We start from the raw sequence: 56,028 nt of genomic DNA on the forward strand, positions 1-56,028 counted from the left end.
CCGCCGGGACCGCTGACTCGACGACTGTAGGCGGTGCAGCCACAGGCGCCGCCGCTGCGGGCGGAACGGGCGCAGGCGCCGGGTCCGCAGCCGGCGCCGGCTGCGTGTCCACCACCGGTGTCGCAGGGGGTGTCGCGGCAGCCGGTACTTCGGGAGCCGGCGCCGCGACAACGGCGTCGGCCGCCGCGGGCGCTGCAACGGGCGCCGCCCCTGCAGGCGCCTCAACGGTAGCCTCGGCAGCGGGGCGCGTCTCCACGACGGGCCCCGCTGCCTCCTGAGCCTGTGCCGACGCTGCGGCAAGTCCAAGTGACAGCAGCCAGAGCGGCGGCAGGCGGCGCACGGGTGCATTGCAGCGGGCAGCGGCGTGGCGGGCATTCGGGGGAACGATTCGCATGTGGTGTCCTTACGGGTGGGTTTCCATGTCGGCGCCACAGGGCGCCACGCGTCGTACGTAAAGCGCCAGCGGGCACCCTGCCCGCCGGCATCGGTGTTACAGGGATCGAGAACGCTGCTCCTGCTCGCGGGCGAGCGCGGCCGCCGGGTCCTGCTGGGCGACATTGGCAGCCAATTGCTGGCTGCTCTGCGCCAGCGGCTGCTGCGCCGCCTGTTCGCGATCGACCGATGCGCGCAGCATGGCCGGATCGCCCAGCGCGCCCTGTACAGCAAACAGCGTGCGACCGTCATTACCCGCCAGGAGATGATCGATGCGCGACATCCCCGCCTTCTGCGCGCTCAGCGCCAGTGCGCCGGCGGCATTGTCCAGTTCCTGCACGCTGCGCAGACCGCTTTGCGGCCCCATCTTCTGCAGGTGCTGGCGCGCTCCCGAGAACAGCGTGTATCCCGGCTCGCCCGGTTGCGACATGTCGCGTCCCGTTGTGGGCTGGGCAGGCGCCCCCACTTCGCCACGCTCCAGGCGCGCCATCACATCGGGGGTCAGCTTCTGCTGCCACACGTCAAAACGCTGCTGGCGGGCTTCGATGCCGTTGAGCGCGCCATTCAGGGCACGCGTCGCTTCGCGCACGTCCTCGCGCGCCGCTTCCGGCACCCGCGTCTGCCACTGCCACACGGCAATACGGCCTGCGTGCTCGGGTTGCGCGGCCAGCTCCGGCTGATTCACCAGGTCCAGGTCCAGCGCCTTGCCGGCACGCTCGTAATTCTCCTTGCCGACGAGCGGCAGATAGCCACGGCCGTGATACTTCAGTGAATCACCGGGCGCGTCATTGCCCATGCGCCCGCCATACATCAGTTCGGCCAGGTTCTCCGGCCGCCCACGCAGCGCCTCCTGGCGGGCGCTCTCAAGCGCGCCATTGCCATTGCGCCACGCTGCTTCCACCGGGATCTGCGAGATGCCCCGGGTGAAGTTGAAACTCTCGTTGAGACGGCTCAAGCCACGGGATTCATGCCCGGCCTGTGCCATGAAGTTGGCCAGTTCCCGGGACGAAGTCATGCCGGCCTCCGTGGCCTGCCGCAACAGCAACGACTCCCTATCCTGCGACACGGTGAAACTCCTGCTCGATCATCGTTGGATACTCCCGCCTCCTCACAGGCATGGCACTCAAGGCAAGCTGACGTCGGCGACGACGGACGGATCGAAATCCTCGAACCGCACCCGGCCAAGCTCGGCCGCGGAGAAATCGCGCGTGTGGGTTGCTTCGGTTTCGGTGTCCACCACCTTGCGCTGCACGCCATGCACCCAGCACGCCTGCTCGGCAGGTGCATACCGGAAGGTGTAGATGCTGCTCCAGCGTTCGCGGCTCCCGCCGTTGGTGATCACGCTGAACGCGCCGTCTTCAATCGTCACGTAGGCGAAGGGATCACCGGCAATGCCACCGCGCGTTGAGCACGGCACCAGCTTGTCGTTGCGTGCCGCCAGCTGCCAGCGGCCCGTGGCATCGCCCAGCAGCAACAACAGGACCCGGTTCGGTCCGTGCTCGCCGGGCAGCAAGCCCTCCGGAGGAGGTTGGTCGATCACCAGGAGCTGGTCCTGGAAACCATTACCGGTCAGATCGCCGCGTACGGCTTCCAGCAGGTTCGCGCCGGACGGAACGAACGCCAGGGCATTGTCCATGTGCGTGCCACTCCCCTTCTCCATCCCCTGCAACTCCTTCAATCCCGTCTTGCCAGTTCCCGAGCGGAGGCCGGAAACGGGGCGATGCCTCGCACGTGCCCTGCGGCCGCCATGGCGGATGATAGCCCCGAGCCCACGGCAACCGCGATGGTGGCAAGCGTCACCCGCACCGCGGGGGGACACAGTCCTCATGGACGGAAAAGCTCCTGTGTTCGATGGCACCGGCGCGTCGGGATTTTGACGCGCACGCAGCTTACTTCGAGGAGGCAGCGCTCGTCGAAGGGTGCTTGGGATGAAAAGCGCACTTGATCACAGAAACAGCGCGGTTAACGTGAATGGTGGCTTATCCGACAATCAGACACGCGGTGGATGGCACCGCAGGTATGGCTCGCATTCCCACATACGGTCTGGCCCGGCCGGGGCGATGTTGCACGGAAAGCCTACGCCGCTTAAGTCGACGGGTGCGGGACCCAGCACAAGCCATGCTTCCTCGCGTCGTGGCCAGCAATCGCGCTCAGCGCAACTGCTGGGCGCATGCGGCCCCCTGTGTGGCGTAGTCGCGGACGTAGCCGTCCGTCGTCAGCACCGTGATATCGCATCGATTGTTTACGTCACTGACGACATGCCCATAAGCATTCAATCCCTGCACACGCTCGCCACGATGCAGGTACAACGTGCGCGAACCATCGGCCCCGTTCTCCACACGATCCGGTGGGCCCCACGTCCGCACGAATTCCTGCTCTGTCTTGCCGATCCACAGGTCCATGAGATTGTTACGACCCACCCGGTTGGCTGCGCGCCGCGACTCATCCAGAGCTTTGCTGGTTTCACTCTGGCCGCGCGCCACAGTCGCTTCCAGGCTACGCACAGTACGATCCATTTCAGCGTCGCCCGGCAGATAGGTGAATGCTGGACGTTTGCCGTCCTTCCACAGGCTGGCCCAGATGAAATCCACAGGCGATTGCCCGACGTCACCGATGGAAAAGAAGCCACGCTTCATCATTTCCGCTGGCGCCTTGGCCTTGGGATCAGGCCCAACTAGACAGGCAAACCGCACCAGTTGCACCTGCCAGGGAGCAATCGCCTCGGCCTGCGGTTCGAACTTATCCGGCGGGACGTTCTCCATTGGCCGATCGCGCCACTGGATCAGGCTCGTCCTGATGGCCACGCTGTTCTGTGAACAGTTCACCCAGTACTTTCTGACCAGTCGATTCGGTTTGGTCGCGTTCTCGTAGACGGTATTGACCTGGATTTCGTACACCGGCTCCGGACCCGCAACTGGGTCACCGGGCTTCGCCGGCTCCCTGCGGCGCAACTGCTTCAGGTACGCGTTCTGCTCTGCCGGCGTGGCACGCTGCAGAAAACCGACCAGATCCGAGCGGTCGGCGAGCGATTGTGCATCGACCACCCACGCCTCGCGGTTCGGCGTTTCGCCACCGGTGAAGATGACCCAGCTATCAGCGGCATGGGCCGACGAGGCGAACAGCAGTCCGCCAATCAGCGAGGCAACACGGCCGGGATTCGGCATGATTCGTTCCTTCGAATGGCGCGAAAACCTACTGCATCGCGAATGGGGCCTTATAGCACGGTCTGGCGCGTCGCATCGAGGGACGCCCACCTAAGCGCAAAGCCTGCGCATCAAGCGAGAGCAAATGAGGGGCTGATGCGTCAACATTTTTGACGCGAACGCACCCTACTTCGAGGAGGGATTGCTCGCCTAATGGAACTTGGATTGAGAGGCGCTCTTGATTGAAAAAAAGCGCAATCACCATGAGTGGCTATCTACGTGACTCAAGCGCCAAGCAGCAGTCTCACCTAGAGACAGATACCACTAATCTGCCAGAATGCGATAGACGCTGGACGTCGGATGTATCAACGCAGCTCCATCGAGCAATCAGAATTCTTGGAAGATCGGCTCACTGCAATCGGTGTACTTGATCGTGCACTGCCCACCGCCGTGAATCGCCCAGGATTTCGTAGACAACTCAGAGCCATAATCAATGGTAACGAGAGAGGTGTCTATGGCGAGCAAGCAGTACACGGATGAGTTCAAGGCCGAGGCGGTCAAACAGGTGACCGAAAGGGGCTTCGCGGTTGCGGAGGTTGCCAAACGGCTGGGCGTCTCTTCCCATAGCCTGTACCAATGGCTCCGGAAGGCAAAAGGCGAGGCGCTGGCGGGCACGCCCGAGGGGGCGATGTTGCCATCGGCCAAGGATTCAGCCGAGGTCCGGCGTCTGAAGGCCGAGGTCAAACGCCTGACCGAGGAGCGCGACATACTAAAAAAAGCCGCGGCGTACTTCGCCAAGGGATGACGGCGAAGTACGCGTTCATGCGTGAGCATCTGGAGCAATTCAGGCTGAGTGCAATGTGTCGAGTCCTTGGGGTCAACCGCAGTGGATACTACGCATGGGCAGGCAATCCAGACAGGCCTCGTCGTCGTGAAGATGATCGTCTTCGCGGTCTGATCAAGCACGCCTGGCTGGCGAGTGGGACGGTCTATGGCTATCGCAAGATCACGCGTGAACTTCGTGAGAGTGGCGAGCGCTGCAGCCGCCACCGCGTTCGACGCCTGATGAGGGCAGAGGGCATACGAGCGGAGATTGGCTACGGCAGGAAGCCGCGGCATCGAGGCGGGCCACCCGGAGTTGTGGAAAACGTCGTCAATCGCGACTTCTCACCCTCTGGGCCCAACAAGGTGTGGGTCACCGACATCACCTACATCCGCACGCATGAAGGCTGGCTGTTCCTGGCTGTGATCGTCGACCTCTATTCACGGCAGGTGGTTGGCTGGGCAACGCAGTCCCGGATGACCACGGATCTTGTGTTGCAGGCACTCGTATCAGCGATATGGAAGCGCAAGCCTGCTGCGGGCTTGATCATTCACTCCGACCAAGGCAGCCAGTTCACTAGTAGCGACTGGCTATCGCTACTGAAGCAACACGGCATAGTTCCGAGCATGAGCCGGCGAGGCAACTGCCACGACAATGCAGTGGCTGAGAGCTTCTTCAGTGCACTGAAGAAGGAGCGAATCAAGCGGCGGATCTACCCGACCCGGGACGAAGCGCACTCTGACGTATTCAATTACATCGAGATGTTCTACAACCCAGTTCGTCGGCATGGTTCCGCTGGCGACCTGGCCCCTGTAGAGTTTGAACGGCGCTACGCGCAAAGCGGCTCATGAATGTCTACGGAAGTCTGGCCGGTCCAAAGGGACCCAGGCCGATGAACAGCGCCAGCGCGACCTCGTAGAGCAGCAACATCGCACCAGCGGTGACGGCCGGACCGCCCGTGCCCATGCCGATGAACCACAGCGCCCGCGTCTTGTCCGCCTGCAACCCTGGATCATTCAGGATCTTGATGCCATCAATGCTCGACAGCGCCACCTGCATCCGCTTCCTGGTCCCGGCTATGGGATACGAAATTCAGGGGCAAGGGCACACACTCAACATTACCACCTAGATCGGCCGTTCCAGCTCACCCACAAATGAGATGGCCTGCTCTTCAGCAGGCCATTCCCAACATGCAAAGGCCGATTCAAGGATCCCGTCCATGATTCGACTGGCATAGCTTAGAAAGATTCAAATATTGGCTCAGCACAATCCGTGTACAACACCTTGCATTGCCCACCACCGTTCTTCGCGCAGTAGGAGAGAACCCGACTGGTCGCCTCCTCTCTTGAGCCGGCGACGGAAATTGAAACTATTCCCTTACTGCCCGGCTCGGGATTGGCATACGCAACGCATTGATTCTTATAGGTCGTACTAACTTTGCAGTCAGTCGCGCCATGGGTCGCGCAACGCGACAAGGCCTCAGATTCCGCCTCTCGTTTAGATCGCTTTCCCACTGAAGCTCCCATGTCGCCGGTTACCACAGCGTCTGCAATGGCCCCCCAAGTTTTGATCCAACGACCAGTCGCAACAGGACCACTTTGCCCTTCGCCTGCCCCTGAGCCCGGTATTGGCGCACAGCCACCAACCCCCTTCTGCTGGTCACCCACTGGATACTGCCCAGGCGGGCAGCGGCCTTCTGCTTGGGCGTTCCCCGCTAACAACAAGATCAGGAAAATCCCAGTCGCGATAATGAAGGCCGAGATATTCTTCACGTCACCACTCCAATACACATGGAAATTACTGCTTACCAGGATGAGCCGCTCGCAAGCCGGTATCAACCACTCTTGTTGCATCTGATTGTGGCAAAGTCATGCGCGCAGCCGAGTGCTTATCGTGGACACCATCGTCCGCCCCTGCGCGCCCCTTCTCCGGAGCGGCCGGCGTGTAGTAGCTACCCGGCGGCTGCCCATTCGGGCCCGGCGCAGCAGCAACCGGGCTGCCGCCTATCTGCGAATATGCCATGAAGCTACCCAGCGTGCCCTGGAAGAACATCGCTGCCATTGGGGGAGCGGTCAGGATCAGGGTCGTGAGAATCAGGCCCATGCCGCCCTGCTGCATCGCCTGGCTGGTCATGCCGTCGCTGGAGGCGCCTTCGAGCAGGAACTTGTTGACCAGGGCGGTGGACCAGAATGCGGTCGAGACACGGATCACCATGTCCAGCGCGATCGATACCATCGCTGCCAGTACCGCCATCGAGAACATCGTGCCGATGCCGTAGAACAGCCATCGCTGGAACAGCTGCTTGGTCTGGTCGAACAGCAGACACAGAATGAACAAGGGACCCAGGCCGATGAACAGCGCCAGCGCGACCTCGTAGAGCAGCAACATCGCACCAGCGGTGACGGCCGGACCGCCCGTGCCCATGCCGATGAACCACAGCGCCCGCGTCTTGTCCGCCTGCAACCCCGGATCATTCAGGATCTTGATGCCATCAATGCTCGACAGCGCCACCTGCATCCACGCCAGGCTCTTGTCGATCTGGTCTTCCGGCTGCTGGTCCTTGCCGGTCACCACGTGGGTGATCAGGCCTTTGACGTCCTCGTTGAGGAATTTCTGCAGGTTGCTGCCGAACATCGCCATGCTGGTGGCAACGCTCACAATCAACGCCGCGCGCGCCATGTTGGTCACCAGCACCATCATGGAGTCGCGGCTGCGGCCGGTGACGATCCGGAAGCCCTGGATCAGCACCCACAGGGTCATCAGTATCAGGGCGATGCTATCGACCCACGCCATCATGTTGCCGAGCAATTCGATGCCGAACTCGTCAATCCTCTTGCGCGGATACGACAGGATCGACCGGAAGAACACGAAGTCCCCGATCGATCAGACCCACATGGCGTTTTGAGATAAGCATCCAGCCAACGCACATGCATTGAGCCTGATCACGAACGTGGCGCCGTTGGACAGACTTCAATTGAGTCAACTCAACTTTCAAAATTTTCGAAAAACTGGCTCGGAGCAATCAGCGTAAAAAACGGTGCACTTTTTGCCACTCGGATCCACGCACTTTCTCTGCGCTTCTGCAATCGCAATCCTCTTTTTTGGAGCACGGCCAACCGCAGATTGGGCTCCAGGTAAATCAGCAGATGGAACTAACCATGCCACGCATTGGTTTGAGTAGGATACCGTAACCTTGCAATCCCGTGCTCCACCACCAGCGCACCGCCGCATGGCTTCAGAAGCAGCAAGCTCTGCAGATCGCATATCTGAGACCATTCCCACCTCGGAAGTAGCAAGAGAGGTCGCTATCGCTCCCCAAGTGCTGATCCATTCGCCCGTGGGCCGAGGCGGCAAGGGTATCTGGTCACCTGATCCAGCAGCGCCGCCAGGAATTGGAGCGCAGCCGCTCGCGCCCTGCCCCCCAATTGGGTAGAAGCCCGGAGGGCAACTTCCGCCCTCTGCACGACCAAGATTTGGAAGAAAGGCGCCAAGAACACCAAACGATGCCAACAAAATGAACGGATACATGCGCATGATATGACGACTCTCCAATTTCTGCGGAAACGCTTCCGCTTTCAGTCAACGAGTGGGCGCATTTCCAAGCGCTCCGGGAGTGTGGCTCGGCGCATCATGACTTGGCGCCACCTTCGGCATCGTCAACTGACTGCTCTCTGCGCGCCTCTCGGTACTCGTGGGATCAGTAGGCTTGTAACTACCCGGCGGCTGTCCATTAGGTCCCGGCGCAGCAGCAACCGGGCTGCCACCTATCTGCGCATATGCCATGAAGCTACCCAGCGCGCCCTGGAAGAACATCGATGCCATGGGGGGCGCAGTCAGAATCAAGGTCGTCAGGATCAATCCCATGCCGCCCTGCTGCATCGCCTGGCTGGTCATGCCGTCGCTGGAGGCGCCGTCGAGCAGGAATTTGTTGACTGACGCAGTCGACCAGAGCGCTGCCGAGACGCCATGTACAGCGCGATTGAGATCATCGCTGCCAGTCAGGAAGAAGTTCGCCATTATGGGCGCTGCAGCCAGCGCCACCATCGGGATGTCAACTATCGATGCGTCAAAACGCTTCGAATTTTGGCTCTGTGCAGGCTGAGTAAACAACATCACAGCCACGTCCGCCGCGGGAATCGCACAATTTAGTAGCTACGCCTTTGGCAAGCTCTTCCGTAGCTGCACTGCCAAAGCTAGTCCCAGGGGTTCCAGAGCTAGGAACAGCCGCCGCAGCGCACTGATTCTTGTAGGTAAACGAAACTCGGCAATCACGCGCCCCTGAGCTAGCACATTCAGAAACTGCATTCTTCGCGGCGTCTGATTTCTTAACCTCACCAGTGACTGTTCCCGAGGCGCCGGTAGAAGAAGTTGCAATCGCTCCCCATGTCTTTATCCAACGGCCGGTGGCACGCGGCCCTTCCGCAGCTCCGCCGCCACCAGCAGGGATTGGAGCGCAGCCTGGAGCGCGGCTGTCCCCTATTGGATACTGGCCAGGCGGACATCTGCCCTCCGCGCTCACTTCTCCTGAGAGTGCAAAGGCTACACAGACCAGGACAGGCACCATCAGTGAAATTTTGTATGAAATAGGCATCAGTACCTCTTAATTTGAGACTAAAACTAATACTAAAAATCACTTATTCCTCGCCGCACCAAGGTGATCCGGCGCGAGCCCTGGATTAGGAGATGAGCCTTGCGACGACGAACTCCTTACCATCTGATTCGTTTCAACGGTACTGCTCTGAGCCTCAGTCTTGGCAGGTGCTGCCGGCGTATACGAACCCGGCGGCTGGCCCTGTGGACCCGGCTGGCCCGCTGCCGATCCACCGATCTGGGAGTATGGCGCGAAACCACCCAATGTCCCCTGGAAGAACATGGCCGCCATTGGGGGCGCAGTCAGAATCAAGGTCGTCAGGATCAATCCCATGCCGCCCTGCTGCATCGCCTGGCTGGTCATGCCGTCGCTGGAGGCGCCTTCGAGTAGGAACTTGTTGACCAGGGCGGTGGACCAGAACGCGGTCGAGACACGGATCACCATGTCCAGCGCGATCGATACCATCGCTGCCAGTACCGCCATCGAGAACATCGTGCCGATGCCGTAGAACAGCCATCGCTGGAACAGCTGCTTGGTCTGGTCGAACAGCAGACACAGAATGAACAAGGGACCCAGGCCGATGAACAGCGCCAGCGCGACCTCGTAGAGCAGCAACATCGCACCAGCGGTGACCGCCGGGCCGCCCGTGCCCAGGCCGATGAACCACAGCGCCCGGGTCTTGTCCGCCTGCAACCCTGGATCATTCAGGATCTTGATGCCATCAATGCTCGACAGCGCCACCTGCATCCACGCCAGGCTCTTGTCGATCTGGTCTTCCGGCTGCTGGTCCTTGCCGGTCACCACGTGGGTGATCAGGCCTTTGACGTCCTCGTTGAGGAATTTCTGCAGGTTGCTGCCGAACATCGCCATGCTGGTGGCAACACTCACAATCAACGCCGCGCGCGCCATATTGGTCACCAGCACCATCATGGAGTCGCGACTGCGGCCGGTGACGATCCGGAAGCCCTGGATCAGTACCCACAGCGTCATCAGCACCAGGGCAATGCCACCGACCCAGGACATCATGCGCCCCATCAGGTCGATGCCGTAGTCACTGATCCTGTCGCGCAGGTAATCCATGATCAGCTTGAAGAAGACGAAATCGCCGATCGACTGGACACGCACAGCGTAGCCCAGCAGATCCTGCAATCCGCCTGAGAAATCAAAGTTGGCCAGCCACCTGATCGTCATTTCCACAATCCCTTGGTAATTCCGTTACTGCATGAAATGCCGCATTGCTTTGCAGCGCATGTCTACGTATTAGCGGCCTGCGATCACTTGACGCTGAGCGCGGCCTTCAGTGCGGTGGTCTTGACCATGTCGCTGATCAGCTGCTTGGTCGGGTCCCCCTTCAATGCGGCCTGCGCCACCACCTTCTGGTTGGCCTCCATGACCTCGATATAGGCATCATAGGATTTCATCCGTGCTTCCCAGCTCTGGGCAAGTGCGGCAATGTCATTGGCGGTGCGGAGCGATTCGCTGTCGGCACCCTGCACGGTGCCCTGATCGTTGTTGGTCAGGCGGATCTTGAGGATGCGGGTCAAGGAGTTGTTGATGCGCGGAACGGTCTGGGTCAGGAAATCGATCGCGTCGTTGTACTTGCGGTTCTGCATCATCCGGATGTTGACGCAGATCTGCATCTGCTGCTCCTTCACATCCGCCTGCGGATTGAACACGAACACCTTGAAGGCGGACTCCAGGCTGAAGTCCAGCGCCTTGCCGCAGGTTTCGGCAACCAGATAGTTCGGTGCCACCGGCACCAGCGGCGCGCTGTCGGGCATGCCGAAGCTGTTCACCGCCGCCTGCACCTGGATCAGCGCCTGGCGATACTGCTCCAGCGTGCGGATCCAGCGGGTGTTCTGCTCGACGTACTCGGCCGCGTCCTGCGCTTTGGCCGCGTAGACGGTCGCCTCGGTCTTGTAGGTGTTGATCTGATTGAGCAGGTGCTGGATGAGGCTGGTACCGGTCTCCTGCACGGGAATCCAGGCGCTGACATTGCCGGTGCCGAGCGCCATCATGGCTGCCACGGTCATCGCTGCAAGACGGGGCGCGCGGCGGCGGGGCGAGGAAGCTTGCTTGGTATTGTTCATATCAGTCTCCATTGATCGGAACTCGTAGTCTTCGGGCAGGCCGTCTCGCGGATCAGGTAACAGTGTCGCGCGCTGCGACAGCCGCCTTGCCCGAGCCCTTTCGATTCTTGTAGAAATCTTCAAGCCACTGTTCCGGCGCCAGCTCATCCACCGTCACCCGTGCGCGTACCGCAGCTGTCTGCAATACCCGATGCATGATGTCGATGTTGTCAGTGGACGCCGAGATCACCGACAGAATGTCATCCATGCCGCGCAGGTTGAGCTGGCACACGCTGGACGCGTGACCCTGCTTGACCAGGAAGCAGCGCGAGCGCTCGTCCAGGGCAGTGACCACCTTGAACTCGGCCTCGGTCAGTTTCAGGCCGTCCATGTAGTCGCTCTTGCTGGCGTTCGGGTTCGGCAGCAGGATCAACGTGGCAGTCTGCTCGATCAGCGCTGCCGAGATGTCGCTCTTCAGCGCGTCCTCCGGGCTCTGCGTCGCGAAGATGCCCAGGCCATTCTGCTTACGAATGGTCTTCTGCTTGTTCTTCGCGAACTCCTTCAGGCCACCTTCGCCATCCAGGATCTTCCAGAATTCGTCCATCACGTAGATCAGCGGACGACCATCGATCAGCGACTCCAGGCGGTGCAGCAGGTAATTGATGACCGGCACGCGCACTTCGGGATTGTCGATGATGTCGGTGTAGTCGAAGCCGATGATATTGGCCTTGCTCAGATCAACGGTGTCGACCGGATTGTCGAATACCCAGCCCAGCGAATTGCCCGAGGTCCAGCGGCGCATGCGCGCGTAGAGCCCATCGTCGCCCATGTTGGGCAGGCTCTTCTGGAAGTTGGTCATGCTGCGCAGGTGCATCGGCGTATCGAGCATGCTTTCCACTGCGCGGTAGATGTCCTCTTCCTCGCGCGCACTGTACTCACGCTTGCCGGCCAGCACCTTGATCAGGTCGGCCAGGAACTGCACGTTGGCTTCGTTGTTCTCGCACTGGAACGGGTTGAAACCGGTCGGCGCGCCGTTCTCCAGGGCCAGATAGTTGCCACCGCAGGCGCGCACGAAGATCTCCGCACCACGATCCTTGTCGAAGAAGAAGATGGTCGGTGACGGCTCGTACTTCTGAACCTGGCTGAGCAGGAAGTTGATCAGCGCGGTCTTACCGGTACCGGACTTACCAATCACCATGGTATTGGCGATCGCCTTCTCGCCCAGCGAGTTTTCCGACGGATGGGTCGCGTGGAAATTGAAGTAGTACGGCTGGCCGTTGGTGGTCTGCAGCGTGGTGACGCAGTCGCCCCACGGGTTGTTGTGCTGCTTGCCGGTGGCGAAGTTGTGCAGCGGCGACAGGCCCAGGAAGTTCAGCGAGCTGACATTGGCCAGGCGGGTACGATAGCGCCAGTTGCCCGGCAGCTGCGAATAGAAGGACGAGGTGACCGCAAGGTCTTCCTTGGTCGACACGAAGCCGGCGTTGGACAGCTCGGCGCGGGTCGATGCGACGTTCTGCGACAGCTTGGCCTGAGTGTCACCGTAGACCGCCATGATGAAGTGGTATTCACCCAGCACGAAGTTGCCGGACGACAGCTGATCCATGGCCTGGTCGAGCTCGACGATCTGGCTGACCGCCTTGTCGCCGGAGGAGATCATCATGCCCTTGGTGCGATCGAGCACCTTCAGCGCGTCCTGCCGCCCCATCGGGCTGAACGAATGGGTGATGACGTACTCGTAGTCGAGGTACTTCAGGCCGTTGAGGATGCCCGGGTAAGTGCCCTCGGCATACTCCTTGATGTTCAGAATGGCGCCGAAGTGGTTGGCACCATTGGGGGTATTGATCGCGAAATCGCCGGTCTTGGCCGAGAACATATGGCGGCTGACAGGCAGGTAGTCCTTGATCGGTGCCGACAGCACCGGCACCGGCTCGTCGATGCGATTGATCAGGTAACCGAACAGCTCCAGCGTTTCCGAGAACACCACGCCGTTCTTGGCCTCGTACATTCCCAAGCGGTATGGCGCATAGTCCCGGATGACGGCCTCGACGTTGCCGGCCAGCTCCATCAGCTTTTCGACCGCCTGCTCCTGCTCGGCGCGCAGCTTGTCCACGTTCGCCGACTTCTCTACGAAGCGCTTACCCGCCACCACGGGGCGGTAGATCATGGTCAGGTACAGCTCGTTCTGCATGATGCGCTGTGAGGACAACATGCCCATGTACTGATCGGACACATCCTGGTTGAAGCGCTGCTTGTAGTTGCTCTTGCCCTTCAGGGTGCGGCGACGACGGATGTCGTGCACCCAGAAGGCGACGTTGACGAAATCCGGCGCGCGCAGCGTCTGCAGCAGGCGGTTGAACGTGTTGTGGCGATGTTCGAGCTCCCACTCCTCGCGGCCGACGAACGGCAGCCCTTCCAGATGCCAGGTCAGCAGGTAATCGCCGCCCGTGGTCTTGACCACGTTCGGAGCGACATGCGACGACAACGGAATGAACTCACTGATGGAGGTGTCAGGGCTGAACATACGACTGCTTCCAAAGAGGTAGTGCCAAGGAGTTACAAAAGACCCGGCGGGCGCAGACGCCCGCCAGGCCGGATCCGGACCTCAATCCATTCGGGCCGGCTTGTCGCGGTAATGGTTGGGGTTGAATACCCACATGCCATCGTGTTCCTGCACGTTGCGGACTTTCAGCTTGAACATCAGGCGCAGGCCCAACAGGCGGAAGATCATTTCGTCACGCTTGGCCATCTGCCGCATGATGAAGACCGCCACCGGAATGGTGAGCAGGAACCAGAAGTTCGTGTACATGCTGAGCAGCAGCAACCCACCTGCCACCATGAAAAATGGCAGGTAGGGGACGCCCAGGAACATCGCTGGGCGCGTGCAGCCGCGGAACACGACGTTCTTATGCACTGTAGTACTGGATCACGTGGTTGATCAGGTAGGAGGTGCTGGTGCCACCACCGCACTTGCCGTCGCTACCCTCGCCCAGCAGCATGCGCGCAATCTGGCCGGCGGCACCGATCAGCACGCCACCGATCAGGATCGGCGCGACGTCACCGATGCGCTTGTGCGCGAAGGCGATCTGGTAGCCGGCGAAGATCACCGCAATGGTCACGACGGCGATCGAGGCCATGTTCAGCAGGCCGTTGATGTTGGAGAAGAAACCGCAGACCTTCTTGTCGGTGCCGCCGAAGTCGGTGCCGGTTGCGAACACCTGCGGGGCGAACAGTGCGCCAACGAAGATCGTGGCCATCAGCAGGGTCTTCAGCGTGCGCTGGGCCTGGACGAGGTCGAGATTGGATCGCTTCATGGATTGATTTCCTTGTTGATGGACTAACACAACTGAATCGGCCAGCCGGGGGACTGGCCGCACCACGACTTCGTCAGAACACGAAGGCCGCATCCCCTGCGGGAATCTGCTGCACCGGCGCAGCCTGCACCGGTGCGTTGAATGAATTGTCGCCACCGGCGACAGGCTGGTTGCGCTCGCTCCAGGGCCGCAGCATCACTGGCCCCTCATTGCCGGCGCCAGCAGCACTTGGCAGCTGCTGCGGCATGGCCATCGCCTGTGCAGCACCCTGCTGAGGCAGCTGCTGCGGCATGCCACCGGCCTGTTGCTGGGGATAGGCGGGCCCTTGGCTGGGCTGCGCCTGAGGCTGCATCATCCTGTCCACTGAACCCAGCACCACCTTGGACAGCGCCTGGTCGGCGAGATTCAGCAGGCTGCCCCGCGCCATCGCACCGGTGGACGGGTACACGACATAGGCGCGTGCGGGATCTTCCGACGGCACGTACACCGGGCCATTGGACTGCGCAACGATGCGGGCCTGCGCCGGCGAAGCCAGCTGCGGGTGATGCTCGACCTTCACCGCGCGGCGCTCCCCCCGACTGACCACGTCGATCGGTGCGACACCATTACTGGCGACCTGCTGCCCGCGGCGGATCGAGTCGTAGATCTTCTGCACGTAGCCATGACGGAAGCCGGTCTCGAAATTGCCCGAGTAGTAGCAGCTGAACGACTTGCCCCAGTCACCACCGGAGCGCTTGTAGCACTCGGCGAGGATGCGCGAACCTGCCTGCAGGTTCGGGCACTGCTGGAAGGCCTTCTCGTAGGAATCCAGGCCGTACTTGCCCAGGTTGTAGCGATTGACCTGGGCCAGCCCGATCGAGAAGTTGTAGCCCTTCTCTTCCAGCATGCGCACCGTCGCCAGTGCTTCATCCAAGGCCTTGGGCTGGCGCACCAGTGCACCGCCAACCACGCCGATCGCGTAGGGATTGCGCGACGATTCGACGTTGATGACGTGCTGCATCACATCCATCGACACGGCCATCTCCGGGCACGCCATCATTTCCAGTCCTGGCAGCATCCTTCAGCCCCCCTGCCCCCGGGCACGCCCAGGATTGAAGTCGATGCCGGTGATGTAGCGCGAGCCGGCATGCGCCTTGATATGCACGACGATGTCGATGGTCATCATCAACAGTCGCTTGATCACGTTGAATTCCAGGCCCGAACCTTCGGTCGAGGCCTTCACCATCAGCGCCAACTGGTCCCAGGTCTGCTCCGGGCTGCCCGCATGGCAGCTGGTGATCGAACCCGGATGACCGGACGCGCAGTTGCGGATGAAGTAGAACGCCTCGTCACCGCGCAGCTCGGCCAGGATGATGCGTTCGGGCTTCATGCGCAGGCAGGCTTCCATGCAGCTCTTGGCGCTGACATTGCTGGTGCTTTGTCCACCCTTGGAATACAACAGGTGCACGACGTTGGGCTGGGTCAGGAACAGTTCGCGCGCGTCCTCGATCGTGACCAGGCGCTCGCTGTCCGGGATATGGTTGACCAGCGCCTTCATGAAGGTGGTCTTGCCGCTACCGGTCGCACCGGATACCACGATGTTCTTGCGGTACATCACCGCACGCCGGAAGAACTCGGCGTACTCGCGCGAATGGCGCAGCTCCAGCAGCTCGCGATCCTGCTCGCCGATGCTGCCATCACTCTCCAGGATCTGGTTGAAGAAGCCATCTTCGTGATACTGGCTGAGCGACTTGGTGTGCTTGGACGGCAAACGGATGGTGATCGACACCTTCCCTGCATCACATGCCGGCGGAATCACGAACTGCGCACGCTGGCCGGTGGGGAACGTGAGCGACACGACCGGATCGGCATCGGTGATGCGCTGGCCGGTGTTGCTCTCGTTCACCACCGCCGTGCAGAACTGCCGGGCCCGCTCGAAGGTCAGGCTCGGCACGTCCACCCGCTGCCACCCGGCCCGCGTTTCCAGGTACAGCTCACCGGGACGGTTGATGCAGATTTCCGTCACTTCCGGGGATGTCATGTACTCGGCGATGCCCAGCACTTCGTACTGATAGCGCAGGAAATCGCTGGAGACGAGGGCGAGGGGTGACACTTCAGCGTCCATGATCGTTCGTTGGGTTACCGGCGGGGGTGCAGCACGTTGGTGAAGTCGACGTCCTTGGCGACGTAGACGTTCACGATCGTGCCCTGGTTGATGGTGACGGTCGGCGGACGACGGTTGCTGCTGAGTGCCTCGTTGGCCAGGCGCTCCATCGTGCGTGCGGTAGCACTCTCATAGGGCGACTGCACCGTCATGCCGTTATTGGCGATGGTGGTGGTCTCCGGACCGTGTTCGGCGGCTGCGTACTTGAAGGCATCGGAAATCAGGCTGATCATCAGCGCCGAGGCGATACGGCTGCCCCAGTGCGCGCTGTACTGGCCCGGATGACCGGCGCCACCCAGCTGATCCACGCCCGGGCTGGACATCGCAACGTCGATGCCATTCGGAGTGGTGATGCGATCCCAGATCACTTCCACGCGCTTGCCCATCGGACCGCCGCCGTAGGCGCCATAGATCTTGGAGCCCTTCGGCAGCAGCAGGTTGCGACCGTTGATCGAGTACACCGGCTCGGTCAGCAGGCACGAGGTATAGCCGGCGAGATCGGTGATGATTCGGGTTTCCAACACGCAACGCAGGTAGGTGCCACGCACCAGCAGCGCGTCGGGGCTCTGGATGTAGGTGGCGCTGGAGACATCCTCGACGTCCGGGCCGCGGCGAACCTTTGCCGGCGCCGCCTGATTGTTGGGCAGCTGGGCCAGCATGGCACGGGTGTACTCATCCATGCCGCGGCCGCCATTGCTCCCGTTGCCATCCTGTCCATCACCACCACCCACCCCGCTCCCGGAGCCGATGCGGCGGTCCAGCAAAGTCGGGCCACGGTCAATCTCGCGCGCCGAATCGGACTGGGGAACGAACAGCGGGGTGGAATCCAGCGGCGGCGGCGGTAGCGGCGGCGTCATCGGAATCGGATCAACCGGTTGCATGGCCTGGGAGGGCACCGGACTCGTCTGCACGGCGTCCGGCAGAGTCGGCGTAGACACGCGCGCAACGTCCGGCACCTTCTGCACAGCGTCCTTGTCATCCTGGCCCTTGCGGAACAGCAGGAAACCCATGGCCACCAGCAGCACCACGATGCCGCCCAGGAACAGCAGCGCCTTGCGGTTCAGCCGCTGCTCTTCGGCCGAGCGCAGCTGCGGCGCGGCCGCATCCAGATCCGGCGCAGGCTCGGCCTGGGTCGTGCCGAAGTACGGGTTCGACTGCGCGTCCGAAGCACCCTGTGCGCCGTACGGGCTCTGGCTCTCGTCGCGTCCGTTGTTCGGGTCGTTTCCGGGAGTGTTCTGCTGGCTCATTTCTTCACGTTCCTTCGCAGGCCGACGACGAAGTCGCCGTGGCGGATGACCAGGTACGGGTGTGTCCCGTGCACGATCAGCGTATTGCCTTCAACCGTGGTGTTGACCACGAAGTCTTCACCGTATTCTGTTTCACGACCAAACACCGCCGGGAAGATGCCGGTCTTGTACTCCGGCGAATTCGGCAGTTTCAGGTAGGTGAAACGACCATCGTCATAGGCGTTGACCGGGATCAGCCACCCCATCTTCTTCGCCTTGCTGGTCGAATAGGAGTAGTTGAAGTTGTACTGGCGGTCCTTGGCCAGTTCCGAGCTCAACAACGGCTTGGCCTCTTCCTCGACCGCTTCCTGGGCGACGCCGAACACGGTGTCGTTCGGATAGACGAAGGCGATCTTGTACTGCACACCGGCACGACGGGCCTGTTCCAGCTGGCGCCAGTCGGTGGCCACCACCTTCAGCTCGAAGATGTAGGAATGGGTCTCGGTGCGCACCATCATGTTGGTGTCGACGTCGACGTTCTTCGGCTTGAGGTAGAACACGTTCTCGCGACGGGTCAGTTCCCAGCCGCTGCTGAAGCCGGTGCTGTAGTCGAGGATCTTCTCGTTCGGGCTCAACTCGATCTGGGTGGTCAGGCCCAGGCCGGTGCGAACCGGATAGATACGATCCTTCTCGTACTCGTAGTGGTCAACCGCCTGCGCCATCGCCGCTGCTGAGAACAGCAACGACAACATCGACAGCAGCGCCAGCGCGCTTCCCCTGATATTTCGACTACTCATCGGTTGCTTGCTCCATCAGCAGTTCCGGTGGAATTGTTCTGCGCCGGCCTCATGGCCGGCTGTCCGGGCATGACCTGCCCCGGCATTGCTTGCCCCTGCACCGGCTGACCCGGCATGGGTTGACCCTGTACCGGCTGGCCCGGCACCTGGCCGTTGACCGGAGCCGCGACCGGCTGGCCGGTGGCCGGATCGATCATGGTGGCCGCGGCCGGATTGTTGGGATCGTAGACACCCTGTGCCTGCTGCGCCGCCTGTGCGGCCTGCTGCGCCTGCGCCTGCATGGCGCCGTCATCCGGCACCGGCACGCCACGCGAGTAGTCGTTGTCGACGCGGTACTCGGTGACCTGGAACGCCAGTGGGTTCAGGATGCGATCCTGTTCGGACAGCGCCAGGTTCTGGTTGTAGCTGAAGCGCATCGTCACCAGCTGGTTGTCCAGGTAGGTAGAGACGCCGGTGCGCTTGTCCAGCAGGCTGCGCTGGATGCGCACCGAAGCGCCGCGGAAGCTGCCGTTCGGCTCGGCCCCCAGTGGCGTGATGCTGAGGATCTTGACCCGGATGGCGCGCTCGCGACCGTACATCACGAACGGGTTCTGCGGATTGTTGCCGGCATAGCGGACACGCATGGACTGCGCCACCGGATCGGTGGACATCACGAACACCAGTTCCCAGTCACGCAGGCCCATCACCGCCGAGTCATACGATTCGCGCGCGAGCACGTACTGGGCGACGTTGCTGCGATTGATCGCTTCGTTGGTGGTGATCGTCTCGCCCTGGAAGGTGCCACTCAACCGCGCGACGGTCGCTGTGCCGGTGTAGGCATCGGCCATGACCAGGAACGGCACCTTTTCCTTCAGCGGCAGCATGTAGTAGTAGCCGCCCGCCAGTGCGAGCGACATCAGCAACGAGCCTGTGGCGACCCACCATGCGCGCCGCTCGCTGCGGCGTGCCATGTCGGCCACGGTGATCTCGTAGCTGACCGCCTTGGCGACCGACTGCTCGACCTTGGGACTATTGCCGGGATCCTTCTTGCGGAACATGGGTTCTTCCGTACTGCTGAAACATCAATGGGCGTGGCACCCCTGCGACAGGCGCGGGGAGCGGCACGTTCGATGATTTCGAGGTGGACTCAGGTGCCGCTGTTGGAATCAGCGCCCTGTGCCGACGCGGTCGGCGTCGAGCCAGCGCTCTGCACAACGATCTGGTTGCCAACGATGGAGACGGAGATGCCCTGCGCTGCATAGGCCGCCGTCAGATCGATCACGGCCTGCTGAGCGTTGGTGGTGTCGATGCTGGAGACCGCGCCGTACAGGGTGAAGTCCGAGCTCAGGCGGTAATCCAGCGTGCGTCCGGAATCCTTGGCCCAGCGCTCGAGCATGGCTTTGAGCGTGCCATCCATCGGCGAGGCCTGGTAAACGTAGCTGGAGTACAGCGGGATCTCGGTGGGTGCCGCAGCAAAGCGGTTGACCGGCTTCCAGCGGCCTCCGAAATCGGGAGCGGACTTGGTGGCGCAACCGGCCACCATCAACGCCGCCACTGCGGCGATGGACATTTTCGCGATAAACGCCTGATTCATACGGGCTTCACTTTGACGTACGAAAAAGCAGTCCCGAGCATTGGCCCCCTGGTCGTCCGGCGCTGCGTCGCGCACGCCGGAATCGGAGCGACGCACTGACTGGCAGCACACCTGCTCCGGCTCCCCTGCAGCCAACGGCTGCCAACCAAGTCGCGGGGCCGCCAGACACTGCCGACGACACACCCGCATACCTCACCAACGTCGAAACCATCCTTGTTTCATGGCACAAACTCCTGGCCACCCTGCTCTACAACATCTGCCATCCATCACACATTTCTGAACGGCATGCACAGGGTCGCACAACCACGCGTCAATTCCATGTCAGACAAGTCTGAAAATCCATGAACAAATGCCAAATTCTTGACCGAAATCACGAATTCACATTCTTAACTACGAATGGTGATCACAAATTCAGCGACGTGAATTAGACGTTCAGCATCGGAACGTCCACCTTCGGCAGCAGCCTCGAGGTGAAGTAGCGATCCTTGTAGTACCGGATCTTGTCGCACTTCACCGGGTGAGGTATGCCCTCGTACAGGAACACCTCCATGTCCGGCCCCATCGCCTTCAGCTCCTGCGGCAGCATCAGCGCGCGCCGTTCCTCGGTGAAGTTGTGGGTCTTCTCGCGGGCATGGGTGACGTTCTTCCTGCGCACCGTGGTGTAGCCCAGCATGTCCGAGTAGTCGTTGGCATCCTGCTGTTCGCGCGGCGCGTACAGGATCTGCAGCGCGTGGTTGGTGATGATCGTGCGAGAGACTTCCCGGCCGTAGGTGGCGTCGAGTTGGGACATGCTCTGGATGATCGGCAGCAGACGGATGTTGTAGCCGGCCATGTAGGAGACCGCCGAGGCGATGATCTCCACTTTGCCGATCGAGGTGAATTCGTCCATCAGCAGCAGGCACTGGTACTTCAGGTCCGGGTTGGACTTGGGCAGTTCCTTGGTGTTGAGGTTGATCAGCTGGCTGAAGAACAGGTTGATGATCAGCCGGCTCTCGGCCAGCTTGTTGGGCTGGATGCCGATGTAGATGGTCATCTTCTTCTTGCGGACGTCGGTCAGCAGGAAGTCGTTGCTGCTGGTGGCCTTGTCCAGCACCGGGTTGATCCAGGGATTGAGCGGCTCCTTGAAGGTGCCCAGGATCGAGGCGAAGGTCTCATCGGCCTGCGACAGCATGTTGGCGAACGCCGAACGGGCATTGGCACTGAGGAACGGTCGCTCCGACAGGGTCTTGAGGTACTTCTTCAGGTCGGTGCCGTCGCCGGAGGACAGACGGTACACCGCACCGAGCGTGGGCGTGCCGGCGCCGCCCGGGAAACCGCTGCTGCGCTCGTCGTCCCAGTTCTCGAACAGGTACAGGGTAAAGGCCATGAACGCATTGCGTGCCTGGCTGACCCAGAACTTCTGGTCCTCGGCCCCGTCTGGGTACAGCATCGCGGCGATGCTCATCAGGTCCGACACCCGGAAGGCCGGATCGTCGGAGACGTAGCTGAGCGGGTTCCAGCGGTGCGTGCGCCGGTCCTCGGCGAAGGGGTTGAACAGGTAGATCTCCTGGCCCTGGCTGGCGCGCCAGCCGCTGGTCAGGTCGAAGTTCTCCTGCTTGATGTCCAGCACCACCAGCGATTCGCCGTACTCCAGCAGGTTCGGGATGACCACGCCCACGCCCTTGCCCGAGCGGGTGGGCGCGGCCAGGATCACGAACTGCTGGCCATCCAGGCGCACCAGCTTGCCGCCATGGCTGCCGACCACGATGCTCTGGCCGGTCTTCTTGAACATGCCGTGCTTGGCCAGGTCGGCACCGGTGGCGAAGCGCGCGTCGCCGTGCAGCGAGCGCTTGTCCTTCTTCAGCAGCAGCACCAGGCCGGCCACCAGCAGCACCAGCAGGGGCAGGCCGAAGCCTACGTAGCCCGCCCATTTGATCTTGCCCACGAAAGGCGCGACCTGCGGTTGGCCGATGGCGTGGACGTACTGGTAGTAGGTGTTCCAGGTGAACAGCTGGGTGTCCAGCCCCAGGAACAGCAAGGTCAAGTAGCCGGAGAACACGAAACCAAGCAACAGGGTCGCCAGCGTGATGATGGCGATGAGCAGATACTTCTTACTGGGCAACACCCGAATCCTCCATGATGCGCACGCGGCGCGACGGCCTAGCGGTGGCGCCAGCGCGACGCCTTCTTCCGCAGGTGGTTCTCGTTTTCCAGCCCGGGCTCCTCGCCCTCTTCACGCACCAGTTGCAGCAAGCGTTGGCGCGCTTCGGCCAGTGATATCAGGTCGGTCAGACGATCCCCATCGTCGGCGACGACCGCATGGCCGACCACATCGCCGGGAGCGTACACCGGCTCGTGGGACACCGCTACCAGCTGGTAGCGGCCACGGGTTTCCAGCACATGCCTGAATTCCTGCATCGCACTCCTCCTTGTCGGGGCAACACTGCGCCCCCTGCCCCGCCATCATGCCGGTGGCAGCGTCATGGGCGCATCCACAACCGCTGCGGCTTCTGCGCGAAACTGTGCGCGGATATCCAAGGAAACCGCAATGGACTGGGTAGCACTTGCCCGCACGCTGGCCACCGAGGCCCACGCGGGGCAGATCGACAAGGCCGGCCAGCCTTACATCGGCCATGTGGCGCGGGTGGCGGCTGCGGTGCGCGGCGACGATGACGCCGAAGTGGTGGCCTGGCTGCATGACGTGGCCGAGGACTGCCCGGCGTTTGCCGCGCGGATCGAGGTATTTCCCGCACCGCTGCGCGAGGCGGTGCAACTGCTCAACCGCGATGCAGCACCTGACACGGACAGCTACTACGCGCGCATTGCCGCCCACCCGCTGGCACTGAAAGTGAAGCGCGCCGATCTGGATGACAACGCCGATCCGCAGCGGCTGGCGATGCTCGATGCGGCGACGGCCGCGCGCCTGCACGGAAAGTATGCTCATGCCCGGGCGGCGCTGGGCATCTGAGCCGGGCGCGACGAGGCGCGGCGGGCCGGCGTGTCACCGATCAAACGCTGATTTACCCTGAGTGCTGCTGCTCCTGCTGCAGTGCAGCAGTACAATGGGCGGCTCCCGCCCCCCATCGCGCCCCCGCATGAGCCCCAACTCTTCCCTGGCTGCGCGGCTGACGCCCCGCCAGCGCACCCTGATCATCCTCGCCCTTTCACTGGGTGGCTTCGCCATCGGCACCAGCGAGTTCGCCAGCATGGGCCTGATGCTGGAGATCAGCCGCGGCCTGTCGATTTCCGAAACCCAGGTCGGGCATCTGATCAGCGCCTATGCCATCGGCGTGGTGGTCGGCGCCCCGATCCTCGCCTTCGTCGGCGCCAGCTTCCCGCGCCGCAAGCTGCTGCTGGCACTGATGGGCTTCTACGCGGTCGGCAACCTGGCCAGCGCGCTGGCACCGAACTACGGCATGATGCTGGTGGCGCGCTTCGTTGCCGGCCTGCCGCATGGCGCCTACTTCGGCGTGGCGATGCTGGTGGCCGCGGCGATCAGTCCCGCAGGCCAGCGCGGCCAGGCGATGTCACGCGTGCTGCTGGGCCTGTCGATCGCGATCCTGGTCGGCAACCCGCTGACGACCTGGCTGGGTCAGCAGCTGAGCTGGCGCACCGCCTTTGCCCTGGTCAGCGTGCTGGCCATCGCCACCGTGGCGATGATCGCGCGCTTCCTGCTGCCGGACCCGGATGAAGTACGCACCTCGCCGATGCGCGAGCTGCGCGCCTTCAACACGTCCCAGGTGTGGCTGGCGCTGGCGATCGGCGCGGTCGGCTTCGCCGGCATGTTCTGCGTGTTCACCTACCTGGCACCGACCCTGGTGCAGGTCACCGGCGTGGCCGAATCGTGGATGCCGCTGGCGGTGGGCGTGTTCGGCATCGGCGCGATCATCGGCAACATCGCCGGTGGCTGGCTGGTGGACAAGTTCCACTTCAAGGCCGCCGCCGTGGTGCTGCTGTGGTCGATCGTGATGCTGCTGCTGTATCCGCTGGCCGCACAGTCGGTGTGGACCATCGGCCCGATGATCATCACTGTCGGCACCATGGGCGCACTGGCGGCGGTGCTGCAGACCCGCCTGATGGACGTGGCCGGTGAGGCGCAGACGCTGGCGGCGGCCTCCAACCACGCCGCTTTCAATACTGCCAACGCACTCGGCCCGTGGCTGGGCGGCATGGCAATCAGCGCCGGCTTCAGCCCGGCCAGTACCGGCTATGTCGGCGCGGCTACCGCGATCGGCGGCCTGCTGCTGTGGTGCGTGGCGGTGATGCTGGACAAGAAGCGCAGCACCGCCGTCGTCGGCAGCCACTGAACATTGCGCCGGATCGTCAGTTGCTGCCTCTGCGGCGACGGCGATCCGGTCGCAGCAACGCTGTATCGCCGGCCACCAGGGTCGGCCGCGCCAGCTCACCGCGCTTCACACGGTCCAGCACCCGCCGCGAATTGGCTGCACAGTCGATGCCGTCCGGCCGCGCCTGGATGTCCTCGATCAGGGCCAGCAGGTGCGCCCTGCTCTCTGCCAACCGCAGCTGCAACGCTTCGATGTCAGCCACCTTCTGCTGCAGCATCGCGATCAACGCCTCATGCTGCCACTGGCCCATGTCCGGTGGCAGCAGGGCGCGGATCTCTTCCAGGCTGAAGCCTGCACGCTGCGCGCCCGTGATCAACTCCAGCAACAGCACCGCCTGTTCCGGATAGTCGCGGTAGCCATTGGCCTGGCGCTGCGCCACCAGCAGCCCCGCGTCTTCATAGAAGCGAATGCGCGACGCCGCGAGGCCCGTGAGGCGGGCCAGCTCACCGATCTTCATCTGCCTGAATCCTCGCCATGGGCGCCTGTTGACCTTCAATAAAACTTGAAGGTTAGCGTAGCGCCATTCCCCTGTCCTGGAGCTGTCCGATGTCGCTGTTCTCGCCCCTGGCACTACCCTCCGGTGCCATCATCCGCAACCGCATTGCCAAGGCCGCGATGGAGGAAAACATGGCCGACGCCGACCACGCGCCGTCCGCTGCACTGCTGCAGCTCTACCAGCGTTGGGCCGATGGCGGCGCAGGACTGATCATCACCGGCAACGTGATGGTCGATGGCCGCGCCATGACCGGCCCCGGCGGCGTGGTGCTGGAAGACGACCGCCACCTTGACCGCTTCATCGCCTGGGCCGAAACGGCACGCTCACGGGGCGCGCAGATGTGGATGCAGATCAACCATCCCGGGCGGCAGATGCCGGCCGCACTCGGCCAACCGGCACTCGCGCCGTCAGCCGTCGCCCTGGAGATGGGCGCGCTGTCCAGGCAGTTCGCACCGCCGCGGGCGATGACCGAGGCGGACATCGAAGAGGTGATCGCCCGCTTCATCCGCAGCGCCGAGCTGGCCGAGCGCGCCGGGTTCAGTGGCGTGCAGATCCATGCCGCGCACGGTTACCTGCTCAGCCAGTTCCTGTCGCCGCTGTCCAATCGCCGCGACGACCGCTGGGGCGGCAGCCTGCACAACCGTGCGCGCCCGCTGCTGGAGATCGTGCAGGGGGTGCGCGCCACCGTGTCGCCCACGTTCGCGGTGGCCGTGAAGCTCAATTCCGCCGATTTCCAGCGCGGTGGCTTCTCGCCCGAGGATGCGCGCGCAGTGGTGGAAATGCTGGCGCCGCTCGGCGTGGACCTGGTCGAACTGTCCGGTGGCAGCTACGAAGCACCGGCCATGACCGGTGCCGCGCGCGACCAGCGCAGCCTGGCCCGCGAGGCCTACTTCCTTGAGTTCGCGCGTGAGATCGCCACGGTGGCAACCATGCCGCTGATGGTCACCGGTGGCATCCGCCGTCGCGCCGTGGCCGATCAGGTACTTGACAGCGGTGTGGCCATGGTCGGCGTCGCCACCGCGCTGGCGATCGAGCCGGATCTGCCCCACCGCTGGCAGCAGGGCCGCGACCCGGTGCCGGCACTGCGCACCATCGACTGGCGCAGCAAACCGTTGGCCGCCAGCGCACACATGGCCGTAGTGAAGTACCAGTTGACGCGGCTGAGCAGGCTCCGGCCCACGGCGCCGGGTGTTTCGCCCGTCTGGGCACTGCTGCTGGCACAGGCGGCCGCAAAGTGCCGGACCCGCCGCTACCGGCGCTGGATCGGTGCACGCGCAAGAGGATACTGAGCGGGAAGGCTTCTCATCACCGAATCGATGCCCCACCATCTGCACGATCGGCGGCAGCCCGTTTGCCGGTCGCAACACGCAGAAGGAACCCTCGTGGCAGCAGGACCAACCAGGAACCACGAAAAGCTGCTCGATGACCTGCTCTCACTGGGCCGCAACTGGGCGCTGGCCATTGCCATCGCAGGTGCCGGAGCTGCGGTCCATTACAGCGAGTCGGTCTACGAAGCAGGCATCTGGCGCGACCTGCTGCCCACGCTCTGCTTCCTGGTCGCCATCGTCTGGATCGTGCTCAGCATCATCCGCTTCGACCTGACCATCCAGCAGCACTTCGAGCGGAAATTGTCACGCTGGCTCAGCCGTCTGCTGTATGTCGTGCTGCTTGGCACCGGCATCACTGCCGTGTTCTTCGTCACCGAACTGGCGGAGAACAATCACATCGCGCGGATGTGCGACTCGGTGGCCAATGAACCCGGCAGCCGCATCCACAGGTCGGCCGAGTGCCAGCGCCTGTACCAGCATCGCGCGGCGTACCGGCAGCGCCTGGAATCCGCCGAGGGTGAGTTCGACTGAACGGGCTTCATCGCGGTCTTCGCGCGCGATGAACACATTTCGTGGATGTGCATTTGGGCACAGTGCAGCCGACGCCGCGCTCTCGGCCCGTACCGGACCCGCAATGCCCCCCCATCGCGCACCTGCCCGCCATGATGCCATCGCCTTGCAGGCCGGCATGCTGGGCAGCGTGTTGGGCGTGGCGCTGTTCAAGGCCATCGCACTGTCTGCGTTGGCGACGGGTTCGATGATGGGTATCGGGCTATGGGTGATGGCCTGCGCGCTGCTGGCAGCGTGGGCGCTCGCAGCCTATCTGGCCTGCCTGGCACTGAGCCGGCGCGTGTTCGTGCTGATGCTGGTGCTGTGCACGGTACTGGTGATCTGCATCGCCTGACGCCGGCAGGGGCCGGACTATCGCGCATCTGTTATAGGATAACAAGTGCGGTTGGTCCGATTGTGCATGCCCGGTGTCACGGATTTGAATTCCATGACCATCCCGGCATCACCCGAGCCCCCCCGTGAACCTGCAGCCCCCGCTCCGCGTGACCCTCATTGCCATCGCCCTCGCATCGCTCAGCGCCTGCGCCACCTATGACGACAGCAACATGCATCAAGCCTGCCAGGAGTCTCCGCACCTGAAGGACCTGCCGCCCGAGGTCGCTGCCCGCGAGAGCCGCTGCAACAAGGGCATGGAAGTGTGGTCGAGCGAGCGCAAGGGCAGTGACAAGCCGCTGGACCTGAGCGGAAAGAAGAACAATCCCTGACGAAGGTGCGCGCCCGGTTGCCGCGCCTGTCTTGATCGCGCCCATGCATCCGGCTGACTGCTCCATCACAGCCGGCGCGCGACGATGAGGTCTCCCCACCCTGTCGAGACTCAGATGCCGGACACTGCCCACCCTGTCATTCGCGCGTTCGAGGCCGTGTTCGATCTATCAGGCAGCGTGCAGCGCATCACTGCGCTCACGGTCACCTGCCGGCATTGCTCGTCGACCAGCTCTGCCAGCGAAGACAACCTGGTGCAACTTCCGGGCGGGGCGTTGTTCCGTTGTGACGGGTGCGGCTGCCATCAACCGGTCAGCCACGCCCGCCTGTCGGACTGGCAACCGGCGTCGTTGCTGGGTATCTGAGGGCCGCCAAGTGGAAATGACTGCGGAACAGCGGAAAATACTCCAGGCAATCGCCGCTGCAGAGCCGGTGCGCGGCGATGCCGCAACGTGGGCGGTGACCGCCGGATGGGCGGTACAGGCGGAAGACGGGGATATCGATCTGACCGAGGCTGGCCGGGATGTGCTCACCGCGCAGGCAGGTCGTAAGGGCTAGACCCGCCGATCAGGCCAGCTTCGCCTCCCTTCGCGCTGCGCCGCGATAGCGGCAACCTGCTGAACAAAGGGTGCATCCCTGCCACGTCAACGGCGAAGTGGCGAGGCCCTTCATGCCCACGGTGTGCAGGGCGTCATGACATGCGCTCGGCTATGCTGCGCCACCTCCCTGCGCCAATGGCGGCCATGCATCCTTTTCCCCTGCCAGTCTCCGCACCTGATCAGCTCGCCTACCGACTGCTGCAGGACAGTGACTGGGCCCGCTCGGCCACTGCCGCAAGCGCACCCGCCGAACTTCGCACCTTGCTGGCGATGATCCTGGATTCGCCGGAACCCCTGTGGCTTGCCTGGGGCAAGGAAGACAAGGCGTTCTTCTTCAATGATGCCTATCTGCCGATGCTGGGGGAAAAGCTGCACGGCGCGATGGGCAACCGTCTGGAGGATGTCTGGGCGGACGTATGGCCGGACGTGGTGCATGCCGTCGACGACGCCTTTGCCGGCACCAGCCGCAGCTTCAAGAACCTGCCATTGATGATGGATCGCGACGGCACGCTGCGCGAAACTTTCTGGACGTTTTCCTATTCACCGCTGCGCGTCGGCTGCGGCAGTGTCGCCGGTATCCTGTGCGTGGTCAGCGAGCAGACCGAACGGGTGATCGAGCGCGACCTGCACAGCCGCCAGGTCGCGGCGATCACCGAGCAGGCGCGGGAGGCCCATCTGGAACTGGTGCGCGCCCGCGAGCAGCTGCGCCAGTCGCAGAAGCTGGAGGCGATCGGCCAGCTCACCGGCGGTGTGGCCCACGACTTCAACAACCTGCTGCAGGTCATCACCGGTTCGGTGGACATGCTCCTGCACACGTGGCCGTCAGACGACACCCGGCGCCGCTACATCCAGGCCATTGCCACAGCCTCGGACCGCGCCACCAAGCTGACCGCGCAACTGCTTGCGTTCTCGCGTCGCCAGAGCCTGTCGCCGGAGGTCTTCGATCTCTGCGAGAGCGTGCACGCGCTTTCGGACATCATCACCACGGTACTGGGTGCACGCATCCAGGTGTCGTTGACGTTGCCCGGCACGCCGTTGCCGGTGCTGCTGGACCGGACCCAGCTGGACACTGCATTGATCAACATCGCGGTCAACGCGCGCGATGCGATCGAGGGACACGGCAGGGTGACCATCGAGGTGGAGCAGGTAACCGCGGTGCCTTCGGTGCGCTTCGCCGCGCCGATGAAGGGCGACTTCGCCGCGATCAGCGTGACCGACACCGGAGCAGGCATCGACCCCGCCGTCGTCGACCGCATCTTCGAGCCCTTCTTCACCACCAAGAGCGTCGGCGCCGGAACCGGCCTCGGCCTCAGCCAGGTGTTCGGCTTCGTCAAGCAGTCGGAAGGCGAGGTGGACGTGCAGAGCCAGGCGGGCGCCGGTACCCGCTTCACCCTGTACCTGCCGCTGGCGCAGGCGAGAGAAATGACGGAACGGCCGGCGACGCTACCGGGGCTGCAGCATGGTCACGGTGTCTGCGTGCTGGTTGTGGAAGACAACGTCGATGTGGCCGAATTTGCCGTCGGCGCCCTGCGCGAGCTCGATTACAACGTGGTACTTGCGCACAATGCGGACGAGGCCCTGGCGGAGCTCGAACGGGATGCCTCCCGCTTCGATGTAGTGTTCAGCGACGTAGTGATGCCTGGCATGAACGGCCTGGATCTGGCCCGTACCATCCGCAGCCGCCTGCCTGGGCTTCCAGTGATCCTTACCAGCGGCTACAGCGAACTGCTGGCCCGGGACCCTGGCCATGGCTTCACCCTGCTGCGCAAGCCTTACTCATTGAAGCAGCTGGCCTCGGTGATGACCGAAGCCGGGCGCTGCGCGCAGGCCGTGGTGGCGTCGCCCTAGCGGGCGGTCACCGCAGCGAACCGAACCAGCGTTCCAGCGAAGGCTCCAGCCCCGACGTGTCACCGCCAGCATCGCAGGCCCAGGCGACGATACCGTCGGGGCGGACCAGCACGGCGCCCAGTCCCAGCGTGTCGCGCGCCGTGGACATCACGCAGGTGACCGACCGCTGCCAGCGCTCAATGATCGGACCGAGCGAATCGCCGGTATCGAGCCCCAGCAGCACGCCCTGCCCTGCACGCAGCAGCTCTCCCATCCGACGGTCATCAGCCAGTTGAACGTCCGGTGCGCTTCGGCCAACCCGCGGATGGCTGCCGTCGAGCACCGGTGGCGGTGCCACACCCCACAGCCGCTCGGCGAGATAGGTGGCACCGTCGCGGGTCGCGGCCAGGTCGGCGATGACCGCCGCCAGCGCGCGCGACCCGGGGCCTGGCCGCATCAACGCCACCTGCGCACGTGACCAGTCGAGCACCTGGGCGCCGATCGGATGGCGCTCAGCCTGATAGCTGTCCAACAGCGACTCTGCCACATCACCTCGCACCACCGCGGCCAGCTTCCACCCCAGGTTCATCGCATCGCCGATGCCGAGGTTCAGCCCCTGCCCGCCCAACGGCGAATGCATGTGCGCGGCATCACCGGCCAACAGCACGCGGCCGCTGCGATAGGCCGTGGCCTGGCGCGCGGCATCGGTCCATGTGGTGGCCAGATGCAACGCCGTGATCGTTGCCTCTCGCCCGGACACACGCCGCAGCAGCGCCTGGGCGGTGTGCCGGTCCAGCGGCGTGCGATGGCCGGCGCCACCGTCGAAATCGGCCAGCGCCAGCATGCCCGGCGGATTGAAATTGCACATGCCGTGTTCGGTGAACTGACGCCCCGGGACGAGCACCGACGGGTCCGCCAGTTCGACCTGCAGCGTGTGCCCGGTGAACTCCGGCGCCGTCCCTGCGAACACGAACCCCGATTGCTTGCGTACCGTGCTGCGGGCGCCATCGCAACCGACCAGCCAGCGGCCCCGCATCAGCCCGCGACCGGTCTGGACCACCATCTGTGCTTCGCGTGCGTGCACCGCCTGCACCGTGCAGCCACGCTCGATCTGTACACCCAGTGACACCGCACGCTCGGCCAGCACCGCCTCCAGCGACTGCAGCTCGACCGCCATCTGGGTGGGCACCGGCGTCGGCAGGCGATGGCGCCAGCGCGCACTGTCCACGTTGTCCAGCGCAAAAGGAATGCCGGCGAAGTGGCCGCCCAGCGGCCGCGGTTGCGCCAGCCAATGGGCGGTGCCGGGCGGCGGTGCGCCGTTGTCCGGCTTCAGCACCTGACTGGCGGCAACCGCATCCAGCAGGCCACGTCGATCCAGGGCCTCCAGGGTGGGCACGTTCAAGCCGCGCAAGCCAAAGGGCAGGCGTTTCAAGGGTGTCTCGGGCGACGCTGCCTGCTCCAGCAACAGGACCGAACAGCCGGCCTGGGCCAGCTCGCAGGACAGGAACAGGCCGACCGGGCCGGCCCCGGCGATGACGACGTCGTACAACATGGGATTTCCCTGTGAGCGCCGGGCCGGCGCTCTGGCGACGCCAATGTTACACTCGGTGTACGTTTCCACAAGTGAACCGCCCATGATCCCGCCCCGGGGCCGCCGCGAGCAGCGCAAGACCGAGACCCGACAGACCATTTCGGACGTCGCCACCGAACTGATCATCCGCCGCGGCTTCGAAGCCGTGTCCATGTCCGAGATTGCCAATGCGGCAGGGGTTTCGCGCAAGACGGTCTTCAATTATTTCGCCAGCAAGGAAGACCTGGTGTTCGACCGCGATGAGGAGGCCCGGACCCTGCTTCGCGAAGGCATGGCGGCGCGCCGTGGCATGGCCCCGCTGGCCGCCTTCCAATCGCTGGTGCGGGAGCTGCTGGACAGCGGCCATCCGCTGTTACGGATCAACTCCGGTGCAGCGGCCTTCTGGGCAACCGTGGCCGACAGTCCGGTGCTGGTGGCGCACGCGCGACGGCTGCAGGCACAGCTGGCCGACGACCTGGCCCAGCTGATGGCCGACGCGGCCGGTCGGCCCGCGCAGGACGCGGAGGCACGCCTGGGCGCAGCCATGCTGCTGGCGTCGATGGTGGCCGCCTATGAGAGTGGACTGGCCAGCCAGCAGAGGGGCGAGGATCCGCGCCAAGCGATGCTGCAGCTGATCGTGCGCGGTGGCACCGGCGTGCTGGTGGCCTTGGCCGGCACCCCATATACCGACCCGGGCCTGCGTCCATAGCGCACTCGGGGGATAGGTCACGAAGCATTGCAAATGCTAATCTTTCTCATTTGCAGCCCACCCCGACCCCCTCATGCCGCTTCCAACCCCGCTCAAGCACGCCCTCTGCCTGGCGCTGCCCCTTTCCCTGGCTACGCCTGCACTGGCCTCCGAGACCTCCGCTGACACCCCGAAGGACCTGGACAAGGTCGAAGTCCGCGGCCGCGCGCAGACCCTGTACCGTGCCAACGATGCGGCCGTCGGCACCCGCACCGATACCCCGTTGGAACTGGTGCCGCAGTCGATCCAGGTCGTGCCGCGCGAGCTGATCGACGACCAGGCCGCGCGCCAGGTCACCGATCTGTACCGCAGCATCAGCGGCATCAGCTTCTTCAGCTATGCCGGCGTCACCCTGCGCGGGTTCCGCCAGGAGAACGTTCTCTACGACGGCCTGCGTGGTGATCCCTATGCGGGCTTCTCGGTGCCGCAACTGTTCAATATCGAACGCGTGGAAGTACTGAAAGGTCCGGCCGGTGCGCTGTACGGCGGTGGTGATGCGGGCGGTGTCATCAACTATGTAACGCGCAAGCCCAAGGCGCGCGCCGAACGCCGCATCGAGCTGCAGGCAGGCGACAAGGACTTCCGCGCCGGATCGATCGAAGGCACCGGCCCCTTGAATGCCAGCGGCAGCATTCGCTATCGCGCCGGCCTGTATGCCGACAGCGAGCAGGGCGTGCGCTGGAATGCCGACAGCGAAAGCGTGATCGGCGATGCCTCGCTGGCCTTCGATGTCGGCCAGACCGGCGAACTGGTGCTGCAGTTCAACGACATCACCCAGAACCTGGGCGGCAACCGCCTGCGCGGCGTGCCGGTGAACGATGCCGGCAGCTTCCTGACCGACCGCCGCTGGAACCACAACGAGGACAGTGACTTCCTCGACATGCGCGCCAAGGTCGCACTGGCGCAGTATCGCTTCGCACCGCGCGACAACCTGGACGTGGACCTTGCTGCGCGCTGGTTCAGCAACAACGAGCACCAGATGTACCACGAGCCGATGGGGCTGATTGATCGTGACCGCGACGGCGTGGCCGAGTGGATGACGCGCCAGCTGCGCAACCAGATCCGTGACAACACTGCCTTCACCGCCAGCGGCAATGCCGTATGGCGGATCAACACCGGCCGTATCGAACACAAGGTGCTGTTCGGCGCCGACGTGTACCAGCTCGACGCCGACTTCACCGCGCAGACCGCCAACAGCGCCGACCTGGCACGCGGCGCCGGCCCGGTGCGGGGCATTGACCTGTTCAACCCGGTCTATGGCGCGAGCACCTGGCATGACTACAACCTGGCCGCTCTGCCCTGGCGCAGCACCGCCACCCGCAGCAAGCGCTACGGCGGATATCTGCAGGATGAACTGGCACTGGGCGCGCGATGGCATGTGCTGGCCGGGCTGCGCTGGGATGGCTTCAAGGATCAGGACCGCATGGGTGGCGGCAGCGTGGATGGCAACGATCTCAGCTGGCGCCTGGGCAGTACCTTTACCGTCCGGGACGGCGTGAACCTGTACGCCAACATCGCCAGCGGCTTCGTGCCGCAGAGTGCCACCAACCAGAACCCGGCGGCCGGCGGACCGTTCGACGCGGAGCGCAGCAGGCAATGGGAAGTCGGTCTGAAGTCCCTGCTGGCCGACCGTGTGACCCTGAACATGGCGGCCTACCGCATCGACCGCAGCAACATCGTGCAGGCCACCGGCGAGGTGATCGGCGGGGTAAACCAACTCGCTGCACTGGGCCTGGTACGCAGCACGGGCATGGAACTGGACCTGCTGGCCGACGTGACCGAGCGCTGGGTGGTGAACCTGACCTACGCCTACAACGACGCACGGGTGAAGGATGCCGGACCGAACGGCATCACCAATGCCTCCGGCGACCGCTTCGCCAATGCGCCACGCAACAAGCTCGGCGTGTGGACGCGCTACGACCTGCCGTCGATCAACTCGGCCATCGGCTTCGGCGCCGACCATGTGGGCGAGCGTGTCAGCCTGGATGGGCAGGCGGTCAAGGCATACACGGTATTCGACATGAGCTGGAAGACCACGTGGAAGCAGTGGCAGTTCCAGGCCAACGTCAAGAACCTGTTCGACAAGGTGTACGCGGCCAGCGGCTTCATCGAGCGCAACGGGCATTTCCCGGGCGAGCCGCGGCGGGTGTATGTGCAGGCGGCTTACAGCTTCTGAGCGGAGCCACCTGCGTCGCCGGCATCTCGTGCCAGCGTGCCGCCTGCCCGGACGGTAGACCACCCCAATTCAGGTATCCTTGCGCGCAGTCAGCCACGTCTTCATGCGACCGCTGCGGTGCAGCATCGACGTTGCCGACGAACACACGATTCACCATGGATGTTTCAACGTAGTCACAGGGGAAAATGGATGAAGAAGTTCCTGTTCGCGGCGATCATCGCCGTGTCGCTGGCGGGTTGTACCACCAATCCGCCGCTCAATTTCTCGGTCCCGAACGTCGGGGTCAGCAGCAAGAAGATTGATGGCGAACTGAAGTCGCTGACGGTCACGCTGGCACGTCCGGATGAAGCCAAGGGCAAGATTCCCGCGCAGGCCCAGCACGAAGTGCCGCAGATGTGGCAGAACGCGCTGACCGAAGCGCTCAATAAGATGGCGGTGTTCCGCGACGATGCACCGGTGAAGTTGAGCCTGTCGGTGAAGATTCTGGCGATCGACATTCCCAGCTTCGGTGCATCGATGACCACCAAGACGATCGCCCGCTACGAGCTGATCGATCGTGCAACCGGCAGCATCGTCTACACCCAGGATGTCAGCGCATCCGGCGAAGTTCCGTTCAACTATGCCTTCGCAGGGGTAATCCGTGCCCGCGAGTCGATCAGCCGCTCAGCACAGAACAACATCGCCCAGTTCCTGCAGGCGCTGGAAACCGTGGACATTACCAAGCCGATGTTCCCGAACAAGCAGGAAGCGCCATGAAGCGCCTGCTGGTGGCTGCATCCGTTGCTGCGATGCTGACGGCCTGCGCGCCAAATGTGCGTACGGACAGTTATTCCATCGGTTCAGTGGGACAGGTCAATCGAACTGTCGGCGGTACGGTCATCAGCGTCCGCGCGGTCAGTATTGACGGTTCACAGGGCGGCGGTGCCGTTGCCGGCGCTGCGGCTGGCGGTGTGGCCGGCTCCACCATCGGCGGCAGCGACCAGGGGGCGGCCATCGGTGCCATTGGCGGCCTCGTGGTCGGAGCTATTGCCGGTGCAGCCTCCGAACGCGCACTCTCGCAGGCCAAGGGCCTGGAATATGTTGTGCAGACGGAGAACGGCAACCTGATGACGGTTGTGCAGGGCCCCGATCCGGTGTTCACCACCGGCATGCGGGTCCTGGTGCTGTATGGATCGCCCTCGCGCATCATTGCCGATCCGCGACAAGCGAAGACAGCGCCGTAACCCCCAACAATGCCCCTTTCGAGGGGCATCGTTGTATTGGATATCGAGGGGGAGGTGGCAACCCACCTCCCCTGCCCAGGTCAGTGCGAGCAGGACACCAGCATCGAGCGGGTGGCCATCTGGGTAGAGGTGAAGCCGTTCCTGTTGCCCACCGCGATGGCATTTCCTTCATCGCCATCCTTGCTGAAGACCACATAGCCGCCTGGGCACATCTGCCCGGCCTTTTCGTAGCAGCCACTCCAGGAACTGGAACCGCTGCAGTCGATGGAAACACCACGGCGGCCATCGGGGGTGACGGTCATTTTGGCAGTGGTGCAGCCACTCAAGGCGGCAACCAGCAACAGCGGGACGAACAACTTCATGGGCACTCCAGGGGTTGGGGATCAGCGAACGGGCGCCAAGGCTGGAGTGCGCGGATTGCGCGAACCTTGCGCCGGGCGGCCCGCGCCGCAGCGGGTGTTGCGGCGTCACCGGCAGGCCCCGAAGGAACGCCATGTTCACGCAATGTTCCTGTAATACGGTGCCGGCGCTTGCCGCCCACCTTATGCCTCCTTCCCGCCTGACGCCTGCCGATGCACATCCTGCTGATCGAAGACGAAGCCGAACTGGCTGCCACCCTGAAGTCTGCCCTGCAGCGGGAGCGCTACGTCGTGGACCTGGCCAGCACCCTGGCACTGGCCCGCCAAGCAGCACTTTCCGGATCACACGACCTGGTGCTGCTGGACCGCACCCTGCCCGATGGTGACGGGCTGGGGCTCATTCCCGTGCTGCGCGGGCGCAATCCGGGGGTGCCGATCATCGTGCTCAGCGCACTGGGACAGTTGCCGGACCGCATCGCCGGCCTGGATGAGGGCGCCGACGACTACCTGGCCAAGCCCTTCGCGCTGGAAGAACTGTTCGCGCGGATCCGCGCGGCCGGGCGCCGGCCGAGCGGCATGCAGGTGGAGCCGGTGAGCATCGGCCGGCTGCTGTTCGACCCCACCTCGGGCGAAGCCAGCGTGGGCGGACAGCGACTGGAGCTTCCGCGCCGCGAGATCCGCGTGCTGGCGGCCCTCGCCCGCCGGCTGGGCCGCACCGTGCTTCGCGAATCCATCGAGATGGCGGTGTACGGCTTCGACGACGGCATCCATTCCAACACGCTGGACTCGCATGTCTCACGCCTGCGGCGCAAGCTGGCCGACGCGGATGCGGGGGTGGAAATCCATGCCATCCGCGGTGTCGGCTATCTGATGCGGGAAACGAAGTAATGGCGCTTCGTCCCTCACTGAAGCGCCCGCTGATCGTCAAAACCCTGATCTACCAGCTGCTCGCACTGCTGGTGGCCTTCTTCGCATTGCTGATGGTGCTGGTGCGTGTCGACAGCGGCGGCTACTACACCATCCAGACCTTCGCCCCGGTGGCGGCAGAGGCCGTTCGTCGGGACAGCAAGGGCGAGCTGTATGTGCAACGCACGCCGGCGCTGGACGAGCTGCTGAAGATCGTCCCCGGCGCGTGGTTCATCGCCGAGGATGAGCAGGGCCAACATGTGACATTCGGCCACGTTCCGCCCGCCTACGCCTCGCTGGTCGGCGCCCTCGACGGCATTCCCTATGGCGACCTGCGCGGACGCGGCCGCAACGACGGCCTGGCCGTGGTGATACGCCAGCACAGCGGTCCGGCCGGCAAGCTGACCATCATGGCCCATGGCGAAACCGATTCGCTGACCTGGCAGATGGCGCTGGCCGCACACATCATCACCCTGCCGATCTTCCTGCTGCTGGGCCTGGCCACCATCATCCTGACCCCGATCATCGTGCGCCGCGCCCTGGCTGGCGTGGAGCGCATCGCGCAGGAAGCCCGCAACATCTCTGCCAGCCGTCGCGGCATCCGTCTGACAGAGACCGCCGTACCGGTGGAGATCGCACCGCTGGTGACCGCGGTGAACGAAGCGCTGGACCGACTGGACGAAGGGCACGAACGGCAGCGCCGCTTCATCGCCGCCGCCGCCCATGAGCTGCGTACACCGATCGCCATCCTGCGGGTGAAGATCGATGCCACCGACGATTCCACCTCACGCAGCCTGGCGGTGGAAGTCGCTCGGCTGGCAACGCTTGCCGAGCAGCTCCTGGACCTGCACCGCATGGAAGCCGATGGACCGAAGGACTCCCTCAACCTGGCCCGCGTGGCCAAGCGGGTCGTCGCCGATCTGGCCCCCCTGCTGATCCAGTCCGACAAGACGGTCGCCGTGGCAGTGGAACCGAACTTCCCGGTGCTGGGCGAGTCCGGTGCCATCGAACGGGTGCTCTCCAACCTGGTACTGAATGCCGCCGAGCACGGTGGACGTCATATCATCGTGCGCGTGCAGGGCAGCTGCCTTGAGGTGGAAGACGATGGACCCGGCATTCCAGTCGACCAGCGCGAACGCGTGTTCGAGCCCTTCCAACGCCTGCGGCCCCGGCAGACAGGCGCCGGATTGGGATTGAACCTGGTGCGGCAGGTGATCGACCGCCACGGCGGCCACGTCACGATTCTGGATGCGCCCGGTGGTGGCGCCCTGATCCGCGTCGAGTTCCCCTCGCATCCAGGCGTCACCAGCGCATTGGCGCCGGAGTACTGAGCGCATCGCTTCCACGTGGATGACTATGCGCGGATGACTACTGGCTGTCCGCGCGCCAGGACTGCGGTTGATGCGCAAGGTTGCGGCAATGTTCGCTGCCCAGCATCCAGGTGAGCAGCACAGCAGGTGCTGCGTCCGGAACTGACAGGAAGCCTGCATGTGACACAGGGAGCTCCTCCACCGCCCTCTTCCACCCCTGCCCCGCCGCCTCGGAATACGCCCAGCCTGACCGCCGCAGCATGGAACTGCCGCGCGCATGCAGGCCGCGCGCGTGGGTTGGAACACTGGCCGCACTGGCTGCGGATGATTCCCGAACGCGAGCGGGCCGGCGTGCTGATCCGCCTGTTCGCCGCGCTGTTCCTGCTGCTCCCCGGCCTTGCGCTGGTGACTTCCGCGTATCGGCACGCGCATGCAACGGCCACTGCCGTGCTGGTGTTCGTCGCCGTGCATGCCGCACTGCACATGCTGGCCGTGTGGCGAGGGGCTGCACTACGCCCAGCTCCCCCGCTGCTGCGGACCCTGGATACGCGCGCAGCCGCCGTGATGCTTGCTGCCACGTTGATGATCATCGCGATCGTCGCCGCCACCGCAACCCTGCCGGTTGCGGTCTGCACCGTGCTGCTGGTCGGCGCGTTGTGCCAGCTTTCGACCCTGCCCACGCCGGCGCAACGCCTCCGCCACGTGCTGTTGGCGCTCGGTAGCATGATCCAGTTCATCGCGATGGCACTGCTCACGCAGGGCATTGCCCACTGACACGCCTGCACCATCGCAAGGTTCGCGCAATCCAGCGCATCGAGACTCGACCACCATCCACACCTGTCACCCCAGGCGTGCATTCCAACAGTCTCGAGGATCCACGATGCCCTGTCTCTTCCGGATGCCGCGCCGATGAGCGCCACACCGCGCAGCCGCCGCCGTGTGCTGATCATTGCTGCCGCACTCCTCTGCACAACGTTGGCACTCTTCGCCTGGCTCCGGCCCGTACCACCACCGAAGCTGCAGGTGGCACCGGTAACCCGGGGCAACATTGAACAGGTCGTTGAAGCCACTGGAACACTGAAGCCCTCGCGGCTGGTGAGCGTGGGCGCGCAGGTCTCCGGCCGCATCGAGGCCCTGCATGTGAAGCTGGGCGACAAGGTGAAGGCCGGCGATCCGATTGCCGATATCGATTCGCGCACCCAGCGCAACGCATTGCTGAGTGCGCAGGCAGCACAGCGCACCGCGCGCGCCAACCGCGATGCGCTGGCCACCGACCTGCGCCAGTTCGAGCTGACATTGCATCGACAGCAGCAGCTGGTGACCTCGCAGTTGGTGGCACGCGCCGACGTCGATGCGGCCAAGGCCAAGGTCGATGCCACCCGGGAACAGATCGCCGCGCTGGAAGGTGAGATCGTGCAGCGGCAGACCGACGTGGATATCGCACAGACCAACCTCGAGTACACCCGTATCACCGCCCCCACCGACGGCACCGTGCTGGCCGTGGTGGCGCGCCAGGGGCAGACCGTGAACGCGGTACAGAGCGCACCGACCATCGTGATGCTGGGCAACCAGGACGTGATGACGGTCTACGCGGAAATCTCCGAGGCGGATGTTGTGCACACGTCCGTTGGTCAGGAAGCGTACTTCACCATTCTTGGCGACGCGGGACGTCGCTACAGGAGCACGCTGCGCGACATCGCCCCGGCTCCGGAATCGATCACCCAGGAAGACGCCTCCGCCCTTGCTTCACCCGCGACTGGCGGTGGCAGCCGCACCGCCATGTACTACAACGGGCAGTTCGACGTCGCCAACGCCGATGGCCGCCTGCGCAGCTACATGACCGCGCAGGTGCGCATCGTGCTGGGTCGCGCCGACAACGTACTGACGCTGCCCTCCGCTGCGCTCGGTGCACGCGCGGCCGATGGCAGCTACAGCGTACAGGTGCGTGGCGCGGACGGGCACGCCCATGCGCGCCGCATCACCATCGGGCTGGACGACCAGATCCAGGTGGAGGTACGCAGCGGCCTGAAAGAGGGCGAACAGGTGGTGCTGGCGCAGGCCCGGGACGAAGCCGCTACCGCACACGCGCCGTCGAAATGAGCACATCCACCACCGCCCCTTTGCTGCGCGTACGCGGCATCCGCCGCGAGTTCGCGGCCGGCGAACAGACCCTGGTCGTGCTCGATGGCGTGGACCTGGACATCCACGCAGGCGAACTGGTGGCCATCGTGGGCCAGTCCGGCTCGGGCAAGTCCACGTTGATGAACATCCTCGGCTGCCTCGATCGCCCTTCCGCCGGTGCATACCAGATCGCCGGACGCGAAACCGCTCAGATGTCGCCCGATGAACTGGCCGAACTACGCCGCGAGCACTTCGGCTTCATCTTCCAGCGCTATCACCTGCTGACCGACCTGACCGCATTGGGCAATGTAGAAGTGCCAGCGATCTATGCCGGCATGGCGGGGGCCACCCGCCGCGCCCGCGCGGCCGAGCTGTTGGCGCGGCTGGGCCTGAGCGAACGTATGCAGCATCTGCCTGGCGAGCTGTCAGGTGGCCAGCAGCAGCGTGTTTCGATTGCGCGCGCACTGATGAACGGCGGCGCGGTGATCTTCGCCGATGAGCCGACGGGTGCGCTGGACACCCACTCCGGCAGGGAGGTGATGAAGATCCTGGGCGAGCTGCATGCCGAGGGCCACACCGTGGTGCTGGTGACCCACGACATGGCCGTGGCCGAACATGCCCAGCGCATCATCGAGGTCCGCGATGGCCGGGTTGTCGATGATCGCGCCACGGGCAGGGTCTCTGCCGTGGATGGGTCAGCGGCGGCCCCGCCGCAGCGCGGCGGTGGCAGCGGCTGGCAGGCGGTGCGTGACCGCTTTACAGAGGCGTTCCGCATGGCCCTGCGCGCAATGAACGCGCACCGCATGCGCACCTTCCTGACCATGCTCGGCATCATCATCGGCATTGCGTCGGTCGTCTCCGTGGTCGCGCTGGGTACCGGCGCGCGCCAGGCCATCCTGTCCAACATTTCCTCGCTGGGCACCAACACCATCGAGATCTATCCCGGGTCCGGCTTCGGCGACCTGCACTCGGCGCGGGTGGAAACGCTCACCCCCGGCGACAGCGTGGCCCTGGCCGGGCAGCCGTTCGTGGACAGCGCTACACCCGGCGTGGCCACCACCGGCACCGCGCTGCGCGGCAACCGCTCGGCCAGCGTGCAGGTGCATGGCGTCAGCGAGCAGTACTTCCGCGTGCATGGCCTGAAGCTGGGCGAAGGTGCCTTCTTCGGCCCGGCCGCCGTGGCCGGCTACCAGCAGGTAGTGGTGATCGATGCCAATACCCGCGCCCGCTTCTTCGCTGCGGTGGACAATCCCATCGGCCAGACTCTGCTGCTGGGCAACGTGCCGGTGCGCGTGGTGGGCGTGGTGAAGAAGGACGCCGGCGCGGTCGGCGATGCCTCGCTGCTGCGGGTGTGGCTGCCCTACACCACCACCATGGCGCGCATGCTCGGGCAGAGCCACGTTTCCAGCATCACCGTGCGTGTCTCCGATGCCATCAGCATGGAGGCGGCCGAGCGCGCCATCGGACGATTGCTGGCACGCCGCCATGGCAGCACCGATTTCTACATGAGCAACAACGCGCAGATCCGCCAGTCCATCGAACAGACCACCGGCATCCTGACCATGATGATCAGCTCCATCGCCGCCATCGCGCTGGTAGTGGGCGGAATCGGAGTGATGAACATCATGCTGGTGTCGGTGACCGAGCGAACACGCGAGATCGGCGTGCGCATGGCGGTGGGCGCGCGGCGCAGCGACATCCTGCAACAGTTCCTGATCGAATCGGTCTTGGTCTGCCTGCTCGGTGGCGTGCTCGGCATCGGCGTGGCCCTGGCATTGGGGGCAGGGTTGGCGCTGGCCAACGTGGGTTTCAGCCTTGTGTTCTCCGCCAATTCGATCCTGGCCGCCTTCGCCTGTTCCAGCCTGATCGGTATTGGCTTCGGCTTCCTGCCAGCACGCCGCGCCGCGCAGCTGGACCCGGTCGAAGCACTGGTTCGATAGCCAGTGACGTTACCTGCAGTGACGGCAGGTTCGCGCAATGTCTGCGGGCTCTACTGGAGCTACCAACAATGTCCGCACAGGAGCTGGACGATGTCTCTGAAACCAGGAAGAACCGCACTGCTGCTGGCAGCGGCTGCACAACTGATGCTGCTGTTGCCCTACTCCGGCGACGCCCATGCGCAACGCGGTAACCGCTACAACCCGCAGTGGGACCAGGACTACCGTGACCGCGATCGTGATGCATGGGAGCGTCGTGAACGCGAGCGTGAGCGTGACCGGGAACGTGAGCGCCGCCACGATGCCAAGACCACCGGTGTGGTGGTGGGCGTGGTGGGCGTAGCCGTCGTGGCCGGTGTGATTGCCGCAGCCGCCAAGCGCGAACGCGAGACCCGCGAACGCGCCGACTACTGCATTCGCCGCTACGGCAATTATGACCGCCGCAACGATACCTATCGCGGCGCCGACGGCTACACCTATCCCTGCCGCTGACCTGCACATCTCAAGGACATACGACCCATGAAGAAGACCGCTCTGTTGATCGCATTGTGCGCCGCTCCGCTGGCCTCCCAGGCCGCGCCGGCTGACCCGAAGCAGGCCTACATCGATTCCACGTTCACAGCGATGGACACCAACAAGGATGGGCGCGTCGACAAGGCCGAATACACCAGATTCCAGCAGGGGCGCTTCAGCAAGCAGGCCGATTCGATCGACGCCGCGTTCAGTGCCATGGACACGAACAAGGATGGCAGGATCAGCAAGGATGAAGCCACGTTGGTGCCGGAGATTGCGAAGTACTTTGCGGGCCTGGACACCGATGGTGATGGCTATCTGTCGCTGAAGGAGATGCAGCAGGCCATGGTGGCCGCGCAGACGGCAGACGCCCCGGCGAGATAGCGCCCCGGTACTGGATGCCAATCCACATCGCCTTGGTGGGTGCCCACCCTGGTGGGCACGGCTGCGTCACCGCGCGCCAGGGCCAGAATGCCCACCAAAGTGGGCGGCTACCGCAGCGGTGAAATGGCATCCACCCAGGCGGACATCTACCCGGCTGGTACGCGTCGGTCGCCAAGCGAACTCAGCAATGCCCGCGCACCGAGTTGCAAAGACCGCGTGAGGCGAGGCTGCGACAGGCCGGGACCCTAGCCCATCCGTATCGCCGGGATGTCGCGCGCCTGCGCATCGACCTCCTGCTGGCGCTGCGCGTGTGCCTGTTCACGATCCGCACCGACTGCCTGCAGGGCCCGCAGTGACTGCTCGACCGGCGTCTGCACCGCCCGGTCCGTGGGCATGGAGGCCCGCAGATGCGCCGGATCATTCAACTCGCCCTGCACCACGAACACGTTGCGGCCGGCCGGGTGATCGGCAGTCTGCGCGCTCAGCAGCACATGGTCGGCACGTTCGAGCTGGTTGTGGCGCGCCAAGGCCATCACGCTCGCCACCAGGCGCTCGCTGTTCTCGTCGTGGGTACGCCCGGCGCCGGCATCGATCGCGGCCACGCCTTCGCGCACCTGCTGCATCAATGCGTACTCACGGTGGCCGGGTCCAATGTCGGCCAGACGGGTCGCTACCTGCGCGGGATCCGGCACGTCGTCCACGGCTGCGGTCAGCGGGCTGCGGGCTGCGGGTGATGGTCCGGTACGGGTCGTCCGGGTGGAACTGGGTTCGCTTTTCCTGCCGTTCCAGACGAACCTCGCGCGCGTCGTTGAGTTCGGCGATACGGGCGGGGTCAGTGATCTCCCGCATCGACATATGGCCGCCACCCGCGCTGACACTGGCCCACTTCCTGTCCGCTTCGAAGTACATCGCGTAGTAGCTGTTGCCACCGATGACGTTCGGATCGACCGCCGAGCGTCCTTCCAATGCCTGGGTAGCTTCCAGCACGCTCAACCGGGTCAAGTACTGGCCGCCTTTCGTCCATCCCATCTGGCTGATGGCATCGACACTGGTGTTGCCTACGCGCGGGCCGCCGGCGTAGTCGTTGTTGAGCATGTTGGTCCAGATCTGCTCCAGCTTCGCGGGGCCGCTCTTCTGTTCAGCCGCCTGCAGCAACACGCGTGGCGTCCAGCAGTTGGGATCGAGTTCATGCCGTTCGAATGCCCGGTCGTGTGCCAGCATCACGTCCTTGCCGGGGAGATTCAGTGCAAATTCGGGACGCCCCTGCTCCATCCAGAACAGGCGTCGCTCCAGGTCCTGGCGCAGAAGCGTCTGCCCAAACATCTCCCATTGGCGCTCGCTCAGCTGCGCGTCGGGAAAGCCGGAGCCCTTGCCTTCCTGATTCCGGGCATATTCCTGTGCATAGCTGTTCGCAACGCGGCCTGGCAAGCTGTCGTTGCGAACGACGCCCAGCGCAAGCGTGCCATAGCCATCCGCATCTGGCAGCTGCGACAGATAGTTCCAGTACAACTCGCGGTTTCCGGCCCTGGCATAGCTGGCCAGAATCCTGAGATTTTCTTGCGTCAATCCGCCCATCGCCTGCTCTTGAATGCACTCACTTCCGGACTCGGGAGCGCGCGAGAAGATCCCGCACCGCATCTTCCACCCGCTTCCAGTCCGCCAGGAAGGCCCGCTTGTAGTTCAGCGAGATGGAAAGCTCGTTCTCCACATCCGAGAAATAGTGGAAGCACCCCGCAGCGGCTTGCCCTTGCTCACTGATGACCTGATCGCCCTGCAGGCGAACGCCATCCCCCCGAAACGCCGTGCTTTCGCATTTGATGAATGTGGTCAGACTGCCGTTTGGAGCGCGCGCGATGTACCAATCATCTTCATAGGCAGGATTACGCGTGGGCGGTTTTCCATAGCGTGCCTCGTATTCCTTCGAGAAAATCCCCATCCGCGTTTCATCGATGGCGTAAGGCGTCAGTCCCATGACGTCGGGCCGCGCAATACGCAGATCGAGCCGATCCCGAGGATCCCCTCGCTCCACCGATTCTTCCTCGGTGGATGCCTGGTTGGAGGACAATCGCTCCAATGATGTTTCGATTGGCGCACGATCGATGTAGTCGATCGCCACAGCAATTTCCTTCCGGAAATCATTCGTACGCGGATTGGCCCGGGCACCCGGCCCAGTCGGCGTCATGTCCGGCCACTCGATGACCAGCGTCACGCCCTCGCCGGGCCACGGTGCGATCTGGCTGTCCAGGTAGTTGGCCGGAATGCGGAAAGTGTTCGGCCCGAGCTTCACGTCCACGGGCGCATCGGTATAGGTGTGGCCGTTGATCGTGCGGCCGGTCTGTGGGGCACCGGACATGGCGGGATTCCTTTCGTGTTCGGTGGACGGCGGCCGCGCACACGCGCCGGCACTCACCGCGACGGCAAGTGCAAGCGTCAGGCAACGGCCGGGGGACATCACGTGCATGGGCATTCCATTGCAGAGTTCCCAATCGATTATAGGTAAAACTGCGGAGGCGAACGAAGGGTCCGCGCCCCAAGGCTTAAAGGCCTAGGCGAAAACCACTTTAGACCCGAGCCCGTGACCGGCTCACCCGGGGGGCCGGTCAGGCCATCCGCATGGCCGGGGTGTCGCGCGCCCGCGCATCGACCTCCTGCTGCTGGCGCTGCGCGTGTGCCTGTTCACGTTCCGCACCCACTGCCTGCAGGGCCTGCAGTGACTGCTCGACCGGCGTCTGCACCGCCCGGTCCGTGGGCATGGAGGCCCGCAGATGCGCCGGATCATTCAACTCGCCCTGCACCACGAACACGTTGCGGCCGGCCGGATGATCGGCGGTCTGCGCGCTCAGCAGGACATGGTCGGCACGTTCAAGCTGGTTGTGACGCGCCAAGGCCATCACGCTCGCCACCAGGCGCTCGCTGTTCTCATCATGGGTACGTCCCGCGCTGGCATCGATCGCGGCCACGCCTTCGCGCACCTGCTGCATCAAGGCGTACTCACGGTGGCCAGGACCAATGTCGGCCAGACGGGTCGGGGCCTGCGCGGGATCCCGCACGTCGTCCACGGCTGCGGTAAGCGGACTGCGGGTGATGGTCCGGTACGGGTCGTCCGGGTGGAACTGGGTTCGCTTTTCCTGCCGTTCCAGACGAACCTCGCGCGCGTCGTTGAGTTCGGCGATACGGGCGGGGTCAGTGATCTCCCGCATCGACATATGGCCGCCACCCGCGCTGACACTGGCCCACTTCCTGTCCGCTTCGAAGTACATCGCGTAGTAGCTGTTGCCACCGATGACGTTCGGATCGACCGCCGAGCGTCCTTCCAATGCCTGGGTAGCTTCCAGCACGCTCAACCGGGTCAGGTACTGCCCGCCCTTCGCCCATCCCATCTGGCTGATGGCATCGACGCTGGTGTTGCCTACGCGCGGGCCCCCGGCGTAGTCATTGTTGAGCATGTTGGTCCAGATCTGTTCCAGCTTCTCGGGGCCGCTCTTGTCCGAGGCGGCTTGCAGGAGCACTCGAGGAGTCCAGCAATTGGGGTCCAGTCTGTGCTGCTCGAAAGCGCGGTCATGAGCCAGCATGACGTCAGCGCCAGGCAGATTCAGCGCGAGATCCGCACGTCCGTTTCCCATCCACGCCTGTCGAAGCTCCAGATCTTCCCGCAGCAGTGTCCGCCCGAATGCTTCCCACTGGCGCTCGCTCAGCTCGGCATTTGGAAAGCGCGAACCTTCGTCATTCTGAGATCTGGCATGGCTTTGCGCGTAGGCATTGGCCACGCGTCCAGGCAAACTGTCATTACGTACCACACCTAGCGCCAGCGTACCGTAGCCGTCCGAACCCGGCAGTTGCGACAGGTAGTTCCAGTACAGCTCACGATTACCGGCATCTGCATAATCGATGAGGATTCTGATGTCCTTCTGGGTCAGGCCACTCATTGCTTTCTCCTTGAGCCTCGTCGTTTAGCGCGTCCGTGCTGCAGCAAGAACATCGCGAACAGCATCTTCCATGCGTTTCCAGTCTTTCAAGAAAGCTCTCTTGTAATGCAGGGAGATGGATAGGCTGTCAGAGATATCGACAAAGTAGTGAACGCATCCGGCAGCCACAGGATCGTCCAGATCAATGACCTCGTCCTGCGTCAGGCGCACTCCGTCCCCCAGGAACGTTGCGCTATCGCACTTGATGAAGCTTGTCAGTCCCCCAGCACCGTCCCGTGCAGAATACCAGTCGCGCTCGAATGCCGGATTGCGGACAGGCGGCTTCCCATACCGGGCCTCGTACTTCTTCGCGTACAACACCATCTTCGCTTCATCGATTGCATAGGGCGTCAGGCCCAAGGTCTCCGGCTGTGCAACGCGTTGATCGAGACGGTCCCTGGGATCCTCCCTTTCCACAGAACCCTCCTCCGTGATGGCTTCATTTGAGGAAAGCCTTGAAAGCGAAGTCTCAATTGGAATGCGATCGATGTAGTTGATACGAACAGCAATCTCCTTCCGGAAATCATTCGTACGCGGATTGGCCCGGGCACCCGGCGGCGTCGGCTTCATGTCCGGCCACTCGATGACCAGCGTCACGCCCTCGCCGGGCCACGGTGCGATCTGGCTGTCCAGGTAGTTGGCCGGAATGCGGAAAGTGTTCGGCCCGAGCTTCACGTCCACGGGCGCATCGGTATAGGTGTGGCCGTTGATCGTGCGGCCGGTCTGGGGTGCGCCGGACATGGCGGGATTCCTTTCGTGTTCGGTGGACGGCGGCCGTGCACACGCGCTGGCACTCGTTGCGACGGCGAGTGCAAGCGTCAGGCAACGGCCGGGGGACATCACGTGCATGGGCATTCCATTGCAGGGTTCCAGCGCCACTATAGGGAACCGGGCGTCAACGGAACAGGAACCGCGTCGCAGCCCTTCACGGCACCAGGCAGCGTTCCACCTGCAGCGACAGCGCCTGGCAGGCGTTGAACAGACCTTCGACCACGGCGGCGGAGGGACAGCAGGCAGGATCGTCGTTCTCCCGTGCCACATGCGCGGCATGCAGCACCGCGGTCAACGCCGTGATGCCCGAAACGCTGCGGGTCGCCAGGGCCATGTCGAAGGCGCGGCCGGGGCTCAGGCACATTTCACTCCAGGCCTCGCCATCAGCGCGCAGGTTCCTGCCGTGGCCTTTCAGGTGTGCAAAGAATGCCGATGGGGTGACGAACTCGGCTGATTCGCGGAGCGCGTCCTCCAGCGTTTCGGCCAAGGCAGCGGGAAGATCAAGTACAGCGGCACCCAGCAGCGCGTGCAGGCGGGGATGGTCGGGAAGACGTTCGGGCATGACGGCAACCTCACGATGTGGCCACCTGCAGATGCAAGGTGGCGGACGGTGCGGGTTGGCGTGCCGGATACGTAGTACGAAAGCCGACGGGCCCTAAGACCCCCACACACCATCCGCCATGAACTGACAGAAGGTGCATTGTCGTGATCGCAACATACGTTGCAACTACGACGCCTTGTACTACGTAAGTTCGGGACGCCAATCCCGGCCACGGCGAATGCCTTGGCGCGGCCATGGTTACCGCCCTGAACCGGCGGTGGAAAGCAGGGAAATCCTGATCGATCACGTCGCTACGTTGGTTGCGTCAGTGGATGTCGAGTTGTCCATTGACTGGCGTTCTTCGCCAGCAGGCGACTCCTATCGACGCGTACTTTCCGGACGCCCTGTCCAGCCGTATACGACATGCGCGCTGCCGGTGCCAAAGACCCGCCGCTGGCTGTGGGCGTTCGCGAAACCCGCATGCGGCAAGCGCAACGCCGCTCAGCCTTCAGCTATCGCCTTGGGTGCTCTGATAGCCACGATAGGTTTCACCCCACTCGCGCATGGCCAGCAGCACCGGTACCAGCGTGCGCCCGAACTCGGACAGCTCGTATTCCACTTTCGGCGGCACTTCCGGGTACACGTGGCGGATCACCACGCCATCGGCTTCCAGTTCACGCAGCTGGCTGGTGAGCATGGACTGGGTGGCATTGGGCACCCGTCGCGTCAATTCCATGAAACGCCGCTTGCCGGTCATCAGGTGAAACAAAATGATCGGCTTCCACACGCCGCCGATCACTGACAGCGTGACTTCCACCGCGCAACCGCTCTTGCCGTCCCACCGTTTGCTACGCATGCATACTCCGGAAAACCATAGTACCTACGGAAAATCGTCGTTCTTGTTGCGATAACGGTGCGAGCCTAGCATGGGGCCATCCACTGACCGTGAGCCCCCAACCATGAGTTTCAAGGCACTGCTGACCCGCAAGACGAACGACGGCGTATCCACGGAACTGGTCGATTTCAATGAAGCCGACCTGGTGGACGGCGACGTCCTGGTACAGGTCGAGTACTCCACGCTCAACTACAAGGATGCGCTTGCCCTCACCGGCAAGAGTCCGGTCATCCGGACGTTCCCGCTCATTCCCGGCATCGATCTGGCAGGCGTGGTGCTGGAATCCAGCAGGGCCGACTTCAAGCCAGGCGACCGCGTCGTGCTCAATGGCTGGGACCTGAGCATGGGCCACCACGGCGGCCTGGCACAGCGCGCCCGCGTACGCGGCGAATGGCTCAACCGGATTCCCGGCAACCTGAGCACCCGCGACGCCATGGCCATCGGCACCGCTGGCTATACCGCGATGCTGTGCGTGCTGGCCCTGGAGCATGCAGGGGTGACGCCTGCACAGGGCGATGTGCTGGTTACCGGTGCCAACGGCGGCGTCGGCTCGATTGCGGTGGCGATCCTTTCAAAGCTGGGTTATCGCGTGGTGGCCGCCACCGGGCGGCCGGAGCACGCCGAGTATCTGCACAACCTGGGTGCGGCCGAGATCATCGATCGTGCGCAGCTCTCGGAGCCGCGCGAGCGGCCGGTGAGTGCCGAGCGATGGGCCGGCGTGGTGGATGTGGCCGGCGGCCCAACGCTGGTCAATGCCATCGCCGAAACGAAGTACCGCGGTGCCGTGGCCGCCTGTGGCCTGGCCCAGAGCGATGCACTGCACGGCTCGGTGCTGCCCTTCATCCTGCGCAATGTGACCCTTGCGGGCGTGGATTCGGTGAATGCCCCACAAGAGGTTCGCCAGCGCGCCTGGGATCGGCTCGCGACCGACCTGGACCCGCAGAAGCTGGAAAGCACCGTGCAGCAGATCGGCCTCGCCGAGGTGCTGGATGTCTATGAGCAGATCATCCCCGGCAAGGTGCGTGGCCGCATTGTCGTGGATGTGAACGCCTGACGCCTGCCGCGCCGGCGAGGGTGCAATGCCATCGCTGGCGCGCGTGCGCGAGTGACCGGAAACCCAGCGTGCCATGCCAAGCGGCCTTATCATGGGGCGGCAAGGGCACTTTACGCCCGGTGACGTACGCAAGGCAGTATCTGGATGTCTATGGAATGGCGCCCCTCGGGCTGGGGCCAGCGTGTGACCCGCTCGCCGGACTGGCAGTTGCGGCTGGATGGCGAACAGCTCGCGCTTTTGATCGACGGCAGGCACTACCACCTGCATGTGGCGAACGAACACAGCGTGCGGGTGGTTCGCGGCGTGCTCTGGTCCCGGGTCGAACTGACGACCGAGCGCGGTGAAGCACTGTCCGTGGATGGGCTGCCCAACAGCCAGGGCTCCCGGCTTGCGGCTGCCGTGCAGCATGTGCTTTTCGCGCGCTCCAGGCGGGGGCGCAAGGCACTGTTTGAGCGCGTTCTGGCGCAGATCCAGGCGTGGCTGGCCGAGGCAGACGCGCTTACCGACCGAGGCACCACCGGACGCCGCTGGATCACCCACGAACAGCAGCAGGCGTTGCTGGCCGACCGCCCCGCCCTGCCCCTGCCGCCCGCCGAGCTGGAGCAGCTGTTCCTCGACGAGGAGGTGCACGACGACCTGCACGCGCCCGGCCACCGCATGGCGCTGGACGCCCTGCACGACTGGCAGCTGGATTGGCCCGCCGTCTGGGCCGAGGCCAACGCGACCATGGCAGAGCGCGAGCGGGTGCTGGCCAAGGACTTCCTGGACCGGATCGAGAGCAAGCCCCTGACCGAGGAACAAGCCCACGCCGTCATCTGCTTCGACAACCGGGTACAGGTCGTGGCCGCGGCCGGCTCTGGGAAAACCTCCACAATGGTCGCCAAGGCCGCGTATGCCATCGACCGCGGCTTTGTCGAACCCGAACGGATCGTGATGCTCGCCTTCAACAAGGACGCCGCCCAGGAGCTGGAGGAGCGCGCGCAGCGATGCTTCGACCGGCTCGGCATGGGCGACAGCGTGGTGGAAGCCCGGACTTTCCACGCCCTGGGCCTGTCCATCATCGCCAAAGCCACAGGGCGCAAGCCGGATATCCCGGAATGGGCGGTCGACGCGACGCTGGGCTTCAACAAGCTGGCCGAACTGGTGGACGACTTGAAGGACCGCTCGACCCATTTCCGCACCCAGTGGGACATGTTCCGCCTGGTGTTCGGGCGCGACCTGCCGCCGTTCGGTGCCGACATGATGGCCGATGGTTACGACCGCGATGGCACGCCCTACATCCGCACCCTGAAGGGTGAGCGGGTGAAGAGCCTGGAGGAGTGCGTCATCGCCGACTGGCTGTTCTACAACGGCGTGGCGTACGACTACGAGCGGCGCTACGCATTCGATACCGCGACAGACACCCATCGCCAGTATCGCCCGGACTTCTACTATCCGGACGCCCGGCTGTATCACGAGCACTTTGCGCTGGATGCCGATGGCCAGCCGCCGAAGCACTTTGCCAACTACAGCGAAGGGATGCACTGGAAGCGCCAGCAGCATGTGGCGCGCGGCACCGCTCTGGTCGAGACGACGTCGTTTGGCCTGCGCAGTGGACAGGCCCTGCAGCATCTTGCCGAGCGGCTTGGCGCGTCTGATGTCGAGCTTGACCCGAACCCCGACCGCGAGCTGCCCGATCAAGGCGCCAAGCCGATGCCGGATGCTGACCTGATCGGACTGATGCGCACCTTCATTGCCCATGCCAAGAGCAACTGCCTGACACTGGACGATATGGCGGCGCGCCTGCGGCAGATGCCCGAGGATCAGTTCAAGGAACGCTACCGGCGCTTCCTGGAGATCGCCGGGCCGGTATTCCAGGCCTGGGACAATGCGCTGGCTGACGAGCGCAGCATCGATTTCGAGGACATGCTCAACATGGCGGCCGGGCTGCTGGAACAGGGCCACTATGAATCGCCCTACGAACTGGTGATGGCCGACGAATTCCAGGACGCATCGCGCGCCCGCGCGCGCCTCTGCCGTGCCCTGGTCAGCCAACCGGGCCGCCATCTGTTTGCGGTGGGCGATGACTGGCAATCGATCAATCGCTTCGCCGGTGCCGACGTTTCGGTGATGACTGGATTCGCCGAATGGATGGGGCATGGCCAGGTGCTGAAACTGGAGCAGACGTTCCGCTGCCCACAGGCACTGTGTGATGTGTCCAGCCGCTTCATCAGCCGCAACCCCGCGCAGATCGCCAAAAACGTTCGCTCTGCTGCGCCGGCAATGGGCCCGGTGCTGCAGGCGTTCCAGATGAACCGGCGCGAGGAGGTGCAGGATGGCGTTCGCCAGTACCTTGCGAAGCTGCACCAGCAACTGTTGTCAGGTGCAGTGCCGCAGGGCCGCACCGGGCGCGTGACGGTCTTTGTTCTGGGGCGGTATCGCGCGGATCGCGGTGCGATGCCTTCGGATTGGAAGACGGCCTTCGGCAGCACGATGGACGTCGAGTTCCTTACCGCACATCGATCGAAGGGGCGCGAGGCGGACTACGTGATCCTGCCGGGCATGATCAACCGCAGCTTCCCGAGCCTGCGCGCGGATGACCCGCTGCTTTCGCTGGCAATGCCGGACGGCGATACCTATCCGCTGAGCGAAGAACGGCGCCTGTTCTATGTCGCGCTGACGCGTGCGCGACGGTCGGTCGCGATGTTCACCCTGCAGGGCAGGCACTCGCCGTTCCTGGATGAGCTGGTCAAGGACGGGGCCGTGGAAGTAACCGCGATTTCAGGCGCGGCCATCTACGATGAGCGCTGCCCGGTGTGCAGGGTGGGCGTGTTCGTGGACCGTAATGGGCCACATGGGGCTTTCCGGTCGTGCTCGAGTTACCCGTTGTGCCACAACAAGCCAACAGGTGGGCGTCGGGGCTGAATGCCGCTCCCTCCACATATGCCTGCCTGCATCAGGGCACATAGGCACCGTCTCGGTTTCGCCCCCGGCACGATGCGCGCCATGGCGTTTCCGGAAGCGAAAAAGCCCCGGCAGGACCGAGGCTTTTGTCTGGAGGGTGGCAAGGTTGCAGGGTATCGCAAGGTCCCCACACGTCCCCGCCGCGCCCTGCTACGGGATAATGCAGCCGTTCAGACGCAGGCATTGCATATAGTTCCGGGTGCAGATACTCAAGTTTGTACCTGACGCCTCGCATGCAATGTATTGGACCTCGCAGACGGAACAAGGGCCGGGGGCCTTCGCCGTGGCGCTACCGATTCCAAAGGTCAACGCACAGGCCGCAACAGCAACAGAAAGCTTGAATCCAATCTTCATGCCATGACTCCGTTGGTCGCCCTCCTTGGGCATCCGAAGCCTAGCGCGGGTGCCGGGTGCATTCAAATTTCCCGGCGCGAACGTTTGTGCACTTGAAATGATTACCGCCCTTGAATGAAGCAGTTCCCTGTTGTCAGAGGAATGCACCGGTTTATTCGTTCAACTGACCCTCACGACCGGATGGCTGGCCAGCAAGGGCCTTAGCAACAAAAAAGCCCCTGTTCCCAGGGGCTCTTTGAAACAACTGGCGGAGAGAGTGGGACTTCCTTGAGAAGTGCCCTCACCCCTTGGACGGCTTGGGTTTCACGAATCTGGGAGGTGCCCTTGAATGTGCCCGCGATGAGCATACCCCTTGCGGTGCAACGGATCCAGCCGTTTTTGCCGCCCTTGGGATCGCCAATCTCGATCTTCTCCAAACCGGCGCGATCAGGGCAGATGACCCGTTCGCCCCCACTCTCCGCCGAAAAGGGAAGCAATCCGGTGGACCGCTTCCTCATGTGTGCCTCAGGGCAATTGGGGCCATGGGACAGGACGCCTCAGCAAACGGTTCTGGACGGAGTCCTTTCAACGGCGGCCTTACGCCATAGCTCCATGGCCGGCTCACCGTCGCCCACGACACACTGCAAAGCACGGATTCGCACGCCCAGTCCGGCGCCAGCTCGGAATCGACGCTCCAGGCCCAACGGGGTGCTTTCGGTGCGTCAGACACTGACTCGGCCTTGGCAATCACTGTTTGCAGCGATCGGCGGGGGGCAGATCCGCCACGAATGGCTACCAGGCACTCGCTGCGCATCTCGACGTGGGGCATGTCCTTGAAGCTCTTCCAAGCCCCGCCCCACCTCAATCCCGCCTGCTGGGCGAGCTCACCGAAGCGTTGGTAGCCCTGCCGCACCTGCTCGTCCTTCAGGTCCCAAGAAGGGCGCCCGCGCTTGTAGATGACCATGTCCGCGGCCCAACCGTGGTTGTGGCAGCTGCTGCCTCGCCCCACCTGGGTCACGCCCTTTTGGCTGGCGAGCAGCTCGGCCTGGCGCTGTTTAGAACGGTAGCCCTCCATCAGCCGCAGGTCGTAGCCCTCGTCCTTCATCTGCAAGGCGATGCGTTCCAGCGCTGAGCGAAGCTCGGGCTGGACACCGTCCCACTGCGGGGCGTCTTTGTGGCGGTGGAACAGGCGTTTGAAAAACCCAGGCTTCTTCCCGTGGACCTCAACGGAATCGGTGGCTGGCGCGTGCGCGTGGACCAAGACGGGTGCGCTGGCCAGTGCGAGCGCGAGCAACAAGCGTTGAAACATGAGTAGGCCTCCTTACTCACATGAGCGATACACCCATGCAAGCGGAGAATCGAAAACGCGCAAGGGGGCTTGCGGAATTTTTTCCCTGTCGTAGAAGAACAGGGGTGGGGAAAAGTCGGCCCCACCGCTTCCTGGCGCAACGGCCCCTCCTGCCGTTGCGCCGGGAAGTTTCGTTGGGGGGGGGCTTGCGCATTCCAGGATCTGATCTATTCGTGAGTGCACACGCTCACTCATTTCAGACCCAGGAGGCCACCCCATGAAACGCTCCCTCATCCACTGCGCTTTGCTGGCAGGCCTTGTTGCTGGCACGGCGCAAGCCCAGGTTCAAGTGGGCAACGGTGCCGTTGCCACCAAACCCGAGACCACTGCGGTAGGCGACCGCGCCCAATCGTTGACCGTTGGGGCCACGACCATCGGGGCGGACGCCCTCGCCGACGGCGGGATAATGGTGGATGAAAATGGCGTTCCGGGTGAGTGCCTGGGGGCCACTGCGGTGGGCAATCGCGCCACCGCTCGCGGATGCCATACAACCGCTCTGGGGTTCTCGAGCGAAGCGCAGGGCTCAAATGCGCTCGCCATTGGCTCTCGCGCACAGGCATTTGCGGTTTACGCCGTCGCCGTCGGACCCCAAGCCCAAGCCACCGGCGATTCCGCGGTGGCCATTGGCGGGCACAGCCTGGCCAGCGGGATCACCGGTGTGGCCATCGGCTCTAGTGCCCGCGCGCTCGGGGATGGCGGGACCGCTGTAGGCTCAACCGCAAGAGCCGATGGAAACGGCGCGGCGGCTTTCGGGGCCGGGGCGAATGCTCAAGGCGATCGCAACCTCGCGTTGGGCGCCGCATCCCAGACCGAGGGCGAAGGTGCATCCGCCGTGGGGCCCGGTGCCAACGCAACCGCCGACTTTGCCGGCGCCTACGGTTACAGCGCTGGCGTTGCCGGCGAGGCCGGCACCGCCGTGGGTCCATGGGCACAGGCGTTTGCGCCCTACTCTGCCGCCTTCGGCGCGTCTGCCACG

The 56,028-nt window shown here is 64.0% G+C and carries 54 protein-coding genes and 3 pseudogenes (2 of these 57 only partly in view); 24 read left to right on the forward strand and 33 right to left on the reverse strand.

The window, feature by feature from the left end; translation table 11 throughout:
* The 4 genes from ACT6SE_RS12560 to ACT6SE_RS12575 form a co-directional block, all read right to left on the reverse strand.
* On the reverse strand, positions 1-394 hold the 5' end (the start) of the coding sequence (locus tag ACT6SE_RS12560; protein WP_414616902.1) for a hypothetical protein. It extends 875 nt beyond the left edge of the window; 394 of the gene's 1,269 nt are visible here — the first part of the coding sequence; the start codon lies at positions 392-394; its stop codon lies off the left edge, out of view.
* Positions 395-490: 96 nt separating this feature from the next.
* Positions 491-1,498 carry an XVIPCD domain-containing protein gene (locus ACT6SE_RS12565; protein WP_046431305.1) on the reverse strand — a complete coding sequence of 336 codons (1,008 nt, stop codon included), beginning with the start codon at positions 1,496-1,498 and terminating at the stop codon, positions 491-493.
* Between the two features lie 57 nt (positions 1,499-1,555).
* A complete protein-coding gene (locus ACT6SE_RS12570; protein WP_014647568.1) occupies positions 1,556-2,092 on the reverse strand; it encodes a hypothetical protein in 537 nt (178 codons plus the stop codon).
* Positions 2,093-2,582: 490 nt separating this feature from the next.
* Positions 2,583-3,596, reverse strand: coding sequence for a hypothetical protein (locus ACT6SE_RS12575; protein WP_046431309.1), 1,014 nt, complete (start codon positions 3,594-3,596; stop codon positions 2,583-2,585).
* A gap of 493 nt (positions 3,597-4,089) precedes the next feature.
* On the opposite strand from ACT6SE_RS12575, the gene ACT6SE_RS12580 reads away from it, so the two are divergent.
* Positions 4,090-5,249 (forward strand): IS3 family transposase gene (locus tag ACT6SE_RS12580; protein WP_444811002.1). Its coding sequence is split into 2 segments (ribosomal slippage): positions 4,090-4,345 and positions 4,345-5,249, totalling 1,161 coding nucleotides; the frame shifts between segments, so codons are not numbered across the junction.
* A 28-nt stretch (positions 5,250-5,277) separates the two neighbouring features.
* On the opposite strand, the pseudogene ACT6SE_RS12585 reads toward ACT6SE_RS12580, so the two are convergent.
* The 19 genes and pseudogenes from ACT6SE_RS12585 to ACT6SE_RS12675 all read right to left on the reverse strand — a co-directional run.
* Positions 5,278-5,457, reverse strand: a pseudogene (locus ACT6SE_RS12585) (type IV secretion system protein); the annotation flags it as partial.
* 179 nt (positions 5,458-5,636) lie between these two features.
* Complete coding sequence (locus ACT6SE_RS12590) at positions 5,637-6,251, reverse strand: DUF4189 domain-containing protein (protein WP_258014708.1); 615 nt, start codon at positions 6,249-6,251, stop codon at positions 5,637-5,639.
* The gene (locus ACT6SE_RS12595; RefSeq protein ID WP_239515090.1) at positions 6,196-7,278 is read right to left on the reverse strand and encodes a type IV secretion system protein; all 1,083 of its coding nucleotides are present in this window, start codon (positions 7,276-7,278) and stop codon (positions 6,196-6,198) included. The genes ACT6SE_RS12590 and ACT6SE_RS12595 overlap by 56 nt, the downstream gene beginning before the upstream one ends.
* A 111-nt stretch (positions 7,279-7,389) precedes the next feature.
* Positions 7,390-7,932 (reverse strand): DUF4189 domain-containing protein, encoded by a 543-nt coding sequence (locus tag ACT6SE_RS12600; protein ID WP_308307016.1) that lies wholly within the window; start codon positions 7,930-7,932, stop codon positions 7,390-7,392.
* Between the two features lie 45 nt (positions 7,933-7,977).
* Positions 7,978-8,511, reverse strand: coding sequence for a hypothetical protein (locus tag ACT6SE_RS12605; protein WP_230548535.1), 534 nt, complete (start codon positions 8,509-8,511; stop codon positions 7,978-7,980).
* Complete coding sequence (locus ACT6SE_RS12610) at positions 8,465-8,989, reverse strand: DUF4189 domain-containing protein (RefSeq protein WP_080342795.1); 525 nt, start codon at positions 8,987-8,989, stop codon at positions 8,465-8,467. Before ACT6SE_RS12610 ends, ACT6SE_RS12605 begins: the two co-directional genes overlap by 47 nt.
* Positions 8,990-9,028: 39 nt before the next feature.
* Positions 9,029-10,180, reverse strand: coding sequence for a type IV secretion system protein (locus ACT6SE_RS12615; RefSeq protein WP_230548534.1), 1,152 nt, complete (start codon positions 10,178-10,180; stop codon positions 9,029-9,031).
* Between the two features lie 83 nt (positions 10,181-10,263).
* Positions 10,264-11,079, reverse strand: coding sequence for a hypothetical protein (locus tag ACT6SE_RS12620; RefSeq protein WP_053091844.1), 816 nt, complete (start codon positions 11,077-11,079; stop codon positions 10,264-10,266).
* 52 nt (positions 11,080-11,131) lie between these two features.
* Positions 11,132-13,579 (reverse strand): VirB4 family type IV secretion/conjugal transfer ATPase, encoded by a 2,448-nt coding sequence (locus tag ACT6SE_RS12625; protein WP_046431325.1) that lies wholly within the window; start codon positions 13,577-13,579, stop codon positions 11,132-11,134.
* Positions 13,580-13,660: 81 nt separating this feature from the next.
* On the reverse strand, positions 13,661-13,969 hold the full coding sequence (locus ACT6SE_RS12630) for a type IV secretion system protein VirB3 (protein WP_019660289.1): 309 nt from the start codon (positions 13,967-13,969) through the stop codon (positions 13,661-13,663).
* Positions 13,962-14,369 carry a TrbC/VirB2 family protein gene (locus ACT6SE_RS12635; RefSeq protein ID WP_046431329.1) on the reverse strand — a complete coding sequence of 136 codons (408 nt, stop codon included), beginning with the start codon at positions 14,367-14,369 and terminating at the stop codon, positions 13,962-13,964. The genes ACT6SE_RS12630 and ACT6SE_RS12635 overlap by 8 nt, the downstream gene beginning before the upstream one ends.
* A gap of 579 nt (positions 14,370-14,948) precedes the next feature.
* Positions 14,949-15,426, reverse strand: a pseudogene (locus ACT6SE_RS12640) (lytic transglycosylase domain-containing protein); the annotation flags it as partial.
* Positions 15,427-15,429: 3 nt separating this feature from the next.
* Entirely contained in the window at positions 15,430-16,473 is a 1,044-nt protein-coding gene (gene virB11, locus ACT6SE_RS12645; protein WP_046431334.1) for a P-type DNA transfer ATPase VirB11, read from the reverse strand.
* A gap of 14 nt (positions 16,474-16,487) precedes the next feature.
* A complete protein-coding gene (locus tag ACT6SE_RS12650; protein ID WP_046431336.1) occupies positions 16,488-17,759 on the reverse strand; it encodes a TrbI/VirB10 family protein in 1,272 nt (423 codons plus the stop codon).
* On the reverse strand, positions 17,756-18,535 hold the full coding sequence (locus tag ACT6SE_RS12655; protein WP_014037652.1) for a TrbG/VirB9 family P-type conjugative transfer protein: 780 nt from the start codon (positions 18,533-18,535) through the stop codon (positions 17,756-17,758). The genes ACT6SE_RS12650 and ACT6SE_RS12655 overlap by 4 nt, the downstream gene beginning before the upstream one ends.
* Positions 18,532-19,572, reverse strand: coding sequence for a virB8 family protein (locus ACT6SE_RS12660; RefSeq protein WP_046431339.1), 1,041 nt, complete (start codon positions 19,570-19,572; stop codon positions 18,532-18,534). Before ACT6SE_RS12660 ends, ACT6SE_RS12655 begins: the two co-directional genes overlap by 4 nt.
* Before the next feature lie 89 nt (positions 19,573-19,661).
* The gene (locus ACT6SE_RS12665) at positions 19,662-20,108 is read right to left on the reverse strand and encodes a hypothetical protein (protein ID WP_032957008.1); all 447 of its coding nucleotides are present in this window, start codon (positions 20,106-20,108) and stop codon (positions 19,662-19,664) included.
* A 424-nt stretch (positions 20,109-20,532) separates the two neighbouring features.
* Positions 20,533-22,212 carry a type IV secretory system conjugative DNA transfer family protein gene (locus ACT6SE_RS12670; RefSeq protein ID WP_014647580.1) on the reverse strand — a complete coding sequence of 560 codons (1,680 nt, stop codon included), beginning with the start codon at positions 22,210-22,212 and terminating at the stop codon, positions 20,533-20,535.
* Positions 22,213-22,247: 35 nt separating this feature from the next.
* Positions 22,248-22,505, reverse strand: a complete 258-nt coding sequence (locus ACT6SE_RS12675; RefSeq protein WP_014647581.1) for a hypothetical protein — start codon at positions 22,503-22,505, stop codon at positions 22,248-22,250.
* A 130-nt stretch (positions 22,506-22,635) separates the two neighbouring features.
* Here ACT6SE_RS12675 and ACT6SE_RS12680 point away from each other — a divergent pair, with 130 nt between their 5' ends.
* Both ACT6SE_RS12680 and ACT6SE_RS12685 read left to right on the forward strand, forming a co-directional pair.
* Complete coding sequence (locus ACT6SE_RS12680; RefSeq protein WP_046431343.1) at positions 22,636-23,055, forward strand: HD domain-containing protein; 420 nt, start codon at positions 22,636-22,638, stop codon at positions 23,053-23,055.
* A gap of 127 nt (positions 23,056-23,182) precedes the next feature.
* Positions 23,183-24,394 carry an MFS transporter gene (locus tag ACT6SE_RS12685; protein WP_046431346.1) on the forward strand — a complete coding sequence of 404 codons (1,212 nt, stop codon included), beginning with the start codon at positions 23,183-23,185 and terminating at the stop codon, positions 24,392-24,394.
* A 16-nt stretch (positions 24,395-24,410) separates the two neighbouring features.
* Here ACT6SE_RS12685 and ACT6SE_RS12690 read toward each other — a convergent pair whose 3' ends face one another.
* Positions 24,411-24,890, reverse strand: coding sequence for a MerR family transcriptional regulator (locus ACT6SE_RS12690; protein WP_046431348.1), 480 nt, complete (start codon positions 24,888-24,890; stop codon positions 24,411-24,413).
* Positions 24,891-24,979: 89 nt separating this feature from the next.
* On the opposite strand from ACT6SE_RS12690, the gene ACT6SE_RS12695 reads away from it, so the two are divergent.
* The 7 genes from ACT6SE_RS12695 to ACT6SE_RS12725 all read left to right on the forward strand — a co-directional run bounded on the left by ACT6SE_RS12695 (position 24,980) and on the right by ACT6SE_RS12725 (position 29,976).
* Positions 24,980-26,218, forward strand: coding sequence for an NADH:flavin oxidoreductase/NADH oxidase family protein (locus tag ACT6SE_RS12695; protein WP_046431350.1), 1,239 nt, complete (start codon positions 24,980-24,982; stop codon positions 26,216-26,218).
* A gap of 93 nt (positions 26,219-26,311) precedes the next feature.
* The gene (locus ACT6SE_RS12700; protein WP_046431353.1) at positions 26,312-26,788 is read left to right on the forward strand and encodes a hypothetical protein; all 477 of its coding nucleotides are present in this window, start codon (positions 26,312-26,314) and stop codon (positions 26,786-26,788) included.
* Positions 26,789-26,891: 103 nt separating this feature from the next.
* Positions 26,892-27,161 (forward strand): hypothetical protein, encoded by a 270-nt coding sequence (locus ACT6SE_RS12705; protein ID WP_014647587.1) that lies wholly within the window; start codon positions 26,892-26,894, stop codon positions 27,159-27,161.
* Positions 27,162-27,285: 124 nt separating this feature from the next.
* Positions 27,286-27,531, forward strand: a complete 246-nt coding sequence (locus tag ACT6SE_RS12710) for a hypothetical protein (RefSeq protein ID WP_032957423.1) — start codon at positions 27,286-27,288, stop codon at positions 27,529-27,531.
* 114 nt (positions 27,532-27,645) lie between these two features.
* Positions 27,646-27,894 carry a hypothetical protein gene (locus ACT6SE_RS12715; RefSeq protein ID WP_014647589.1) on the forward strand — a complete coding sequence of 83 codons (249 nt, stop codon included), beginning with the start codon at positions 27,646-27,648 and terminating at the stop codon, positions 27,892-27,894.
* A 16-nt stretch (positions 27,895-27,910) separates the two neighbouring features.
* Positions 27,911-28,087: a hypothetical protein gene (locus tag ACT6SE_RS12720; RefSeq protein ID WP_172980598.1), complete on the forward strand. Its 177-nt coding sequence runs from the start codon at positions 27,911-27,913 to the stop codon at positions 28,085-28,087.
* A gap of 185 nt (positions 28,088-28,272) precedes the next feature.
* Positions 28,273-29,976: a hybrid sensor histidine kinase/response regulator gene (locus ACT6SE_RS12725; RefSeq protein WP_041864224.1), complete on the forward strand. Its 1,704-nt coding sequence runs from the start codon at positions 28,273-28,275 to the stop codon at positions 29,974-29,976.
* A 7-nt stretch (positions 29,977-29,983) separates the two neighbouring features.
* On the opposite strand, the gene ACT6SE_RS12730 is transcribed toward ACT6SE_RS12725, so the two are convergent.
* The gene (locus tag ACT6SE_RS12730) at positions 29,984-31,507 is read right to left on the reverse strand and encodes an FAD-dependent monooxygenase (protein ID WP_046431361.1); all 1,524 of its coding nucleotides are present in this window, start codon (positions 31,505-31,507) and stop codon (positions 29,984-29,986) included.
* Positions 31,508-31,589: 82 nt separating this feature from the next.
* On the opposite strand from ACT6SE_RS12730, the gene ACT6SE_RS12735 reads away from it, so the two are divergent.
* The 4 genes from ACT6SE_RS12735 to ACT6SE_RS12750 all read left to right on the forward strand — a co-directional run bounded on the left by ACT6SE_RS12735 (position 31,590) and on the right by ACT6SE_RS12750 (position 35,672).
* Entirely contained in the window at positions 31,590-32,234 is a 645-nt protein-coding gene (locus ACT6SE_RS12735; protein ID WP_046431363.1) for a TetR/AcrR family transcriptional regulator, read from the forward strand.
* A gap of 73 nt (positions 32,235-32,307) precedes the next feature.
* Entirely contained in the window at positions 32,308-34,449 is a 2,142-nt protein-coding gene (locus ACT6SE_RS12740; protein ID WP_046431373.1) for a TonB-dependent siderophore receptor, read from the forward strand.
* Positions 34,450-34,638: 189 nt separating this feature from the next.
* Positions 34,639-35,205: a UDP-N-acetylglucosamine acyltransferase gene (locus tag ACT6SE_RS12745; RefSeq protein WP_032957416.1), complete on the forward strand. Its 567-nt coding sequence runs from the start codon at positions 34,639-34,641 to the stop codon at positions 35,203-35,205.
* On the forward strand, positions 35,202-35,672 hold the full coding sequence (locus tag ACT6SE_RS12750; RefSeq protein WP_032957414.1) for a membrane protein: 471 nt from the start codon (positions 35,202-35,204) through the stop codon (positions 35,670-35,672). The genes ACT6SE_RS12745 and ACT6SE_RS12750 overlap by 4 nt, the downstream gene beginning before the upstream one ends.
* 80 nt (positions 35,673-35,752) lie before the next feature.
* On the opposite strand, the gene ACT6SE_RS12755 is transcribed toward ACT6SE_RS12750, so the two are convergent.
* On the reverse strand, positions 35,753-36,034 hold the full coding sequence (locus ACT6SE_RS12755; protein WP_032957412.1) for a hypothetical protein: 282 nt from the start codon (positions 36,032-36,034) through the stop codon (positions 35,753-35,755).
* 210 nt (positions 36,035-36,244) lie between these two features.
* Here ACT6SE_RS12755 and ACT6SE_RS12760 point away from each other — a divergent pair, with 210 nt between their 5' ends.
* The 7 genes from ACT6SE_RS12760 to ACT6SE_RS12790 all read left to right on the forward strand — a co-directional run bounded on the left by ACT6SE_RS12760 (position 36,245) and on the right by ACT6SE_RS12790 (position 43,202).
* Positions 36,245-36,919, forward strand: coding sequence for a response regulator transcription factor (locus ACT6SE_RS12760; RefSeq protein ID WP_014647595.1), 675 nt, complete (start codon positions 36,245-36,247; stop codon positions 36,917-36,919).
* A complete protein-coding gene (locus ACT6SE_RS12765) occupies positions 36,919-38,268 on the forward strand; it encodes a sensor histidine kinase (RefSeq protein ID WP_014647596.1) in 1,350 nt (449 codons plus the stop codon). The genes ACT6SE_RS12760 and ACT6SE_RS12765 overlap by 1 nt, the downstream gene beginning before the upstream one ends.
* 303 nt (positions 38,269-38,571) lie before the next feature.
* Entirely contained in the window at positions 38,572-39,021 is a 450-nt protein-coding gene (locus ACT6SE_RS12770; RefSeq protein ID WP_080342764.1) for a hypothetical protein, read from the forward strand.
* A gap of 135 nt (positions 39,022-39,156) precedes the next feature.
* On the forward strand, positions 39,157-40,347 hold the full coding sequence (locus ACT6SE_RS12775; RefSeq protein WP_046431376.1) for an efflux RND transporter periplasmic adaptor subunit: 1,191 nt from the start codon (positions 39,157-39,159) through the stop codon (positions 40,345-40,347).
* Positions 40,344-42,308: a MacB family efflux pump subunit gene (locus ACT6SE_RS12780; RefSeq protein WP_046431379.1), complete on the forward strand. Its 1,965-nt coding sequence runs from the start codon at positions 40,344-40,346 to the stop codon at positions 42,306-42,308. Before ACT6SE_RS12775 ends, ACT6SE_RS12780 begins: the two co-directional genes overlap by 4 nt.
* Positions 42,309-42,398: 90 nt before the next feature.
* Entirely contained in the window at positions 42,399-42,797 is a 399-nt protein-coding gene (locus ACT6SE_RS12785) for a hypothetical protein (RefSeq protein ID WP_046431381.1), read from the forward strand.
* Between the two features lie 27 nt (positions 42,798-42,824).
* Positions 42,825-43,202, forward strand: coding sequence for an EF-hand domain-containing protein (locus tag ACT6SE_RS12790; protein ID WP_014647601.1), 378 nt, complete (start codon positions 42,825-42,827; stop codon positions 43,200-43,202).
* Positions 43,203-43,447: 245 nt separating this feature from the next.
* Here ACT6SE_RS12790 and ACT6SE_RS12795 read toward each other — a convergent pair.
* From ACT6SE_RS12795 to ACT6SE_RS12820, 6 genes and pseudogenes are all read right to left on the reverse strand, one after another.
* Positions 43,448-44,777: pseudogene (locus tag ACT6SE_RS12795) on the reverse strand (Smlt3024 family type IV secretion system effector).
* Positions 44,778-44,796: 19 nt separating this feature from the next.
* Positions 44,797-45,663, reverse strand: coding sequence for a Smlt3025 familytype IV secretion system inhibitor (locus tag ACT6SE_RS12800; protein WP_444811003.1), 867 nt, complete (start codon positions 45,661-45,663; stop codon positions 44,797-44,799).
* 139 nt (positions 45,664-45,802) lie between these two features.
* Positions 45,803-47,128, reverse strand: a complete 1,326-nt coding sequence (locus ACT6SE_RS12805; RefSeq protein ID WP_088375516.1) for a Smlt3024 family type IV secretion system effector — start codon at positions 47,126-47,128, stop codon at positions 45,803-45,805.
* A gap of 24 nt (positions 47,129-47,152) precedes the next feature.
* Complete coding sequence (locus ACT6SE_RS12810) at positions 47,153-48,016, reverse strand: Smlt3025 familytype IV secretion system inhibitor (protein ID WP_444811004.1); 864 nt, start codon at positions 48,014-48,016, stop codon at positions 47,153-47,155.
* Between the two features lie 76 nt (positions 48,017-48,092).
* On the reverse strand, positions 48,093-48,500 hold the full coding sequence (locus ACT6SE_RS12815) for a hypothetical protein (RefSeq protein ID WP_014647606.1): 408 nt from the start codon (positions 48,498-48,500) through the stop codon (positions 48,093-48,095).
* Between the two features lie 487 nt (positions 48,501-48,987).
* On the reverse strand, positions 48,988-49,335 hold the full coding sequence (locus tag ACT6SE_RS12820; RefSeq protein WP_014037677.1) for a winged helix-turn-helix transcriptional regulator: 348 nt from the start codon (positions 49,333-49,335) through the stop codon (positions 48,988-48,990).
* Between the two features lie 103 nt (positions 49,336-49,438).
* Between ACT6SE_RS12820 and acuI the strand changes: the two genes are divergently transcribed.
* Positions 49,439-50,428 carry an acrylyl-CoA reductase (NADPH) gene (gene acuI, locus ACT6SE_RS12825; RefSeq protein ID WP_014647607.1) on the forward strand — a complete coding sequence of 330 codons (990 nt, stop codon included), beginning with the start codon at positions 49,439-49,441 and terminating at the stop codon, positions 50,426-50,428.
* 150 nt (positions 50,429-50,578) lie between these two features.
* Positions 50,579-53,332, forward strand: a complete 2,754-nt coding sequence (locus tag ACT6SE_RS12830; RefSeq protein WP_046431400.1) for a UvrD-helicase domain-containing protein — start codon at positions 50,579-50,581, stop codon at positions 53,330-53,332.
* 886 nt (positions 53,333-54,218) lie between these two features.
* On the opposite strand, the gene ACT6SE_RS12835 is transcribed toward ACT6SE_RS12830, so the two are convergent.
* Entirely contained in the window at positions 54,219-55,013 is a 795-nt protein-coding gene (locus ACT6SE_RS12835; protein ID WP_012480677.1) for a M15 family metallopeptidase, read from the reverse strand.
* Positions 55,014-55,269: 256 nt separating this feature from the next.
* Here ACT6SE_RS12835 and ACT6SE_RS12840 point away from each other — a divergent pair, with 256 nt between their 5' ends.
* On the forward strand, positions 55,270-56,028 hold the 5' portion of the coding sequence (locus ACT6SE_RS12840) for an adhesin (protein WP_012480678.1). The gene runs 1,002 nt beyond the window's last position; the window shows 759 of its 1,761 coding nt (coding positions 1-759); it begins with the start codon at positions 55,270-55,272; its stop codon lies off the right edge, out of view.

It is taken from the genome of Stenotrophomonas sp. LC732 (genome assembly GCF_052446685.1).
Classification (GTDB): Bacteria; Pseudomonadota; Gammaproteobacteria; order Xanthomonadales; family Xanthomonadaceae; genus Stenotrophomonas; species Stenotrophomonas muris.

Excerpts from the sequence above, each read along its gene's own strand:
- ACT6SE_RS12755 (WP_032957412.1), bottom strand. The coding sequence starts at position 36,034 with ATGAAGTTGTTCGTCCCGCTGTTGCTGGTTGCCGCCTTGAGTGGCTGC.
- ACT6SE_RS12695 (WP_046431350.1), top strand. The coding sequence starts at position 24,980 with ATGTCGCTGTTCTCGCCCCTGGCACTACCCTCCGGTGCCATCATCCGC.
- ACT6SE_RS12705 (WP_014647587.1), top strand. The coding sequence starts at position 26,892 with ATGCCCCCCCATCGCGCACCTGCCCGCCATGATGCCATCGCCTTGCAG.
- ACT6SE_RS12620 (WP_053091844.1), bottom strand. The coding sequence starts at position 11,079 with ATGAACAATACCAAGCAAGCTTCCTCGCCCCGCCGCCGCGCGCCCCGT.
- ACT6SE_RS12750 (WP_032957414.1), top strand. The coding sequence starts at position 35,202 with ATGAAGCGCCTGCTGGTGGCTGCATCCGTTGCTGCGATGCTGACGGCC.
- ACT6SE_RS12765 (WP_014647596.1), top strand. The coding sequence starts at position 36,919 with ATGGCGCTTCGTCCCTCACTGAAGCGCCCGCTGATCGTCAAAACCCTG.
- acuI (WP_014647607.1), top strand. The coding sequence starts at position 49,439 with ATGAGTTTCAAGGCACTGCTGACCCGCAAGACGAACGACGGCGTATCC.
- ACT6SE_RS12675 (WP_014647581.1), bottom strand. The coding sequence starts at position 22,505 with ATGCAGGAATTCAGGCATGTGCTGGAAACCCGTGGCCGCTACCAGCTG.
- ACT6SE_RS12715 (WP_014647589.1), top strand. The coding sequence starts at position 27,646 with ATGCCGGACACTGCCCACCCTGTCATTCGCGCGTTCGAGGCCGTGTTC.
- ACT6SE_RS12805 (WP_088375516.1), bottom strand. The coding sequence starts at position 47,128 with ATGAGTGGCCTGACCCAGAAGGACATCAGAATCCTCATCGATTATGCA.
- ACT6SE_RS12690 (WP_046431348.1), bottom strand. The coding sequence starts at position 24,890 with ATGAAGATCGGTGAGCTGGCCCGCCTCACGGGCCTCGCGGCGTCGCGC.
- ACT6SE_RS12660 (WP_046431339.1), bottom strand. The coding sequence starts at position 19,572 with ATGTTCCGCAAGAAGGATCCCGGCAATAGTCCCAAGGTCGAGCAGTCG.
- ACT6SE_RS12725 (WP_041864224.1), top strand. The coding sequence starts at position 28,273 with ATGCATCCTTTTCCCCTGCCAGTCTCCGCACCTGATCAGCTCGCCTAC.
- ACT6SE_RS12680 (WP_046431343.1), top strand. The coding sequence starts at position 22,636 with ATGGACTGGGTAGCACTTGCCCGCACGCTGGCCACCGAGGCCCACGCG.
- ACT6SE_RS12650 (WP_046431336.1), bottom strand. The coding sequence starts at position 17,759 with ATGAGCCAGCAGAACACTCCCGGAAACGACCCGAACAACGGACGCGAC.
- ACT6SE_RS12815 (WP_014647606.1), bottom strand. The coding sequence starts at position 48,500 with ATGCCCGAACGTCTTCCCGACCATCCCCGCCTGCACGCGCTGCTGGGT.
- ACT6SE_RS12810 (WP_444811004.1), bottom strand. The coding sequence starts at position 48,016 with ATGCACGTGATGTCCCCCGGCCGTTGCCTGACGCTTGCACTCGCCGTC.
- ACT6SE_RS12635 (WP_046431329.1), bottom strand. The coding sequence starts at position 14,369 with ATGAAGCGATCCAATCTCGACCTCGTCCAGGCCCAGCGCACGCTGAAG.
- ACT6SE_RS12665 (WP_032957008.1), bottom strand. The coding sequence starts at position 20,108 with ATGAATCAGGCGTTTATCGCGAAAATGTCCATCGCCGCAGTGGCGGCG.
- ACT6SE_RS12720 (WP_172980598.1), top strand. The coding sequence starts at position 27,911 with ATGACTGCGGAACAGCGGAAAATACTCCAGGCAATCGCCGCTGCAGAG.
- ACT6SE_RS12730 (WP_046431361.1), bottom strand. The coding sequence starts at position 31,507 with ATGTTGTACGACGTCGTCATCGCCGGGGCCGGCCCGGTCGGCCTGTTC.
- ACT6SE_RS12770 (WP_080342764.1), top strand. The coding sequence starts at position 38,572 with ATGATTCCCGAACGCGAGCGGGCCGGCGTGCTGATCCGCCTGTTCGCC.
- ACT6SE_RS12570 (WP_014647568.1), bottom strand. The coding sequence starts at position 2,092 with ATGGAGAAGGGGAGTGGCACGCACATGGACAATGCCCTGGCGTTCGTT.
- ACT6SE_RS12605 (WP_230548535.1), bottom strand. The coding sequence starts at position 8,511 with ATGTTGTTTACTCAGCCTGCACAGAGCCAAAATTCGAAGCGTTTTGAC.
- ACT6SE_RS12655 (WP_014037652.1), bottom strand. The coding sequence starts at position 18,535 with ATGAGTAGTCGAAATATCAGGGGAAGCGCGCTGGCGCTGCTGTCGATG.
- ACT6SE_RS12820 (WP_014037677.1), bottom strand. The coding sequence starts at position 49,335 with ATGCGTAGCAAACGGTGGGACGGCAAGAGCGGTTGCGCGGTGGAAGTC.
- ACT6SE_RS12745 (WP_032957416.1), top strand. The coding sequence starts at position 34,639 with ATGAAGAAGTTCCTGTTCGCGGCGATCATCGCCGTGTCGCTGGCGGGT.
- ACT6SE_RS12735 (WP_046431363.1), top strand. The coding sequence starts at position 31,590 with ATGATCCCGCCCCGGGGCCGCCGCGAGCAGCGCAAGACCGAGACCCGA.
- ACT6SE_RS12775 (WP_046431376.1), top strand. The coding sequence starts at position 39,157 with ATGAGCGCCACACCGCGCAGCCGCCGCCGTGTGCTGATCATTGCTGCC.
- ACT6SE_RS12835 (WP_012480677.1), bottom strand. The coding sequence starts at position 55,013 with ATGTTTCAACGCTTGTTGCTCGCGCTCGCACTGGCCAGCGCACCCGTC.
- ACT6SE_RS12685 (WP_046431346.1), top strand. The coding sequence starts at position 23,183 with ATGAGCCCCAACTCTTCCCTGGCTGCGCGGCTGACGCCCCGCCAGCGC.
- ACT6SE_RS12830 (WP_046431400.1), top strand. The coding sequence starts at position 50,579 with ATGGAATGGCGCCCCTCGGGCTGGGGCCAGCGTGTGACCCGCTCGCCG.
- ACT6SE_RS12790 (WP_014647601.1), top strand. The coding sequence starts at position 42,825 with ATGAAGAAGACCGCTCTGTTGATCGCATTGTGCGCCGCTCCGCTGGCC.
- ACT6SE_RS12600 (WP_308307016.1), bottom strand. The coding sequence starts at position 7,932 with ATGCGCATGTATCCGTTCATTTTGTTGGCATCGTTTGGTGTTCTTGGC.
- ACT6SE_RS12785 (WP_046431381.1), top strand. The coding sequence starts at position 42,399 with ATGTCTCTGAAACCAGGAAGAACCGCACTGCTGCTGGCAGCGGCTGCA.
- virB11 (WP_046431334.1), bottom strand. The coding sequence starts at position 16,473 with ATGGACGCTGAAGTGTCACCCCTCGCCCTCGTCTCCAGCGATTTCCTG.
- ACT6SE_RS12610 (WP_080342795.1), bottom strand. The coding sequence starts at position 8,989 with ATGCCTATTTCATACAAAATTTCACTGATGGTGCCTGTCCTGGTCTGT.
- ACT6SE_RS12625 (WP_046431325.1), bottom strand. The coding sequence starts at position 13,579 with ATGTTCAGCCCTGACACCTCCATCAGTGAGTTCATTCCGTTGTCGTCG.
- ACT6SE_RS12590 (WP_258014708.1), bottom strand. The coding sequence starts at position 6,251 with ATGCAACAAGAGTGGTTGATACCGGCTTGCGAGCGGCTCATCCTGGTA.
- ACT6SE_RS12780 (WP_046431379.1), top strand. The coding sequence starts at position 40,344 with ATGAGCACATCCACCACCGCCCCTTTGCTGCGCGTACGCGGCATCCGC.
- ACT6SE_RS12615 (WP_230548534.1), bottom strand. The coding sequence starts at position 10,180 with ATGACGATCAGGTGGCTGGCCAACTTTGATTTCTCAGGCGGATTGCAG.
- ACT6SE_RS12760 (WP_014647595.1), top strand. The coding sequence starts at position 36,245 with ATGCACATCCTGCTGATCGAAGACGAAGCCGAACTGGCTGCCACCCTG.
- ACT6SE_RS12800 (WP_444811003.1), bottom strand. The coding sequence starts at position 45,663 with ATGCACGTGATGTCCCCCGGCCGTTGCCTGACGCTTGCACTTGCCGTC.
- ACT6SE_RS12575 (WP_046431309.1), bottom strand. The coding sequence starts at position 3,596 with ATGCCGAATCCCGGCCGTGTTGCCTCGCTGATTGGCGGACTGCTGTTC.
- ACT6SE_RS12740 (WP_046431373.1), top strand. The coding sequence starts at position 32,308 with ATGCCGCTTCCAACCCCGCTCAAGCACGCCCTCTGCCTGGCGCTGCCC.